This is a genomic window from Pseudarthrobacter sp. efr-133-R2A-89 (assembly GCF_030209315.1).
In the GTDB taxonomy this organism is placed as follows: Bacteria; Actinomycetota; Actinomycetes; order Actinomycetales; family Micrococcaceae; genus Arthrobacter.
The window spans coordinates 1-55,334 of record NZ_JARVSE010000010.1; the positions used below are offsets into that span (position 1 = coordinate 1).

At 66.3% G+C, this 55,334-nt stretch carries 56 protein-coding genes; 28 read left to right on the forward strand and 28 right to left on the reverse strand.

Annotated elements, in window-relative coordinates; genetic code table 11:
• On the forward strand, nucleotides 1-1,313 hold a 1,313-nt coding region (locus QRM95_RS15705; RefSeq protein ID WP_285248468.1), incomplete at its 5' end, for a PKD domain-containing protein.
• A 107-nt stretch (nucleotides 1,314-1,420) separates the two neighbouring features.
• Here the strand turns inward: QRM95_RS15705 and QRM95_RS15710 are convergent.
• Nucleotides 1,421-1,642 carry a hypothetical protein gene (locus QRM95_RS15710; protein ID WP_285248469.1) on the reverse strand — a complete coding sequence of 74 codons (222 nt, stop codon included), beginning with the start codon at nucleotides 1,640-1,642 and terminating at the stop codon, nucleotides 1,421-1,423.
• A 237-nt stretch (nucleotides 1,643-1,879) separates the two neighbouring features.
• On the opposite strand from QRM95_RS15710, the gene QRM95_RS15715 reads away from it, so the two are divergent.
• Nucleotides 1,880-2,068, forward strand: a complete 189-nt coding sequence (locus QRM95_RS15715; protein WP_285248470.1) for a hypothetical protein — start codon at nucleotides 1,880-1,882, stop codon at nucleotides 2,066-2,068.
• A gap of 118 nt (nucleotides 2,069-2,186) precedes the next feature.
• Nucleotides 2,187-3,032, forward strand: coding sequence for a COG4705 family protein (locus QRM95_RS15720; RefSeq protein WP_285248471.1), 846 nt, complete (start codon nucleotides 2,187-2,189; stop codon nucleotides 3,030-3,032).
• A 23-nt stretch (nucleotides 3,033-3,055) separates the two neighbouring features.
• On the opposite strand, the gene QRM95_RS15725 is transcribed toward QRM95_RS15720, so the two are convergent.
• Entirely contained in the window at nucleotides 3,056-4,153 is a 1,098-nt protein-coding gene (locus QRM95_RS15725) for an alkaline phosphatase family protein (protein ID WP_285248472.1), read from the reverse strand.
• 283 nt (nucleotides 4,154-4,436) lie between these two features.
• On the opposite strand from QRM95_RS15725, the gene QRM95_RS15730 reads away from it, so the two are divergent.
• On the forward strand, nucleotides 4,437-4,949 hold the full coding sequence (locus QRM95_RS15730; RefSeq protein ID WP_285248473.1) for a hemerythrin domain-containing protein: 513 nt from the start codon (nucleotides 4,437-4,439) through the stop codon (nucleotides 4,947-4,949).
• 15 nt (nucleotides 4,950-4,964) lie between these two features.
• Here the strand turns inward: QRM95_RS15730 and QRM95_RS15735 are convergent, their stop codons facing one another.
• Together QRM95_RS15735 and QRM95_RS15740 are read right to left on the reverse strand one after the other, a co-directional pair.
• A complete protein-coding gene (locus QRM95_RS15735) occupies nucleotides 4,965-5,882 on the reverse strand; it encodes a DMT family transporter (RefSeq protein ID WP_285248474.1) in 918 nt (305 codons plus the stop codon).
• Nucleotides 5,883-5,946: 64 nt separating this feature from the next.
• Nucleotides 5,947-6,711 carry a VOC family protein gene (locus QRM95_RS15740; protein WP_285248475.1) on the reverse strand — a complete coding sequence of 255 codons (765 nt, stop codon included), beginning with the start codon at nucleotides 6,709-6,711 and terminating at the stop codon, nucleotides 5,947-5,949.
• A 170-nt stretch (nucleotides 6,712-6,881) separates the two neighbouring features.
• On the opposite strand from QRM95_RS15740, the gene QRM95_RS15745 reads away from it, so the two are divergent.
• Nucleotides 6,882-7,517: a LysE family translocator gene (locus tag QRM95_RS15745; RefSeq protein ID WP_285248476.1), complete on the forward strand. Its 636-nt coding sequence runs from the start codon at nucleotides 6,882-6,884 to the stop codon at nucleotides 7,515-7,517.
• 155 nt (nucleotides 7,518-7,672) lie between these two features.
• Complete coding sequence (locus tag QRM95_RS15750; protein ID WP_285248477.1) at nucleotides 7,673-9,883, forward strand: transglycosylase domain-containing protein; 2,211 nt, start codon at nucleotides 7,673-7,675, stop codon at nucleotides 9,881-9,883.
• A gap of 141 nt (nucleotides 9,884-10,024) precedes the next feature.
• Here the strand turns inward: QRM95_RS15750 and QRM95_RS15755 are convergent, their stop codons facing one another.
• Nucleotides 10,025-11,086 (reverse strand): sodium:calcium antiporter, encoded by a 1,062-nt coding sequence (locus QRM95_RS15755; RefSeq protein WP_285248478.1) that lies wholly within the window; start codon nucleotides 11,084-11,086, stop codon nucleotides 10,025-10,027.
• Nucleotides 11,087-11,437: 351 nt separating this feature from the next.
• Between QRM95_RS15755 and QRM95_RS15760 the strand changes: the two genes are divergently transcribed.
• A complete protein-coding gene (locus QRM95_RS15760) occupies nucleotides 11,438-12,112 on the forward strand; it encodes a peptidoglycan-binding protein (protein WP_285248479.1) in 675 nt (224 codons plus the stop codon).
• A 6-nt stretch (nucleotides 12,113-12,118) separates the two neighbouring features.
• The gene (locus QRM95_RS15765; protein WP_285248480.1) at nucleotides 12,119-14,599 is read left to right on the forward strand and encodes a hypothetical protein; all 2,481 of its coding nucleotides are present in this window, start codon (nucleotides 12,119-12,121) and stop codon (nucleotides 14,597-14,599) included.
• 19 nt (nucleotides 14,600-14,618) lie between these two features.
• Here the strand turns inward: QRM95_RS15765 and QRM95_RS15770 are convergent, their stop codons facing one another.
• The 7 genes from QRM95_RS15770 to QRM95_RS15800 all read right to left on the reverse strand — a co-directional run bounded on the left by QRM95_RS15770 (nucleotide 14,619) and on the right by QRM95_RS15800 (nucleotide 21,778).
• Complete coding sequence (locus QRM95_RS15770; protein WP_285248481.1) at nucleotides 14,619-15,695, reverse strand: S1C family serine protease; 1,077 nt, start codon at nucleotides 15,693-15,695, stop codon at nucleotides 14,619-14,621.
• 476 nt (nucleotides 15,696-16,171) lie between these two features.
• Nucleotides 16,172-16,591 (reverse strand): hypothetical protein, encoded by a 420-nt coding sequence (locus QRM95_RS15775; protein WP_285248482.1) that lies wholly within the window; start codon nucleotides 16,589-16,591, stop codon nucleotides 16,172-16,174.
• A gap of 194 nt (nucleotides 16,592-16,785) precedes the next feature.
• Nucleotides 16,786-18,903 carry an OmpL47-type beta-barrel domain-containing protein gene (locus QRM95_RS15780; RefSeq protein WP_285248483.1) on the reverse strand — a complete coding sequence of 706 codons (2,118 nt, stop codon included), beginning with the start codon at nucleotides 18,901-18,903 and terminating at the stop codon, nucleotides 16,786-16,788.
• The gene (locus QRM95_RS15785) at nucleotides 18,900-19,388 is read right to left on the reverse strand and encodes a hypothetical protein (protein WP_285248484.1); all 489 of its coding nucleotides are present in this window, start codon (nucleotides 19,386-19,388) and stop codon (nucleotides 18,900-18,902) included. Before QRM95_RS15785 ends, QRM95_RS15780 begins: the two co-directional genes overlap by 4 nt.
• A gap of 1 nt (nucleotide 19,389) precedes the next feature.
• A complete protein-coding gene (locus QRM95_RS15790; RefSeq protein ID WP_285248485.1) occupies nucleotides 19,390-20,526 on the reverse strand; it encodes a COG1470 family protein in 1,137 nt (378 codons plus the stop codon).
• Nucleotides 20,527-20,601: 75 nt separating this feature from the next.
• Nucleotides 20,602-21,051, reverse strand: a complete 450-nt coding sequence (locus QRM95_RS15795) for a hypothetical protein (RefSeq protein WP_285248486.1) — start codon at nucleotides 21,049-21,051, stop codon at nucleotides 20,602-20,604.
• A 265-nt stretch (nucleotides 21,052-21,316) separates the two neighbouring features.
• On the reverse strand, nucleotides 21,317-21,778 hold the full coding sequence (locus tag QRM95_RS15800; RefSeq protein ID WP_285248866.1) for an Lrp/AsnC family transcriptional regulator: 462 nt from the start codon (nucleotides 21,776-21,778) through the stop codon (nucleotides 21,317-21,319).
• Nucleotides 21,779-21,938: 160 nt separating this feature from the next.
• Here QRM95_RS15800 and QRM95_RS15805 point away from each other — a divergent pair, with 160 nt between their 5' ends.
• From QRM95_RS15805 to QRM95_RS15815, 3 genes are read left to right on the forward strand one after another with little or no spacing between them, the layout of a single operon-like run.
• Entirely contained in the window at nucleotides 21,939-23,165 is a 1,227-nt protein-coding gene (locus QRM95_RS15805) for a thiamine pyrophosphate-dependent dehydrogenase E1 component subunit alpha (RefSeq protein ID WP_285248487.1), read from the forward strand.
• Nucleotides 23,162-24,274 carry an alpha-ketoacid dehydrogenase subunit beta gene (locus QRM95_RS15810; RefSeq protein ID WP_285248488.1) on the forward strand — a complete coding sequence of 371 codons (1,113 nt, stop codon included), beginning with the start codon at nucleotides 23,162-23,164 and terminating at the stop codon, nucleotides 24,272-24,274. Before QRM95_RS15805 ends, QRM95_RS15810 begins: the two co-directional genes overlap by 4 nt.
• 2 nt (nucleotides 24,275-24,276) lie before the next feature.
• On the forward strand, nucleotides 24,277-25,740 hold the full coding sequence (locus QRM95_RS15815) for a dihydrolipoamide acetyltransferase family protein (protein ID WP_285248489.1): 1,464 nt from the start codon (nucleotides 24,277-24,279) through the stop codon (nucleotides 25,738-25,740).
• 40 nt (nucleotides 25,741-25,780) lie between these two features.
• Here QRM95_RS15815 and QRM95_RS15820 read toward each other — a convergent pair whose 3' ends face one another.
• From QRM95_RS15820 to QRM95_RS15835, 4 genes are all read right to left on the reverse strand, one after another.
• Nucleotides 25,781-26,143, reverse strand: coding sequence for a hypothetical protein (locus QRM95_RS15820; RefSeq protein ID WP_285248490.1), 363 nt, complete (start codon nucleotides 26,141-26,143; stop codon nucleotides 25,781-25,783).
• A gap of 178 nt (nucleotides 26,144-26,321) precedes the next feature.
• Complete coding sequence (locus QRM95_RS15825; protein WP_285248491.1) at nucleotides 26,322-26,948, reverse strand: TMEM175 family protein; 627 nt, start codon at nucleotides 26,946-26,948, stop codon at nucleotides 26,322-26,324.
• Nucleotides 26,949-27,289: 341 nt separating this feature from the next.
• Nucleotides 27,290-28,537, reverse strand: a complete 1,248-nt coding sequence (locus QRM95_RS15830) for an RNA polymerase sigma factor (RefSeq protein ID WP_285248492.1) — start codon at nucleotides 28,535-28,537, stop codon at nucleotides 27,290-27,292.
• Entirely contained in the window at nucleotides 28,537-28,872 is a 336-nt protein-coding gene (locus tag QRM95_RS15835; RefSeq protein ID WP_285248493.1) for a YciI family protein, read from the reverse strand. The genes QRM95_RS15830 and QRM95_RS15835 overlap by 1 nt, the downstream gene beginning before the upstream one ends.
• Before the next feature lie 363 nt (nucleotides 28,873-29,235).
• Here QRM95_RS15835 and QRM95_RS15840 point away from each other — a divergent pair, with 363 nt between their 5' ends.
• Nucleotides 29,236-30,684: an FAD-dependent monooxygenase gene (locus QRM95_RS15840; RefSeq protein ID WP_285248494.1), complete on the forward strand. Its 1,449-nt coding sequence runs from the start codon at nucleotides 29,236-29,238 to the stop codon at nucleotides 30,682-30,684.
• Nucleotides 30,685-31,000: 316 nt separating this feature from the next.
• Here QRM95_RS15840 and QRM95_RS15845 read toward each other — a convergent pair whose 3' ends face one another.
• The gene (locus QRM95_RS15845; protein ID WP_285248495.1) at nucleotides 31,001-31,738 is read right to left on the reverse strand and encodes a GAF and ANTAR domain-containing protein; all 738 of its coding nucleotides are present in this window, start codon (nucleotides 31,736-31,738) and stop codon (nucleotides 31,001-31,003) included.
• A 143-nt stretch (nucleotides 31,739-31,881) separates the two neighbouring features.
• Here QRM95_RS15845 and QRM95_RS15850 point away from each other — a divergent pair, with 143 nt between their 5' ends.
• Nucleotides 31,882-33,051 carry an acyltransferase family protein gene (locus QRM95_RS15850; RefSeq protein WP_285248496.1) on the forward strand — a complete coding sequence of 390 codons (1,170 nt, stop codon included), beginning with the start codon at nucleotides 31,882-31,884 and terminating at the stop codon, nucleotides 33,049-33,051.
• 31 nt (nucleotides 33,052-33,082) lie between these two features.
• On the opposite strand, the gene QRM95_RS15855 is transcribed toward QRM95_RS15850, so the two are convergent.
• From QRM95_RS15855 to QRM95_RS15870, 4 genes are all read right to left on the reverse strand, one after another.
• Nucleotides 33,083-34,006 (reverse strand): cation diffusion facilitator family transporter, encoded by a 924-nt coding sequence (locus QRM95_RS15855; RefSeq protein WP_285248497.1) that lies wholly within the window; start codon nucleotides 34,004-34,006, stop codon nucleotides 33,083-33,085.
• A 3-nt stretch (nucleotides 34,007-34,009) separates the two neighbouring features.
• Nucleotides 34,010-34,714: a cation efflux transmembrane domain-containing protein gene (locus QRM95_RS15860; RefSeq protein WP_285248498.1), complete on the reverse strand. Its 705-nt coding sequence runs from the start codon at nucleotides 34,712-34,714 to the stop codon at nucleotides 34,010-34,012.
• Nucleotides 34,714-35,037: an ArsR/SmtB family transcription factor gene (locus QRM95_RS15865; RefSeq protein ID WP_285248499.1), complete on the reverse strand. Its 324-nt coding sequence runs from the start codon at nucleotides 35,035-35,037 to the stop codon at nucleotides 34,714-34,716. The genes QRM95_RS15860 and QRM95_RS15865 overlap by 1 nt, the downstream gene beginning before the upstream one ends.
• Nucleotides 35,038-35,105: 68 nt before the next feature.
• The gene (locus QRM95_RS15870; RefSeq protein ID WP_285248500.1) at nucleotides 35,106-36,641 is read right to left on the reverse strand and encodes an LCP family protein; all 1,536 of its coding nucleotides are present in this window, start codon (nucleotides 36,639-36,641) and stop codon (nucleotides 35,106-35,108) included.
• A 200-nt stretch (nucleotides 36,642-36,841) separates the two neighbouring features.
• On the opposite strand from QRM95_RS15870, the gene ftsW reads away from it, so the two are divergent.
• Nucleotides 36,842-38,086, forward strand: a complete 1,245-nt coding sequence (ftsW, locus tag QRM95_RS15875; RefSeq protein WP_285248501.1) for a putative lipid II flippase FtsW — start codon at nucleotides 36,842-36,844, stop codon at nucleotides 38,084-38,086.
• 28 nt (nucleotides 38,087-38,114) lie between these two features.
• Entirely contained in the window at nucleotides 38,115-39,329 is a 1,215-nt protein-coding gene (locus QRM95_RS15880; protein ID WP_285248502.1) for an MFS transporter, read from the forward strand.
• 28 nt (nucleotides 39,330-39,357) lie between these two features.
• Here QRM95_RS15880 and QRM95_RS15885 read toward each other — a convergent pair whose 3' ends face one another.
• Together QRM95_RS15885 and QRM95_RS15890 are read right to left on the reverse strand one after the other, a co-directional pair.
• A complete protein-coding gene (locus QRM95_RS15885; protein ID WP_165837969.1) occupies nucleotides 39,358-39,504 on the reverse strand; it encodes a hypothetical protein in 147 nt (48 codons plus the stop codon).
• A 332-nt stretch (nucleotides 39,505-39,836) separates the two neighbouring features.
• Complete coding sequence (locus QRM95_RS15890) at nucleotides 39,837-40,595, reverse strand: ANTAR domain-containing protein (protein WP_285248503.1); 759 nt, start codon at nucleotides 40,593-40,595, stop codon at nucleotides 39,837-39,839.
• 217 nt (nucleotides 40,596-40,812) lie between these two features.
• Between QRM95_RS15890 and QRM95_RS15895 the strand changes: the two genes are divergently transcribed.
• Together QRM95_RS15895 and QRM95_RS15900 are read left to right on the forward strand one after the other, a co-directional pair.
• A complete protein-coding gene (locus tag QRM95_RS15895) occupies nucleotides 40,813-41,331 on the forward strand; it encodes a MarR family winged helix-turn-helix transcriptional regulator (protein ID WP_285248504.1) in 519 nt (172 codons plus the stop codon).
• A gap of 62 nt (nucleotides 41,332-41,393) precedes the next feature.
• The gene (locus tag QRM95_RS15900; RefSeq protein WP_285248505.1) at nucleotides 41,394-41,834 is read left to right on the forward strand and encodes a hypothetical protein; all 441 of its coding nucleotides are present in this window, start codon (nucleotides 41,394-41,396) and stop codon (nucleotides 41,832-41,834) included.
• A gap of 175 nt (nucleotides 41,835-42,009) precedes the next feature.
• On the opposite strand, the gene QRM95_RS15905 is transcribed toward QRM95_RS15900, so the two are convergent.
• Nucleotides 42,010-42,333 carry an aminoacyl-tRNA hydrolase gene (locus tag QRM95_RS15905; protein WP_285248506.1) on the reverse strand — a complete coding sequence of 108 codons (324 nt, stop codon included), beginning with the start codon at nucleotides 42,331-42,333 and terminating at the stop codon, nucleotides 42,010-42,012.
• Between the two features lie 203 nt (nucleotides 42,334-42,536).
• On the opposite strand from QRM95_RS15905, the gene trxB reads away from it, so the two are divergent.
• Entirely contained in the window at nucleotides 42,537-43,514 is a 978-nt protein-coding gene (gene trxB, locus QRM95_RS15910) for a thioredoxin-disulfide reductase (RefSeq protein ID WP_109044269.1), read from the forward strand.
• Between the two features lie 28 nt (nucleotides 43,515-43,542).
• On the opposite strand, the gene QRM95_RS15915 is transcribed toward trxB, so the two are convergent.
• Complete coding sequence (locus QRM95_RS15915) at nucleotides 43,543-43,884, reverse strand: thioredoxin domain-containing protein (protein WP_018760608.1); 342 nt, start codon at nucleotides 43,882-43,884, stop codon at nucleotides 43,543-43,545.
• A gap of 165 nt (nucleotides 43,885-44,049) precedes the next feature.
• Between QRM95_RS15915 and QRM95_RS15920 the strand changes: the two genes are divergently transcribed.
• The 3 genes from QRM95_RS15920 (at nucleotide 44,050) to QRM95_RS15930 (ending at nucleotide 46,506) form a co-directional block, all read left to right on the forward strand.
• Entirely contained in the window at nucleotides 44,050-44,487 is a 438-nt protein-coding gene (locus QRM95_RS15920; RefSeq protein WP_285248507.1) for a hypothetical protein, read from the forward strand.
• Nucleotides 44,488-44,563: 76 nt separating this feature from the next.
• Nucleotides 44,564-45,781 (forward strand): MFS transporter, encoded by a 1,218-nt coding sequence (locus QRM95_RS15925; RefSeq protein ID WP_285248508.1) that lies wholly within the window; start codon nucleotides 44,564-44,566, stop codon nucleotides 45,779-45,781.
• A 23-nt stretch (nucleotides 45,782-45,804) separates the two neighbouring features.
• Nucleotides 45,805-46,506: an esterase/lipase family protein gene (locus QRM95_RS15930; RefSeq protein WP_285248509.1), complete on the forward strand. Its 702-nt coding sequence runs from the start codon at nucleotides 45,805-45,807 to the stop codon at nucleotides 46,504-46,506.
• Nucleotides 46,507-46,616: 110 nt separating this feature from the next.
• Here QRM95_RS15930 and QRM95_RS15935 read toward each other — a convergent pair whose 3' ends face one another.
• The 3 genes from QRM95_RS15935 to QRM95_RS15945 form a co-directional block, all read right to left on the reverse strand.
• On the reverse strand, nucleotides 46,617-47,726 hold the full coding sequence (locus QRM95_RS15935; RefSeq protein WP_285248510.1) for an ABC transporter substrate-binding protein: 1,110 nt from the start codon (nucleotides 47,724-47,726) through the stop codon (nucleotides 46,617-46,619).
• 98 nt (nucleotides 47,727-47,824) lie between these two features.
• The gene (locus tag QRM95_RS15940) at nucleotides 47,825-48,709 is read right to left on the reverse strand and encodes an ABC transporter permease (protein ID WP_285248511.1); all 885 of its coding nucleotides are present in this window, start codon (nucleotides 48,707-48,709) and stop codon (nucleotides 47,825-47,827) included.
• Nucleotides 48,706-49,560, reverse strand: a complete 855-nt coding sequence (locus QRM95_RS15945) for an ABC transporter ATP-binding protein (RefSeq protein ID WP_285248512.1) — start codon at nucleotides 49,558-49,560, stop codon at nucleotides 48,706-48,708. The genes QRM95_RS15940 and QRM95_RS15945 overlap by 4 nt, the downstream gene beginning before the upstream one ends.
• Before the next feature lie 186 nt (nucleotides 49,561-49,746).
• Here QRM95_RS15945 and QRM95_RS15950 point away from each other — a divergent pair, with 186 nt between their 5' ends.
• From QRM95_RS15950 to QRM95_RS15980, 7 genes are all read left to right on the forward strand, one after another.
• Nucleotides 49,747-51,387, forward strand: a complete 1,641-nt coding sequence (locus QRM95_RS15950) for an ATP-binding protein (protein ID WP_285248513.1) — start codon at nucleotides 49,747-49,749, stop codon at nucleotides 51,385-51,387.
• Nucleotides 51,371-52,048 carry a response regulator gene (locus QRM95_RS15955; protein ID WP_285248514.1) on the forward strand — a complete coding sequence of 226 codons (678 nt, stop codon included), beginning with the start codon at nucleotides 51,371-51,373 and terminating at the stop codon, nucleotides 52,046-52,048. Before QRM95_RS15950 ends, QRM95_RS15955 begins: the two co-directional genes overlap by 17 nt.
• A 192-nt stretch (nucleotides 52,049-52,240) precedes the next feature.
• On the forward strand, nucleotides 52,241-52,783 hold the full coding sequence (locus tag QRM95_RS15960) for an alternate-type signal peptide domain-containing protein (RefSeq protein WP_285248515.1): 543 nt from the start codon (nucleotides 52,241-52,243) through the stop codon (nucleotides 52,781-52,783).
• A gap of 70 nt (nucleotides 52,784-52,853) precedes the next feature.
• Nucleotides 52,854-53,462 carry a hypothetical protein gene (locus tag QRM95_RS15965; protein ID WP_285248516.1) on the forward strand — a complete coding sequence of 203 codons (609 nt, stop codon included), beginning with the start codon at nucleotides 52,854-52,856 and terminating at the stop codon, nucleotides 53,460-53,462.
• Nucleotides 53,452-54,081, forward strand: a complete 630-nt coding sequence (locus QRM95_RS15970) for a signal peptidase I (RefSeq protein ID WP_285248517.1) — start codon at nucleotides 53,452-53,454, stop codon at nucleotides 54,079-54,081. The genes QRM95_RS15965 and QRM95_RS15970 overlap by 11 nt, the downstream gene beginning before the upstream one ends.
• Complete coding sequence (locus QRM95_RS15975; RefSeq protein ID WP_285248518.1) at nucleotides 54,082-54,579, forward strand: hypothetical protein; 498 nt, start codon at nucleotides 54,082-54,084, stop codon at nucleotides 54,577-54,579. It begins immediately after the preceding gene.
• Between the two features lie 194 nt (nucleotides 54,580-54,773).
• A complete protein-coding gene (locus tag QRM95_RS15980; RefSeq protein ID WP_285248519.1) occupies nucleotides 54,774-55,148 on the forward strand; it encodes a VOC family protein in 375 nt (124 codons plus the stop codon).
• The last annotated feature ends 186 nt before the right edge of the window (nucleotides 55,149-55,334 follow it).

Genomic DNA, 55,334 nt, shown 5'->3' on the forward strand with positions numbered 1-55,334 from the left:
TTACGGCTTCGCCGACGTCGGGGACGGCGCCGTTGAACGTGACGTTCACTGATACGTCGACGGGGTCGCCGACGTCGTGGGCGTGGGATTTTGGTGATGGCGGGACTTCCACGGTGCAGAACCCGACCCACAGTTATGCGGCGGCGGGGACGTACACGGCCAAGCTGACCGCGACGAACGGCACGGGTTCAGGGTCGGCCACCAGCACCATCACGGTGACCACTGCAGGTACCAACACGCCGCTGGAGCTCAATGATGCCACGGTGGGTACCGGGCTCAACCAGTTCAGCTACAGCGGTTCCTGGAGCGTCAGCAACCCTGCCACGGCGTACAAGTCGGACAATCACTTTGCCAACGCCACCAACGCCAGTTATCAGGTGCAGTTCAGCGGTACGCAGGCCAAGATCTTCGCCGAGAAGAGTTCGGGCCTGGGCATCGTGGGTGTCTCCATCGACGGCGGCCCCGAGACGATGGTGGACCCCTACGCCTCGTCCCGGTCCGAACAGAACCTGCTCTACACCAGCCCCGTCCTGGCCAGCGGCACCCACACCCTGAAGGTCCGCATCACCGGAACCAAGAACGCCTCCTCCACCGGCACCTACGCCGCCGCAGACCGCGTGGAAATCACGGCCAGCGGGACCACCCCGCCACCGGCTCCTGCTCCGGTGGCGTCGTTTACGGCTTCGCCGACGTCGGGGACGGCGCCGTTGAACGTGACGTTCACTGATACGTCGACGGGGTCGCCGACGTCGTGGGCGTGGGATTTTGGTGACGGCGGGACCTCCACGGTCCAGAACCCGACCCACAGTTACGCGGCGGCGGGGACGTATACGGCCAAGCTGACCGCGACGAACGGCACGGGTTCAGGGTCGGCCACCAGCACCATCACGGTGACCACCGCAGGTACCAACACGCCGCTGGAGCTCAATGATGCCACGGTGGGTACCGGGCTGAACCAGTTCAGCTACAGCGGTTCCTGGAGCGTCAGCAACCCTGCCACGGCGTACAAGTCGGACAATCACTTTGCCAACGCCACCAACGCCAGTTATCAGGTGCAGTTCAGCGGTACGCAGGCCAAGATCTTCGCCGAGAAGAGTTCGGGCCTGGGCATCGTGGGTGTCTCCATCGACGGCGGCCCCGAGACGATGGTGGACCCCTACGCCTCATCACGCTCCGAACAGAACCTGCTCTACACCAGCCCCGTCCTGGCCAGCGGCGCCCACACCCTGAAGGTCCGCATCACGGGAACCAAGAACGCCTCATCCAGCGGCACCTACGCCGCCGCAGACCGCGTGGAAATACTCTCCAACTGACCGCCGGATTTCTTGAGCGGAAGAGATCCATTGCGGAATGGAAAGGTCCGACCAGGCATGCGCCGGGCCGGACCTTTTCAACGAGACGCGCTAGCGGTCGAGACCCGCTACCCGACCTTGCCGGAAAGTGCGACCAGCACACCTGCCGTAGCGAAGTATTTGTTGCTTCCCAGATCGCGGATGGTCTTGATTCCCATACCGGCCAGCAGTTCGTCGTGCTTTTCGGTCAGGCCGGCAAGAGCCGAGGGCGGAGCCGCCAGGACCTCGTCCAGGGTCGCGTTCTCGTAAGCTTTGTCCAATGCCTTGCCCAATTCAATCGAAACAGCCACTTTCATGTCCCTTCATCGATGACGGAAAACAAGCACAGCCAGCCTGCGGCTGCACGAACGCCGGGATAATTCCTGCGCCGATGAGAGATACGCTATCGCAGCGTCGGTTTGCGGAACATAGGAGTGCCGAAGGGTTAATGACGAGGCGCGGGTTGCGGGGCTCGATGTCAGCGGCATAAGAACCAGACAGCACCATTTCTTAGCCCTTGTCCCCCGTCGGGGCCGTATACTCGCCGCATGGGGACAGAAGGCAGGACCAGGACATTTGCCATTCTCGCGGGCCTGTCAGTGGCAGCGTTTACGCTGTTCTCCAGCCTCTGGGTGAACGGAAACATACCTTTCAACGCCGCGATTGCGATTTCGCTGGTTCTTGGCCTGGCGACTTCCCTGGCCATGAGTAAGAGCACCGCGGGAAAATCCAACTAGACCACTGGTCCGGCGACCTTCCGGACCGGCCCTTGGCAACTGGGCGCCGTGCCGTCCGTCCCAGCTGGCATACAGGAACGTTGGGAACAATCACCGCATGGATAAATTGCCGCCGCCCATGGCCCGATCTGGACGGCCTGAATCGCCCGTCGTGACGGCATCACTGCCATTATCGGGCAGCGCCCAGCACCGCGGGCTGGTGAAGGTCCCGGAGGTCACTGTGTGGTTTTGGGTCGCGAAGGTGATGACCACCGGGATGGGCGAAACAACGTCGGATTTCTTGGTTCATGCATTGGACCCGGTTCTTGCCTTGGCCTGCGGCGGGGTAGGGCTGAGCGTTTTCCTCGTTGCCCAACTTGCGGTCAGGCGCTTTGTTCCGTGGATCTATTGGGGCGCGGTGCTCATGGTGAGCGTGTTCGGGACGATGGCTGCAGATGCGGTGCACGTGGTCCTGGGAATCCCGTATCTGGTATCCGTGGCTTCGTTCCTGGCCGCACTGACCGGGGTGTTTTGGCTCTGGTACAAGACGGACGGGACGTTGTCGATTCACAGTGTGGACACCCGGCGGCGGGAAGGGTTCTATTGGGCAGCAGTGCTGACGACGTTCGCGTTGGGGACCGCCGTTGGGGACTTTACGGCGTACACGCTGGGCATGGGCTACTTGCTGTCCGGGATCCTGTTTGGCGCGGTGATCGGCGTCGCGGCGTTAGCGTACCGGCGGCGCTGGATGGCTGCCGTCCCCGCATTCTGGTTTGTGTACATCCTGACAAGGCCGCTGGGGGCGTCCTTTGCTGACTGGACTGCAGTTCCCGGTGAGCGTGGCGGCTTGGGTTGGGGTACCGGAACAGTCAGTCTCGCCCTGGCCGGTGGCATCGTCGTCGTTGTGGCCTACTTCTTCCGCCGGGACAAACGGCCGGACGCCCTGACTGAAGCTTCGGAGGGAAGTGTCCCGGCCCAGCGCTGAGGTCCCGCTTGGTCGGGCCCTTGTTAGGCATGGGACTTGTAGACGTCGGCTCCGAATGCCATGACGCCCGTCTCGGCTGCTCCGGCGAGGCGGGGAACGGAGAAGAAGTCCTCCATGGTGGCCAGCAGGCTGTAGTGGTTGTAGGGCTGGGACGAGGTTCCGCCTTGGGGGCTGAACGGTGACAGCACCAGGGCTCCCACCTGTCCTCCGGCCGTGCCACCGGGAACTCCGTTCGGCGGCCCCATCCTGCCGTGGTCGGCTTCATCAAGGGTAATGACCAGCATCCCGTCCTGCTTGAAGGCCGGGGAGTCAAGGATGGCGGGCACCGCAGTCTTCAACCAGGCGTCGGCTGCGCCGAGCCCGCCGGGATTCCCGTCGGCGCAGGGGCTGTCATGGGCGTCGTGGCAGAGGTTGGGAGTGATGTAGGACAGGTTCGGGGTGGTGTTCACCGTGAGCAGATCAGTGGCCAGCGCGGTGTAGTTGACCACGTTCGTGGTGCAGTCCGGGGAATCCGTGATGGAACGGAAGTAGACAAAAGGATTGTGGTGGGTGGAATACTGATCCGCCCGTGTCGCAGTCCGGTGATCATCCGGGGCGCCCAGGGCAGGATGCAGGCAGGGTGACTGCATGTCCTCCATGTAGCCTTTCCACGTTTTCCCGGCGCCGGTCAGTTGCCCGGCAACTGTTGGAACGTCCGGCGGATACACACACCCGGCGCCCAGCAGGCGTCCCTGGCTGTCGGTTCCGGACGGCGTAAAGGGGGTGAATGTCGGGCAGTCCTTCACGGTGCTGGCATTCGGCGGCTGGCCCGAGATTTGAGCCAGGTAATCGGGCAGGGAATCATGGGCGACGCCGTAATAGTTGGTCAGCAACACCCCCTGGGACCGCAGCGTGCCCGCCAGATACGGCATGGCGGCCGTGGATCCGAAGACCTTGTCATACCCCTGGTTTTCGAGGTTGATCACGAAGACATGCCCGGGCGTTCCGCTGTTGGCCGGCGGCGTGCCCGGCCCCGCCTGACAGCCCGAGAGGGAAATTCCCGCAAACAAGATTGCCACGAACAGCAGGACGAGTCGACGCCTGCGGTTGCGCCCTTCAACTATCTCGCCTCTGCTGAACATCAGCGTCTCCCTTCCGGGTGGCCCGGTGGCATAACTGTGCCAAACCCCGCCGGCCAGCTCAATGGGAATTCACTGAGAAAACGCCGTGAATACGTTTCAGGCCCAGCATCGGGTTATTGAGACATTCCGGAGGGCGCAAAGGGTAAGCAGGCGAACTATCGGTAGCCTTGATTGACCGAGTGACAGGTGGACCGTTGAGAGCCATTCTTGAGGGGTATCCGTTGCGATCGGCTCACCGCCACCCCGCGGGCAGTTGACCCCGCTGCCCTCTGAAAGGACCACCATGGACATCGTTGAAGTGATTCTGAACGACCACCACGAACAACGGCGCCGGTTCGCCCTGCTGGACGAGATGCACGGCTCCGAACCGTCAGACCTTGACGCCGTCTGGAACCAACTCCGCATCCTGCTGGAAGTCCACGCCAAAGGGGAGGAAGAACTGTTTTACCCCGAGTTGCTGAAATTGGGGGAGGGCGCAGGCGGGAAGGATTCCCCCGAAGACGAAACCACCGATGCGATCCATGACCACAACGAAATCAGGGACGCCATCAGTGACGTCTCCCGGCACCAGGCGGGGACGCAGCAGTGGTGGGCGGCCCTGGCCAAGGTCAATGAAGCCAACGGTGATCACATGGCGGAGGAGGAACGCGAAGGCCTGACCGACTTCCGGCAGCACGCGTCCCTGGAGCTGCGCCACCGCCTGGGCTTGTCCTTCGCCATCTTTGAGTCGAAGCACGCCTCCGGCATCAAGGCCCAGGACGTCAGCCCCGAAGATTACGTCCGCGATAACGAATAGCGCATGGCGTGACCGTCATCGTTTGACGGCCCTTGGCCGGACTGGGTTCTTCACCGTGGCCAGCAGGAAGACACCGGCGACGGCGGTGGCACCGGACAGCAGGAACAGGACGATGGCCAGTGGGGGAGCCGCGGCCGCCTCGCCCAGGATGGTGACGCCGATGGCGACGGCGACGAGCGGGTCGATGACGGTCAGGCCGGCCACCACCAGTTCCGGGGTACCTCTGGTGTGGGCATTCTGGACCAGGAAACTGCCTGCCAGCGCCGCAATGAGCAACCCCGCCAGGCACGTCAGGGACAGCCATTCGAAATCACCCTGGAACAGCCTGGCGATGACGGTCTTGGCTAAGGCTGCGACGAAACCGAACAGGATTCCGGCGCCGGCGGTAAACACCACGGCACCCGAGCGGTGGCGCCACAGCGCGTACGCCACCGCCACGCACGCGAGGACGACGGCGAGCACGATCAGGATGGTGACCAGGTGCCGGTCGCTGATTTCCACATCCGCCGCCGAGAACGCCGCCACGGTGACGAACACACCTACCCCGCCGATGCAGAGGGCGACGGCGGTCAGGGCCCGGCGCCCGGGCGGCCTGCGGGTCATCCGGGCAGTCGCAAGAGTTGTGACCACCAAAGCGACGGCGCCAATGGGCTGCACCACGATCAGGGGAGAGAACCGGAGGCTGGTCAGCTGGAGGAGGACCGCCGCACCCAGCATCCCCGTCCCGGCCAGCCACACCGGCCGGCGTATCAGGGCCTGAAGGCGCCCTCCGCCCATGCTGCCCGCCGAACGCCCTGAGGCGGCCGGCTGGTCTTCTACGGCCCGGTGCTGGAACAGGGTTCCCAGCGCGAGCAGGACTGCGCCCGCAGCGGCGATGGGGATGCCCAGCCAGTGATAGGACGTCAGTGCGGACACAGCCGTTGCCTGGATCATGGTCTGACAGTACCCAAGGTCGGCATCTCCGGCCGGATGCCGGGCCCACCCACAGCCCGGGAACTTAGCGTTGGGCGATCCTGAACAGCGCTCCCGTGGGATCGGCCAGGACAGCAATGCGGCCAAACGGCGTATCCTCGGGCGGATGGATCACCGTGCCACCCATGGACGTGGCCATGTCCACTCCCGTATCGGCGTTCCCAATCGCAAAATACACCTGCCAGTTCGACGGAACACCCTCGGGAAGATAGGTGGCATCCATGATGCCGGCCCGTGATGAGTCACCGGAGCCGAGCGTGGTGTAACGGAAGTCCTCGGTGTCGCTCATGACGTCCGTTTCCCAGCCGAAGACGTCCTGGTAGAACTTCACCGACGGCGCGTATTCGCGGGTGTGGAGTTCGTGCCAGTAGGGGGTGCCGGGTTCGCCCTTCGCTTGGTACCCGGTGTGGCCGCCGAACTGCCATGCACCCACGGCCGCGCCGCCGGCGTCGCCGAACATGGCCATGTGCCCCTGCTCCGGGACCTCCATGGGCGGCATGAAAACCTGGCCGCCGGCCGCGTGGGCAGCCTCCGCCGTGGCGTTGATGTCTTCCACACGCAGGTACGTGGTCCACACGTCGGGATAGCCGGATTCGCCGTCGTTCTTCATCATCCCGGCCACCGGCAGGCCATTGGCGAGGGCCGTGATGTAACCGCCGTATTTCTCCTGGTCACCCTCCTGATACGTCCAGCCGAACAGCCGCGTGTAGAACTCGCGGGACCTCTCAGGGTCCGAGGTCATGAGGTCTATCCAGCAGGGATCACCGGGGGCAAACGTTGGCTGGGGCATAGGGACTCCTGGGCTCTGTTGGGAAAATGCTGGCTGGTCTGCTTCCGACTCTAGCGCCCGCCTGGCCGCCTGCAACAGCCCTTGCCAGGAGGCCGCCGTCGTGCCCTGACATCGCAGAGCCGGAGCGCCTGCGTTGCCGTCCGACGGCGGGCTCCGCCACAATGGTGCCCATGACTCCCGTGTCCCTCCTCGCCTTCGCCGGGCTGTGCCTGCTGCTGTCTGTCACCCCGGGGCCCGACACCTTCCTGGTGCTGAGGATCTCGCTGCAGAACGCCGGCGCCGGACTTGCCGCGGCGTTCGGCTCGGCCGCGGCGGCCCTGGTGTGGGCCGCCCTGGTGGGTGTGGGCCTGGCCGCAGTGCTCGAGGAGTCGGCCGAGGTGTTCCGCTGGCTTAAGATCGCCGGCGGCCTGTACCTGCTGTACCTGGGAGTCTCTTCACTGATCCGGGCGCGGCGCACCTCCGGGACTGCCGGCCCGGAAGTCCCCGCCCGCCGGGCGTACAGCCGCGGGGCCGGGTTCGGCGCCGGTGCCCTCTCCACACTTCTCAACCCCAAAGTTGGCCTGTTCTACCTTGCGGTGGTGCCCCAGTTCATCCCGCACGGCGGCAACACACTGAACACCGCCCTGGTCCTGGGCGGCATCGAAAGCGTCATTGGATTCCTGTACCTGGCGGCCGTCGCCGTCGTAGCCGCCAAGGCAATGGCGTGGCTGCAGCGCCCCAGGGTGAGCCGGTCCCTGGAACGTGCAAGCAGTGGCATCCTCGCCGCCTTGGGCCTGGGGATGGTGGCCTCAAGCGCCGGCTCGTAGTTCCTGTGAATTGCCTGCAAGTGTCCCGCGGTCCGGGGTGCCGGTCCATCACTGCTCTCTTGGCGGAGTAAGGTGAAAAGACGGTTGCCGGCGTGATGTGACGCGGGGACCTGGCAACCGGTGCTGTACCACCACGCGCGGAACCGGAGACCCACATGCCCAAGGAATCCCCTGCCGCGCCGCCGCCAGCCAAGCGCCGTCGCCCGAACCTTTTCCTCGCCACGGGAACCACCCTGGGCTGGATCATGGTGTTTTTCGGCGTCAGCGCGCTCTGCGGCGCCTTGGTGGCGGGCCTGATGATGCCCGCGGCGGCGGTGACAGAAACGGCGGTGGCTGACGGCGCCGCTGCGCTCAAGACCGATCTGCCCAACGACGTGTTCTCGGCGCCACCGGCCCAGATGACGCGTGTGCTGGCCACTGACGGGTCACTGATTGCCACCCTGTTCAGTGAGAACCGGACCCGGATTTCCCTGGACCAGATGTCACCCAACATCAAGAACGCCATCGTGGCCATTGAGGACTACCGGTTCTACCAGCACGGCGGCATTGACCCGCAAGGCATCTTCCGCGCCTTGGTCATCGACGCCGCCGGCGGCCACCAGGGGGCCTCAACCCTGACCCAGCAGTACGTCACCAACATGCTCAACGAAAACCTGATCGCCCAGGGCAAGGACGCGCAGGTGGTGCTTAACGGGCAGAAGGGCTTGGACCAGAAGGTCCAGGAGATGAAGCTCGCCATCGGCCTCGAAGAAAAGTACTCAAAGGACCAGATCCTCGCCGGGTACCTGAACGTGGTGGGTTTCAACGCGAACGCCTACGGCATCGAGGCGGCCAGCCAGTACTTCTTCTCTGTCGACGCCAAGGACCTCACACTGCCGCAGGGGGCACTGCTGGCCGGACTGGTCAATGGCCCCTCGCTTTATGACCCCACCGTCCATCCCGAGGCTGCGAAAGCCCGCCGCGACCTGGTGCTGGACGCCATGCTGCAGCACGGCTACATCGACCAGCAGCAGCACGACGACGCCGTGAACACGCCCCTCCAGCTCAAGGTCAATCCACCCAAGCAAGGGTGCGCCTACGCCTCCCAGGCCCAGTACTTCTGCGACTATGTGCTCCATCAGATCGAAAATGACCCTGCCTACGGCGCCACGCAGGATGAACGGGACCAGAAGATCATGGCGGGCGGCCTGACCATCAAGACCACCCTGGACCCGAGGCTGCAAGGACCGGCCCAGTCCCAGGTGGACGCCACCGCCGGCGCCAATCCGGACAAATGGGGTGCATCCCTGGTCACCATCGAACCTGGTACCGGGAAGGTGCTGTCCATGGCGCAGAACTCCAGGAAGCTGCCGGATGAAGGCAGCGGGTTCGTCTCCGACTACAACTTCAACGTGGACAGCAACGACGCCGCCGGGAACAGCCTCGGCGGTGTGGGCGGGATGCAGCCCGGTTCCACAATGAAGCCCGTCACCCTCGCCGCGTGGCTGGGGGAGGGCAAGTCCACCAACCAGGTGGTCGACGCCTCCAAGCGCCGCTACGGCATTAACTACCCGTGGAAGACAACCTGCCACCCCGTCCAGGGCTGGTTCGACAGCACCGTGCCGCAATCCTCCGACCTGCAAAACGATGAGCCCAACTGGTACCGGCCCATGACGGTCCGGGAAGGCATCTACCAGTCGATCAACACGGCAACGTTCGCGTCGCTGGCCGGGCTGAACGATTTCTGCGACGTCCAGCGTGCGGCGGACGCCATAGGGCTGCACCTGGGCAGCGGGCACGACCAAAAGATTGACCTCTCCACCTTGGGCAACATCCTGGGAAGCCAAAACGTTGCTCCCTTGACTATGGCGAACGCGTTCGCAACCTTCGCCGCCAACGGCACCTACTGCGTCCCCATCTCCATCACCGAAGTGGACGACGCCCAAGGCAGGAAGATCGGCGGAGAGGCTCCCTCCTGCCAGCCAGGCTCCCTGAAACCGGACGTGGCCAAAGCCGTTACCAACGTCCTCCAGGACGTCCTCACCAAGGGCTCGGGCCTGCTGATTCCGCAGAAGCTGGGGGTTCCGGACGCCGCGAAGACGGGCACCAACGAGTACAACAACCAGACCTGGGTGGTGGGATACACGAAGGGGCTGGCCACGGCGTCGTTCTTCGGTGACCCATTCAACGGCGGACCCAGCCGGCTGGGGCGCAACATCACCGTCAACGGAAAGTTCTATCCGGCAGTGGACGGGGCCTATATTGCCGGGCCGCAATGGGCCCAGTACATGCAAGGCGTTGTTGGCCTCTTCGACCACGGGAACTTCGACGCCCCGCCGCAGAGCCTGATCAGCGCCCCGGGCCCGCAGCCCACCAAGAGCAGGTGACGGCGGCCCCTTCCGCCGGGTGCTGAAGGTTCCCGCATGCACTGTGGTGCGCGCCGCCGTCGTACCTCCCTGCCCTGCGGCCGGGTGCCAGGCACGTTGGGCTTGTTCAGGGACGGCGGGAACGTCAATGGGCGGCCCGCTCTAGGAGGCCGCGACGGCGAACAGCCCGGCAACGCCGAGCAGGTACAACACCAGGACCAGCAGGGAGTCCACGCCCATGCCCAGCAGCTTCTTTTGCGGCCGGAAGAGGATCCCCAGCAGGTAGACGAGGGTGAGCAGGATGGCCAACGCAGTGAGGTAGATGTCCGTTGCCTGGGCTTGGGGGAGTACCGGCTTGCCCGTGATCAGCACCGCCACCAGGAACAGCACCGGAAGAAAGGCATTGCCGCCGAAGATGTCGCTGAACGCGAGTTTGTAGTCCCCCTGCTTCACGGACGTAAGCCCGGTGGAGATCTCCGGCAGCGAGGTTGCCAGCGCCAGGAACGTGGCACCGAACAGCACCCCGGAGAGTCCGATGTTTCCGGCGATCGCATCACCGCTGCGTTCCAGCACCACACCGGCGCCCAGGGTGGCAAGCGCGGCGACGCTGAAGATCAGCACCGAGGTGCCGGTGCGCAGGTGCTTGTTCTTCTCGGCGCCCTGCTTCTTGGAGTGCCCCCTGGGTTTGTCCTGCGCCCCGGGAGCGTCCCCCTGCTGGTGCCAGGGCAGGTCCTTCTGGGAGCGCTGCACCAGGATCAGGCCAATAATCCAGAACACCGCAATGAGGACCGCGGCGGGCGTGAGCCGGAACGCCACCAGGTTGCCGGGCATCTGGCTGCCGGCGATCACCACGCCCAGGACGGCGACGACGGTGACCGCCTCGATCACCAGCGTCAGGGATGCCGCGCGGTAGCTCAGCGGGTGGCCGCCTTTGGTGCCCAGGGCATCCAGGACCACCAGCACCACCGTCTGGATGGCGATGCCGCCCAGGATGTTGCCCACCGCCACGCCAATGTTGTTGGCCAGGGCTGCGGAGACGGTGATGGCGATTTCGGGCAGGTTGGTGGCGATGGCCAGCAGGATGAGGCCGCCCAGCGCGGAGCCCAGGTGCAGGCGGTCATCGAGGATGTCCGTCTGTTTGGACAGCTGGATCCCGGCCAACCAGATCACGGCCGCAGCGGCGGCAAAGATGAGCAGGAGGACTGCAAGGGGCAGTGATTCCAATCCGGGGTCCCTTCCTGATGGGGTCGCTGAACCGCGTGATGTATTCCCCCATGCCTGGGCCGTACCCACATTTGTGCTGGTCACCCATCTTCACGCTGCTCAAACCCGCATTCACGCTCCATTGGTTAGAGTCGTCTTTCGGGCAAGGCGAGGACAGCTTCGAGGACCTACGGGAGCGGAAGCACCTGCCTGGATCCCCGAGCAGAAGTAGGCCACGAAGCCGCTGAGGTCGGCCCCCGCCGCCGGGACGCTGGCGGTGCTTCGCAAAACTGCTAATCATGCTTACTATTGTGGGGCGCGGGCTGCCCGCTGGGGGCAGAGCACCCGCGCCGCACCGGAGGTCTCTCAAGCATGGACAACGAACTGCGTCCCCTCACCGATGAAGAACTGATGTCTGAGCAGGCCACCGCCCTGCCGGACAAGGAAGTGGCATCCGTCCTGGACCTGAACGCGGACCTGGACCTGGGCATTAACGCTGCGGCTCCCATCGACCTGGCCGTAGCCGCCAACGCGAACGTGGCGGCCCCCATCGACGCGGCCGCCTCGGCCAACATCCTCTCCTTTGGCTCTGACGCGCAGGCACTCTCGCACCAGGACGCTGCCATCGACCAGGGCATCGTGGCCGATGCCAATGCCAACTCCGCCCAGGACAGCGTGATCGGCCAGGGCGACGGCACAACCGGCGCCACCGACACGGGCACAGGCACCACCGACACGGGCACCACCGGAACAGCACCTGCGCCCACAAGCACCGGTGGCGTCACCGACGCAGCGGGCGCGCTGAACGGCAACCTGTTGAACGTGGACGTGAACCTGGACGCCGACGCCGCCATCGCCGCCCCCATCAACGGCGCCGTGGCCGCGAACGCCAACGTCGCAGCCCCCATCGATGCAGCCGTTGCCGCGAACATCGGTTCCATCGACAGCCAGTCGTACGCCATCTCGGACCAGAGCGCCACCATTTCGCAGCACATCGACGGCGCGGCCAATGCCACAGCCGGCCAGACGTCCAACCTGCAGCAGTAAGCCAAGATGACCCAAACCCACGGCGGGCCGCCTCCCGAGGCGGGCCCGCCGTCGTCACGCGTTTCCGTCGCCCAGGACCCGCCGGGCCAAGGAAGTACGACGGCGGGAGCCCACCTTCCGGCCCTGGCCGACGGCGTGCAGCTTCTTGGCACGGCTGAGGGCTCCGGCTACCGTGAGCCGCCCGCCCTGGTGCGCCGCGGCGACGGCCAGACCCTCCAGCTCACCCGGCTGCTCTACCTGGTGCTGGAAGCGGCGGACGGGAGCCGGGACCTTGACGGAATCGCCCGGCACGCCAGCGAGGGGTCCGGGCGGCTGGTCAGCGCGGAGAACGTCCGCACCCTGATGGATTCGCAGTTGCTCCCGATGGGCCTGCTCCGGCTTGCCGACGGCACCCAGCCCGAGGTCAAGAAGTCCAACCCGTTGCTGGGCTTGCGGTTCCGCTACATCGTGACGGATCCCGAACGGACCCGCAGGATCACCGCGCCGTTCGCTGTCCTGTTCAACCCGCTGATCGTGGTGGCCGTGATCGCGGCGTTCCTGGCGGCCTGCTGGTGGGTGCTCATGGTCAAGGGCCTGGGCTCGGCCACCCACGAGGCGTTTGCCCAGCCTGCCCTCCTGTTGCTGATCCTCGCCGTCACCATCCTCTCCGCCGGCTTCCACGAATTCGGCCACGCCGCGGCCAGCCGCAAGGGCGGAGCGACCCCCGGAGCCATGGGCGCCGGGCTGTACCTCTTGTGGCCGGCCTTCTTCACCGATGTCACCGACTCCTATCGGCTGGGCCGCGCCGGCAGGATCCGCACCGACCTCGGCGGCCTGTACTTCAACGCGATCGTGGCGGTGGCCATCATGGCGTTGTGGTGGGCCACCGGTTTCGACGCGCTGCTGCTGGTGGTGGTTACCCAGATCCTGCAGATGGTCCGCCAGCTGATACCGCTGGTGAAGTACGACGGGTACCACATCCTGGCCGACGCCACCGGTGTGCCGGACCTCTTCCAACGGATCAAACCCACCCTTCTGGGGATCCTGCCGTGGCGGTGGGGGAACCCGGAAAGCAAGGTGCTCAAGCCCTGGGCGCGCGCCGTCGTCACCGCGTGGGTCCTGGTTACCGTGCCGGTGCTGCTCTTCAGCATGGTGATGATGGTGCTGTCCCTGCCGAGGCTGCTGGCTACGGGCTGGGCCAGCACGGCGAAGCAGCAGGAACAGCTCGCTGCCAGCCTGTCCGCCGGGGACTTCGCGGGCGTGGCGGTGCGGGCGCTGGCCATGGTGGTGGTGGCGGTCCCGGTGTTGGGCGTGCTGTATATCGTGGTGCGGCTGCTGCGGCAGCTGGTGACGGGGCTGTGGCAGAAGACCCGCGGCAAGCTTGTCCAGCGGACCATCGCCATGGGTGCCGTAGCCGTCCTGCTTGCCGGGCTGGCCTGGGCGTGGTGGCCCGACGGCGGGACGTACCGTCCGGTCCAGGCGTACGAACGCGGGACGCTGGGCGATGCCACCAGGGCCATCCTTCCCGTCCGCGACAGTGGGGCGCTGCGGCAGGGCGGTGCCGGACGGACCGTTGCCTTGTGGCCGGCCGGAGCCGCCAAGCCCACCCGGGACAACCCGCAACTGAGCATGGTCCTGGTGCCCGTTGGCGGATCCCCGGCGGGTGCATCTCCCGGCACGGCTTCCGGCCCTTCCTCGCCGGCGTCCGCTCCGTCCTGGGTGTTTCCGTTCGACCGGCCCGCCGCGCCGGCCGCCGACGGAAACCAGGCGCTCGCCGTCAACACCACCGACGGCTCCGTGGCCTACAGCGTGGCGTTCGCGCTCGTGTGGGCCGAGGACGGCGAGCCTGTGACCAGCACCAACGAGGCCTACGCTTTCGCCAACTGCACCGGATGCGCGGCCGTGGCCGTGGGTTTCCAGGTGGTGCTGGTGGTGGGCCAGGCCGATGTCATCGTGCCGCAGAACCTCTCCGCGGCTGCCAACTACAACTGCCTGGACTGCCTGACCTATGCACTGGCCAGCCAGCTTGTCCTCACGCTCGACGGTCCGCTGGATGCGGCCGCCAAGCAGCAGCTCGAGGCCTTGTGGGCGCAGATCGCCGACTACGGGAGGCACCTCCAGGACGTGCCGCTCTCCGAGATTCAGGCGACGTTGTCCGGCTACAAGGAGCAGATCACGTCCATCGTCAAGGGCAATTCCGTGGCCGGAGGGACGTCGGTGGCAACGTCCCCGGCGTCCGCGGGTACCAGCGGCGTTCCCTCCACCGTGCCCGCCGCCCCGGCGGTGGACGGCCCGGCTGCGGTTCCCGCGACGGCGGTTCCCGGGACGGCCCCCGCCGAAACCGCCGCACCTGCCCCGGCGGGGACCGGGGCGGCCACGGCGCCGGCGGGCCAGTACGTGGAAGGCGGCCAGCCGACGTCGGCCGTAAACGGTGCGACGCCGGCACCCACCAATGACGCCGGGTACGGCGCCACGCCTGTTCCGGCACCCACCTCCAGCGCCGGCTGACGGGTTCGTTCCCCACCCGTCAGCAGGCCTTGGGGGCCCCACCGGGGGTGGTTGCCGCCGCTATCCGCCAGATGGTTCCGTCCCAGGACATCCTGTAGCGGAGTCCCCAATCCGAACACGTTTGGCCCCCTGGGCCGTCGGCCGCGGATTGCTCAGTACGGAGGACTGTCTCGACGTTCAACTCGGTGCCGGAACCGCTGATGCTGTTGACGGTGAGGGCGCGCCAGAAGGAGGTTCCCAGCCCGGAGCTCCATTTGGCCAGCCCGCCCTCGCTGGCCTGCAGTTCGGGAGTCAAAATGGCAAACGCTGTACCGTAAGCGGCCCGGTTGATGGCTTGGCCGTGGGTGAGCAGGCTTTGGATCACCTTGGGCGCCTGCTCATGGTCCGAATGGTTGGTGGTGAGGATGTCGCTGCTGGACGTCTGTGCCTGGTCGTCGCAGCTGGCCTGGGGCAGCGGGGTGGTGCGCCGGGCCCAGTCAGAAAGTGCCGCTGCCGCAGACGAAGCGGGGGCGGCGTAGCCCACGCCCTCGGCGCCATAATCGTTCTGGTCATGTGTGCCCAGCACCCACGCCCGTTTGGAACTGACCACGCCCACAACGCTGCCATTCATGAGGAGCAGCGGTCCGCCGCTATTGCCGGGGTTGATGGCCGTGTCCGTTTGGATCAGGCCACGGACAGTGCCGGCGGGGAGGTTGACCTCCTGGTTGAGGGCGCTGACCCGGCCGGAGGTGAAGGCGAGGCCCCGGTCCAAGGGGAAGCCAAGTGCCGCAACCTCAACACCCTGTGCGGGAAGGTCCTGGGCGAAGCCGAACTTGTATCCCGTGAGTGCGGTAGGCGTCCGCAGCAGGGCCAGGTCCAGGTTGTCGTTGATTCCAAGAACCGTTGCCGACGTGTACTGTCCGCCCACCGACACATTGATGGCGGCCTCGTTCTTGGCTACGTGGGCCGCCGTGATGATGAGGTCGTTTCCGACCAGGAAGCCCGTGCCCACGCCGCCGCCGTCGCAGAGAGTTACAGCAAGGCGCGCCACCCCGGAGCGGACCAGTTGAACGGTTTCCGCCCAGTCTTTCGGGGCGGACGTTGCCGTGGCGGACATTGTGGTGGGCGCACTTGTTGAGGGCGGCGGCGCGGCGGACGTCGATGCGGCAGGTGAAGCCGACGGCGCTGCAACAGGTGGGGGAGTAGATGGCGGGGATGAACTGCCCGGGGACGCCTGGGGCGGTAGGCACGCCGTGGCAAGAAGCAGGATGCCGAGCGACGGAGCAAAGCGGATAATCCGGCGGGCGGGTGTGATCATCGGGTTTCCTTCCCCCAAAGTGGTTCCGGCCCGAGCCCCCCCCAGTTGCCCGTCAAGTAGGCCCACGCTAGTCAAGGCGCCACCCGATCACAAGCACCTCAGCTACCTAACCTGTCCCACAGCTACCCCCTGTCACACACGTAGTCCCCGAATAGAGCAACAGTGAGCGTGTCGTGGGACCTGCCTGGGACGGCAGGCTGCAGCCGGAGTCATGGCAAACAGAAGCAGCGCGCCCGGTAGTAGCCGGACGCGCTGCTTCGCCTCTTCCGTTGGGATCAGCCCTGCGGGCCGCCGCCGGGGCCGCCGGTTTCCGTGGAGGTCACGGTGAAGGAAGCGTCCAAATAGACGGTGGCGCGCGTTCCGTCCGACTTGATGATGTGGGCCTCGTAGGTGGCGCCTTCGGCGTCGTTCTCCACACGCTGGATGGTTGCACCGGGGTTCGCCGCCAGGGCTGCGTCCGTCACTTTGGTTGCAGTGTCGCCAGTCAGGAGCGTCTCCGTGATGCCGTTGGCCTGGTGGCCACCCTTGGATTCGTCCCGCGGCGCCTGGGTCGTGGACGTGCTGGAGCTGGACTGGCTGGTGCTCGAGTCCGTGGTGGCGGCATTGGCCGGCAACGCCGCACTGGCCAAGGCACCGCCGCCGATTGCTGCTGCGAGGGCAAGACTGGCGATCGCTGACTTCATGGTGGTCTTCATGTGGGGCTCCTTCTGGGTTGGCCCTCCGCTGGAGGGGGATGACTCAAGCATCCGGGCCCCGGCTGTTCCCGATGTAGGGCTCCGCTGTGCAGCCGCTGTGCAATTTTCTTTGCCCGGACGGAGAAGCGTCGATGTCGAAGACGTGCAACGGCTCCCCGGCGACGAATCGACGGGGAGCCGTTGCGCTGATGAATTTAGAAACGAGATGTTGCCGTGAGTAGGAATGAACCGAGCGGGTTGCCCGCGGGATCAGCAAAGCCGGTCCCGGGGGTGTAGGTGGGAGCATCCGGAGCGGTGGTGGTCCCGGAGCTTCCGCTGATTTTTCCAAGTCTGATGGTCAGTGTGGTGGAACCGTCCCAGGTGACAGTGCTCCAGTTGCTTGAATTTCCGTTGCCACCGAAGCTTAGTGCGCCGGCCGACGTGTACATGGCGTTGGAGCCCAGATAAACGGAGCCCAGGTTCAACCCGGGACAGGTGCTGCTCGTCACCGTCAACTGATTAGTGACACTGATTTTCACCATGACATTGTTGTTGCCGCTCAAAGTCTGAACGCCGCTGTTGGTCCAGCTAGAGCAGATCTTGGTCGCATCTATCTGTTCCGAGAATTGGATCGTCAGCGAGTCTCCCTCTTCGGCTTTCCCCAGGCCTTGCGAACCGCCGCCGTTGACCAGCGTGACCGCGGTAACCGTCGGAGGCGCGGTGTCCTTGATGACCTTGGTCGTGACCGTAGTTGTGTTGCCTGCCGCGTCAGCGGTGGTGACCACGATTGTGATGCTCGGGACGTTCAAAGGGCTGCTGTCTTGGAGAGTTGACAGGTTTAGGCTGCCCGTATTCCAGCTGGATCCGGACGTCGTTGCAGGGATGCTCGTGGAGGCGTCGCTGACAGTGAGATTTACAGGTTGACCGGAATCGTTGGTCCCGCTGACCGAGTAACTGGTGACATTTCCCTTGAGGACGTTGGGCAGCGTGTCGAGCTTGAGGACGGGTGCCACGGTGTCCTTCGTGTCGGTCGTGGTGGCAGGGGCGCTGGTGTTGCCGGCGGGGTCTGTCACGGTGACCGTGTACGTCACCGTTCCGTCTCGCAGGGACGTGAGGTTAAGACTCACGGCCCAGCCTGAAGCGGTGGCAGTCGCCCTGGCGGTAACCGCCGCGGCTGAACCCGGGCTCATCGCCGAAACCGTCACCCCGGCACCGGTTTCAGCGGTGCCGGAAACGGGAACCGAACCGACCCCGGCACTGTTCACGTACTGCGGCACGCTTGAGAACTGCGCTGCGGCTGGAGCCACCGTGTCCTTCGTGGCCGTAGCCGTCCTGGCAGGGCCGGTGTTGCCCGCGGCGTCCGTGGCCGTGGCCGAGTAGGTGACGTTGCCTTGGTTCAGGCTGGTCAAGTCCAAGGATGCAGACCACGTACCCGTCCCCGATGCCGTCACCGTGGCCGGAACAGAATGCACGGAGCCCGCGTCGCTGGCAACAAGCGTCACCCTGGACCCAGCCTCAGCGGTGCCTGTCAACGGCACCGCTCCAACGTTGCCCGAATAGACGGATCCGGGGGTGGGCGTGAACACCGGCGCGGCCGGTGCCTGGGTGTCGATCCGCACCGTCTGGCTCTTCGCGGACCCGGCGTTGCCCACCTTGTCCGTGGCGAAGTACGTGAGCGTGTGGGTCCCGTCGCCGCTGACGGGGACAACGGCCACAGCGCCGCTGACTGTCTGCTGCGCGCCGCCGTCGAGCGCGTAGGAAATGGAGGCGACGCCGGACCCGGCCGGACCGTCATCCGCAGTGACCGTCACGCTGACGGGGCTTGTGTTGTTCCACCCGGCCGCGTTGGGCGTGGGGGAGATCCCGGAAACGGTGGCCACCGGTGCGGTGGAGTCACTGCTGGTGCCGTTACTTCGCGGGCTCTCGGCGCCGGTCCACAGGGCGATCGCAGGCGTCACCGTGTAGTACCAGATGCCGCCGGGCACAGACTGTTCCGTGCAGGTAAGCGTGGTGACGGTCCCGGCGCAGCCGCCCGTGGCCGGAGTAGCCGTGCCGCCGGTGGCCGCCGAATAGCGTGCCACGGTATAGCCGGTGGCGGCCCGCCCCTTCACAGTGGTGCCGCCGGCCCAGGTGACGGTCAACGCGGAGCCGGCGGCGGTGACCGCGGGCTTCGACCCGGGTGAGAGCATGTCTGCCGTGGCGGCCGCGTTGCTGCTGCTGGTGCTGGAGGCCCAAAACGCGTAGGCGGCGGTGCCCGTTCCCAGCAGGAGCAGCAGGGCGGTTACGATCCAGGGCAGCCGCCGGGACGGGCGGCTGAGCAGGAGGAAGCTCATTTCCGCACCTCCGCCGTCACGGGGACGTTGAAGGTTGCGCCCTGGCAGGCGGCGAGGGAAGTGGTGTCCATGGTGGCCGCTCCGGGGAGGGTGATGAGTGCTGACGAGTTCGCGGCAACGTACGTTGCGGGAGTGAGCGGCGCGGCACCGGCGAAGCGGACACCGGTGGTGGTGCAGCCCGGATGCGCGGCATCAGCGGCGGCGGGGCCGTTCGCAGTGACGCCGTAAACCTGCACCGAATAGGGGTTGGGATTGGTCAGGCGGAGCACGACGTCGGCGCTGCCGCCCGGGATGAGGGCCGTCTTGGGGTTATCGCCGGCTACCAGGGCGTCGACGGTGACTGCCTGCATTGTGCCGGCCGCGGCGGATCCTGATCCTCCGCCTGCCGCGGACCAGTAGGCGTAGGCGGTACCGGCGCCGGCAGTGGCCAGGAGCCCGGCGAGGGCCGCGGCCTTGATGCCGCGATGCCTGTGGATGCTGGTCATCTCAGTTCCCCTGTCCTGATCCCGAGTACGTGAGCTGGAGGGTTGCGCCTTTGCAACCGTCCTGGTTCCTGGAACTGTCCAGCATCCCCACCCGCGGCCACGCAGACTGTGCCAGGCGGAGACCGGACAGCGAACTGCTGCCAGTTGGCGCCACCAGGGGGTATGGCCCGCTGTACTGGGTGAGGGCGAAATCGGCCGCCGTGCACGCCAGGTTCTTCGCGGTGGCATCCGCGCTCCTGGTAACCCCCGCGATAGCTACGGACAGGTTGCTCAGGGAAACAGATTTGTTGTTCGGGTTGTTGATCTGCAGGTCCAGTGCGGCCGAGGTACCGGGCGACAGAGTCCCGGGCACGTTCCCGGAAAGGGTGAACTGCTTGACGGTTGAATCCAGGACCAGCTGGACGTTCGCATAGGCGTACTGCGACTTCCCGGCAGAGTCTTTTCCGGTCCCCACCAGGTACAGGTTGTAGCTGCCGGTTGGTGAGGCGGCCGTGGTTGCCACCTGGAGCGTGCTCGAGTTGCCGGTTGTCGGTGTGGGAGAGAACGTTGCCGTGGCGCCGGCGGGCAGTCCGCCCTGGACGCTGAAGGATACCGCGGCGGGAAAATTGTTGCGGGCCAACTGCAGCGTGTAGACGGCGGTTGCCCCGGGCGGGACGGTGACGGAATCCGGTGTGGCGGCCACCGAGAACGCGGAGGACATCTTGTAGTTGACGGTGAGGCTGGCGTCCACGCTGCCGGACACCTTGCCGCTGGTCCCGGTAATGGTCAGGGCATTGGTCCCGGCCGGAGTGGTGGCGCTGCTGGTGGCGTTGAACGTTGCGGTCGCGGCGCTGCCGGAGTTTAGGGTGACGGACGACGGCGTGAAGGCGCCTGCCGCGCCGGCCGGCAGTCCCGCGGTGGCCAGGTTGACCGCTCCGCTGAACCCTCCGGTGGACGTCACTGTCACCGTGTAGGTTGCCGACTGGCCCTGCTGGACGGACTGGCTGGCAGGGGAGACCTGCACAGTGATGCCCGGCTTTGGATTGTTCGATGCCGCGATCAGCGCCCCCGCACTGCCCAGCAGCAACAGCAGCGCTATCAGCGCTGCCTTGATGCCGTTCCGTGTGCCGTGCCGCGATGGCCCGTCCTGCTTGTGCACCCTGTGCCCCCTTGTTTCTTGGTGCAGACGACGGCGAGCCGGGGGCGGATTGCGCCGCCCCCGGCCGTCCGGCGGTTAGTTGGTCGTGGCAGTTACGGTGATGGTTGCGCCCTTGCAGGCGTCCTGGTTGGCCGTGCTGTCACTGAAGGTGAGGACGCCAGTGCCCATATCAACGCTGGTCGCATTGCCGGCCAGAGTCTTGGTTCCAGCCGGAACGGTGGCCGAGAACCAGCTCGCGTCACAGGTGCCGCTGGCGGTGACCACAGCACCGGTGAAAGTAACCGGAGTACTGGCGGTGTTGGGGTTGTCTGCGGTGTAGCTAATCGTCTTCGTCGAGCCGGGGGTGATGTCCTTGTCGAAGGCAACATGGACCACGACGGCATTCGTGCTCTGCGCTGCCGCCGCGGAGCCGTTGCCGCCGCCCGTGGTGCTCCAGTAGGCGTACGCGGCACCGCCACCAACAGCCACCAGGGCTGCGGACATGGCGACGGCGGCGATCTTGTTCTTCTTGGTCATTGGGCGCATGGAAAGACTCCTTGTGTGTGTGATTGAGAACCCGTTCCCCCATAGGTGGCTCCATCGAGGTGCCTTCCGGTGGATCGATGACCCAATATTTGCGAACGCAAAAGGGCGCAACAACACGTAGTGGTACCCGAATTTCCAGCGACTGGAGATTCCCGCTACTTGGATCGGCGGGTGAGTACTCGCACGGGTGGGCAGCGCTCTGACCTGCGCGTCGCCATCACATGCCGGCGTCGGCGGCAAGGGTGGGCGGCGAATTAGCCCGTCCCTACCGCGTATCCACGTCCTCGAACACCAGGAAGGTCTGCGTATCCAGGACGCCCGGCATGGTCTGCAGCTGGTCGAAAATGACCCGCCGCAGGTCGATGTTGTCCACGGCCCGGACCAGGAGGATCACGTCGAAATCACCGCCAACCAGGGCAATGTGGTGCACCTCCGGGATGGCGCCCAGCTGGTCCCGAAGTTCACGCCAGGCATCCTGCCGAAGCTTCAGCGTGACATAGGCCGAGGACTTCAGTCCCGCCTTGATGGGGTCTACCAGCGCCGTGAACCGGGTCAGCACCCCGTCGCCGGTCAGCCTGGCGATCCGCGAGTAGGCATGTGCCCGGGAGATGTGCACGTTTTCCGCCACCTGGGTCACCGACATGCGTCCATCCCGGGTGAGCTCACTGATGATGCGCCGGTCGATGTCGTCCAGTGGGACCTCGGCGGCTGCGTCCTTGCCCGGCATTTTGTCCACGGCTCCCGTCGGTAATCCACGTCACAGTTACAAATCGTCTCCCATAATAGGCACTTCGGAGCAGCTTCTCCACGATTTGCCCACCCGGTAGATACGAAACCTGCTGCAGGACCATACTGGGAGCGAATAGTGGCAATCGAAGGACGGACCAATGACGATCTCCGCAGACCACACCGCGCCGGACACCACCAGCACCGAGCCAGCAGGAAACGCGCTGACCGACGCTGTGAAGAAGTTCGGCATCACGGTGGAGGACTACATGCTCCCCGCCCGGCACCAGATCCAGATGGTGGACCCGGACGGCCGGCTCATCCCCGAAGGTGAGCAGGGCACCCAGCCCGGCCACGAATACCCCGTGCCCGGCGACAAGGAACTGCTGGCCGCCTACGAGCAACTCGTCGTCGGCCGCCGCGTCAACGACCAGAACTCCGCCTTGGTCCGGCAGGGCCGCATGGCCGTCTACCCCTCCAGCCACGGGCAGGAAGCCTGCCAGGTTGCCGCTGCCCTGTGCCTCTCAGACGCCGACTGGATGTTCCCCACCTACCGTGATGCCGTGGCCGTCATGACCCGCGGCGTGGACCCGGTGCAGGTGATGACCATCTTCCGCGGCGACTGGCACGGCGGTTACGACCCCCTCGAAAACAAGGTGGGCATCCAGTGCACCCCGCTGACCACCCAGCTGCTGCACGCCGTGGGGGTGGCCCACGCCGCCAAGCTCCGCGGGGAGGACACCGTGGTCCTGGCCATGTGCGGCGACGGCGCCACCAGCGAAGGCGACTTCCACGAAGCCCTCAATTTCGCCGCCGTCTTCCACCTGCCGGTGATCTTCTTCGTCCAAAACAACAAATACGCCATCTCGGTGCCGCTGGCACACCAGTCCGTGGCGCCATCGCTCGCGCATAAGGCCGTGGGCTACGGAATGGCCGGCGAACGCGTGGACGGAAACGACGTCGTGGCGCTGCTCGCCGTCCTGGACCGCGCCGTCAAGCTCGCCCGCGAAGGCTCCGGCCCGCTGCTGGTCGAGGCGAACACGTACCGGATGCAAGCCCACACGAACGCCGACGACGACACCCGCTACCGCGAAAACAGCGAGGTTGCAGAGTGGCGGGCCAAGGACCCGGTCAACAGGATGCGCACGTACCTCACGGACCGCGGGTTGTTGGATGACGACGGCGAGGCCCGCATCCGTGAACACGCTGAGGCCGTTGCCGCTCAGCTCCGCGACGGCCTCAGCGAGGATGTTCCCGTCGACCCGCAGGAGCTGTTCCGCCACGTTTTCGACCGGCAGACGCCGCAGCTGACGGAAGAATCCGCCCTGCTCGCCGACGAACTCGCCCGCGACGCAGCAGCTACTGATTCAGAGGAGGCCGGCAAGTGAGCCCCACCATCACCACCTCGTCCGAGGCCAACGGCAACGTTTCCGCCGCCACCGCCCGGGCCGCAGCGTCCGCCGCCGCGTCCGCCGAAGCCGCCGGGCCGCAGCCGCTCACCATGGCCAAGGCCCTGAACACCGCGCTCGCCGACGCCATGCACGCCGACTCCTCCGTCCTGGTCTTCGGTGAGGACGTGGGCATGCTGGGTGGTGTCTTCCGCATCACCGACGGCCTCACCGCCACGTTCGGCGAACAGCGCTGCTTCGATACCCCGCTGGCCGAATCCGGCATCGTGGGCATGGCCGTCGGCATGGCGATCAACGGGATGCGCCCCGTGATCGAGATGCAGTTCGACGCGTTCGCCTACCCGGCGTTCGAGCAGATCGTCAGCCACGTGGCCAAGATGCACAACCGCACCAAGGGGGCCGTGAAGCTGCCCATGGTCATCCGCATCCCGTACGGCGGAGGCATCGGCGGAGTGGAACACCACTGCGATTCCTCCGAGTCCTACTACGCCCACACGGCAGGCCTGAAGGTCTACACGCCCGCCACCGTGGCGGACGGATACCGGATGCTCCGCGAAGCGATCGACTCCGAGGACCCCGTTATCTTCATGGAGCCCAAGAAGATGTACTGGACCAAGGACCAGGTGGACTTGGGTGAGCTGCGCCGCGAACACGCGGAAAGCACGACGACGGGACGCACCTCCGAAGGCCGGGCCGCCGTCGCCCGTCCCGGCACGGAGGCCACGCTGATTGCCTACGGTCCGTCCGTCCCCACCGCGCTCGCCGCCGCCGAGGCCGCCGCCCTGGAAGGGCGCTCGCTGGAAGTGATCGATGTGCGGACGATCGTGCCGTTCGATGATGAGACCGTATGTGAGTCCGTCCGCAAGACCGGCCGGGCCGTGGTGATCGCCGAGGCACACGGCTTCGCGTCCGTCTCTTCCGAGATCGTGGCCCGGGTCCAGGAACGCTGCTTCCACTACTTGGCCGCGCCCATCCGCCGGGTCACCGGGTTCGACGTCCCGTACCCGGCGCCCAAACTCGAGAAGTACTACCTGCCCGGCGTGGACCGCATCCTCGACGCCGTCGACGACCTTCAGTGGGAGAACTGACCATGAGCCAAGCACGTGTGTTTTTGTTGCCGGACCTGGGCGAGGGCCTGACCGAAGCCGAACTCGTTGCCTGGCACGTTTCGGTGGGGGACACGATTGTTGTTGACCAGCCGATCGCCGAGGTGGAAACCGCCAAGTCCGCCGTCGAGGTTCCGTCCCCGTACGCGGGGATCGTCACCGAGCTGCACGGGAAGCCGGGGGAGACCCTGGACGTGGGGAAGCCGCTGATCTCGGTGACGCCGGTCGATTCCGGAGTCGCCGCGGATGATGCCGCCCCCGCCCCTTCGCCGGACCAGCCGGTAGTTCAGCCCACCGAGACCGAGCTTGCCGAGCCGAAACCGGCCAGCGCGGCGGCCGAGGCCTATCGTGAAGAGGAGAAGGCCGGCTCAGGGAATGTCCTGATTGGTTACGGCACTCCCGGCGGTCACGGCGTTGCCCGGCGCACCCGTGCGCCCAAAGCCGCGCTCTCGGTGGTTGAGCCTGTCGAAACCAAGCCTGTCAACACCACCGAGGACGACCTCAGCCTCCTGCGCACCCGCGTCCCCGGCAAGCTCGGCGCGGTGATTTCACCGCTGGTCCGGCGCATGGCCCGGGAGCACGGGGTCGATCTCGGCGGCCTCCAAGGCTCCGGCGACAGTGGCCTCATCATGCGCCGCGACGTGGAAGCGGCCATCTCCACCCCGGCGGTCGAGCCGGCGGAAATCAGGCGCACCCCGGTGGTTGAGCCTGTCGAAACCAAAACCGCAGATCCCCGTACGGGTCTCGCCGTCTCCGCCCGCACTCCTGTCCGCGGTGTAAGGAAGGCAGTGGCCGCGAACATGGCGCGCAGCCGCTCGGAAATCCCGGAAGCGACCGTGTGGGTGGATGTGGATGCCACGGCGTTGATGGAGCTGCGGGAAGGACTCAAAGCCAAAGGTGGGGAAGCTCCGGGCCTGCTCGCCTTCATCGCCCGGTTCGTCACCGCCGGGCTGAAGAAGTACCCGGAACTGAACACGCGGATCGAAACGGCGGAGGACGGCTCGCAGGAGATCGTCTCGTTCGACGGGATCAACCTCGGCTTCGCGGCCCAGACCGAGCGTGGCCTGGTGGTGCCTTCCGTCCGCGGCGCCGAGAAACTCAGCGCCCGGGAACTGGACGCGGAAATCCGCCGCCTCACGCAGGTGGCCCGGGACGGCAAGGCGACACCCGCCGAACTCGGCAGCGGCACCTTCACCCTGAACAACTACGGCGTATTCGGCGTGGACGGATCCGCTGCGATCATCAACCACCCGGAGGTGGGAATCCTCGGGGTGGGCCGCATCATCGACAAGCCCTGGGTGGTCAATGGCGAGCTCGCTGTCCGCAAGGTTACCGAGCTCACCCTCACCTTCGACCACCGGGTGTGCGACGGCGGCACCGCCGGCGGCTTCCTCCGCTTCGTGGCGGACGCCATCGAAAACCCCACGTCCTTGCTGGCGGACATCTGAGCTCCTCCACGTTCGACGAGCGCCGCCGGTAGGTTGGCCCTTAGCCGGCCAGCCCTCGGCGGATGTTCCTTATGTGGAGGTAGGCCATCAGCACCAGCAGGGGAGTGTGGATGGCCGGAAGGTTGTGGGCGAACCATTTTGGCAGGTAGATGTCCGTGACCGAGCCGGTTTCGGCGCCGTAGCGTTTCGCGAGGCCGGTGAGGGGGCAATGGAAACCGTTGGCGGCAAATACCAGGGTTTCGGCGGTGACCACTGCCGCCGCCATGCCGACGCGCTTGTCGGTCCGCCCGGCCAAGCCGGTGACGAGCACGTAGACGACGCACAGTTCAATCGACAGCCACGCGAGAGTGTGGACTGCCTTGATTGCTGCCACGGCGGACGGATTGTGTTTCGTGGCTGTCACGTTGCCACGGCTTCCCATCGTGACCCCGGGGCTGCTTCGGGAGTCCCCTCGGCGGTCAGCGCGGTGTCCTTGGCCATTCTGCGTTTCCTTTCGGGCGGGATGCACTGGCACCTGCTGGTACCAGTGCATCTCCGCGGATGGTCCCGGACCAGAGGAATAGGTCCCGCCGCAAGGACACCTAGGGCGTGGGGCCGGGAACGTCCTGGCCGTTGGCGTCGCCGGGCTGGTGGGCGCGGTACACGAAGTGCTCCACCCGCCGGTCGGGGACCAGCCAGATTAGGGCCACCACCGTGTAGACGGCGATACCCAGGAGCGGCTGGGCGAGCGCCAGTGCTATGCCCACGAGGTAGATCAGAGGCGATGCCTTGCCTTTCCAGTCCCGCCCCAGGGCCTGGGCGACGGCCCCGGTTTTGCCCTGTTCGCGGATGAGCGCCTGCTCCAGGATGTAGAAAGCAATGGCTGCGCAGAGAAGGTTGATGCCGTAGACCAGCACCGGTACCTCCACGAATCCTGACTCATCCATCCACCGGGTGGTGAACGGGAAAAGGGAAAGCCAGAACAGCAGGTGCAGGTTGGCCCACAGGATGGCGCCGTTGACCCGGTCCGCAATCTGGATCAGGTGGTGGTGGTTGTTCCAGTAAATGCCCACGTAGACGAAGCTGAGCAGGTAGCTGAGCAAGGTGGGCAGCACCCCGGCGACGCCATGCCAGGTGGGCTCCTCCGGTACGCGCAGTTCCAGCACCATGATGGTGATGATGATTGCCAGCACGCCATCGCTGAACGCCTCAAGCCGGTTTTTGTTCACAGTTCTGCCCTCCGTCAGAAGCATAATGCCCGGTCCCCGTCGCCCGGCACCGGCGCCCGGCACCGGGCATCGGGGCTCGACGCCGGCCGCGCCCCGCCGTCGAACGCCGTGCCTTTTTTTGAATAGGGTCTTTACGCCCTAGCCGGAGGTCACTAAAGTGATTTAGGTCATAGTCCGGATGGGCGCCCGGGGGCGTCCGGGAAGGGGGAGTGCATCAACACCGACCACTATCGGAAGCCAAATGACAACCACTACGTTGAAAGCCCCTCCTAGGAGGGGCTTTCCCTTTGCTGCGGGCCAAGGCCGAGGCCAACGCCAAGGCGAACCGGCAAGCCGCGGCGTCAGCCGGCCAGGCCGGACAGGCGGCCCCGGAGGAAACGCTGCTCGGCTTCGTTGTCCGTCAGGATCAGTGCCTCTTCGAACGCCACCCGCGCCTCATCCGGCCGGCCCAGCCGGAGCAGGAAGTCACCGCGCGCCGCAGCCAGGTACGGGTACCTGGCAAGCTGCGGCTCGGCACCAAGCGCATCGAGTTCGGCCAGCCCCTCGGACGGCCCCACAGCGAAGCCCAGGGCGATGGCCCGGTTGAGCCGGACCACGGGGGAGGGCCACCGCTCCATCAGCAGGTCGTAAAGGCCAAGGATCTCCTGCCAGTCGGTGCCGGACCAGGACTCGCTCTCGTCGTGGACGGCGGCGATCGCCGCCATGAGGGCAAAGCGGCCCGGTGGCCGGGACACCAGGGCCTCGCGCAGGAGCGCCACTCCTTCCGTGACGGCGTGCCGGTCCCATTTGGACCGGTCCTGGTCGTCCAACAGGACAAGGTCCCGGTTCCCGTCCACCCGGGCATCCCGGCGCGCTTCGGTCAGCAGGACCAGGGCCAGGAGCCCGGCCACATCGGGATCGGAAGGAAGCAGTTCACGCAGCAGCCGGGCAAGCTCCACACCGCGCTCGGCAAGATCCCGGCGCATCAGGTCAGCTCCTGACGGCGCCGTGTGCCCGGTGGTGTACACGAGATACACCACCGACAGCACCCCGTCCACGCGCTCGTGCAGCTCGTCCGCCGACGGTACCCGGTAAGGGATGTTCGCGGCCGTGATCTTCTTCTTCGCCCTGGTGATCCGTGCCGCCATGGTGGCCTCCGGGACCAGGAACGCCCGCGCCACCTCTGCAGTGGACAGTCCGCAGAGCAGCCGCAGCGTCAGGGCCACCCGTGCCTCAAAGGGCAGGGCCGGGTGGCAACAGGTAAAGATCAACCTCAGCCGGTCATCCGGAATATCGTCCCCCTCCGGGAACCCGCCGTCGTCGTCCTCACGGCCAAGGAGCTTCGGCAAAGCCCGTTGCGCGGTTGCCGCACGGCGCCGCATATCCAGGGCCCGTCGTCGTGCCGTCACCGTCAGCCAAGCCCCGGGATTGCTCGGGATACCGGTCCCGCCCCAGGTGGACAAGGCGCTGGCGTAGGCGTCCTGGACGGCTTCCTCGGCGGCGTCGATGCCCCCGGCAACCCGCACCGTGGCCGCCAGCACGAACGCCCACTCCCGGCGGTGCGCATCGGCAACCGCGGCAGCAACCTCCGAGCCAGCGGCCCGCGCCATCAGCTGACCACCCGGACCGGCCACACCTCAACCCCGACGCCGGCGGGAACCTCCTTGCCGATCTGCAGCGCCTCGTCGAGGTCGGCCGCCTCCACCAGGTAGTAACCGCCCAGGGTCTCCTTCGACTCGGCGAAGGGGCCGTCCGTCACCGCGAACCCGCCCGCCCCGTCGCGCCGGATGGACGTCGCCGTCGAGGACGGATGGAGGGCGGCGCCGCTGATCAGCGAAGCCCCGCGGCGTTCCATGAACTCCTGGTAGTTGGCGCTGATCGACTCACCCTCGGCCTGCCTGGTCACCGCTTCGTCCTGGTAGATCAGGATCAGATACTTGGACATTTTGAACTCCCTTCGCTTGTCAATAAGAGCCCACTGTTGGAGCTCCTACCCATACGACGCGCAGGGGAAGCCCGGATCGACAACGCTGTTTAAATAGTTCGCCCGGCGTAAAGGAATCGTTAAAATTTCGGCCGAAAAAGCGGCTGCCGGGCTGTTCCACAGCGGCCGGCCAGTACTTTGGATGCAGTGCCGCCTTCTCAGGGACCCCCAACCTGGAGAAGGCGGCACGCCTGCTTAAAGGCTGCAGTCTTCCCCGTATTTCCAAGGTACCGCGCTCCGGGGGGCTTGCCGCAAGGCCCCCGGGCTGGCGCATACTGGGTGCCGCATCCCGGCTGGCGGGTGCGGGCACAGGGCGGGGACAGCATGCATGATGTAGTGATTGTGGGGAGCGGGCCCACAGGGTTGATGCTCGCGGCGGAATTGCGCCTGGCTGGGGTGGAGGCCCTGGTGCTGGAGCGGCGGCCGTCCCAGGAACTGGCTGGCTCCCGCGGCGGTGGAATCCACGCCCGAACCATTGAACTGCTGGACCAGCGCGGCATCGCGGAGCGGTTCCTCGCCGAGGGCAAGACCGTGCAGGCGGCAACGTTTGGCGCCACCCAGCTGGACCTGGCCGGCCTGCCCACGCGCCACCCGTACACACTGGCCCTGTTCCAGAACCACATCGAGCGGCTGCTGCTGGGCTGGGCAGAGGAGTTGGGCGTGCACGTCCGGCGGGGCGTGGAGGTCACCGGCGTCGCAGCGGACGACGACGGCGCCGACGTCAAGCTCGCCGGCGGCGGACCCGTGCGGGCCAGGTTTGTGGTGGGCACCGACGGCGGACGCAGCGTGGTGCGGCGCTCGGCAGGGATCAACTTCCCGGGCCCGGACGCCACCCGCAGCAGCCTGATCGCGGAGGTGAAGGTGGCCGGCGAACCCGTGCAGCAGGGCAAAGTGGATGCCCGCGGCATCCATGGGCTGCACCCGATGGGGGAAGGCATGGTCCGGGTGGTGGTGACCGAAGCGGAACTTGGCCCTGCCACCGAGCCCACGCTGGAGGACCTGCGCCGCGCCTTAACTGATGTGTTCGGCACGGACTTCGGCGTCCACAGCCCTGCTTGGCTCTCGCGTTTCACGGACGCCACCCGGCAGGCGGAGTCCTATCGGAAGGGCCGCATCCTGTTGGCCGGCGACGCCGCCCACGTCCATTCCCCGACCGGCGGGCAGGGCATCGGCCTGGGCCTCCAGGACGCCGTGAACCTTGGATGGAAGCTGGCGCAGGTGGTCCGCGGAATATCGGGGGACCACCTGCTGGAAACCTACCATGCCGAGCGCCACCCGGCAGGCGCCCGGGCGCTCAAATACACCATGGCGCAGTCCCTGTTCCAGAAGGCCGATCCCCGGCAGGAGGCGCTGCGGGACCTGCTGGACGAGGTCCTCCGCCGCGAGGGCGCCGGGGCCCCGATGGCCGGATTGGTCACCGGCCTCGACGTCGCCTACGGTCCTGGGGCGGGCCACCCCCTGGTGGGACGCCGGATGCCCGACCTGGATATCGCCACCGTTGAGGGATCCGTGCGGGTATATGGGCTGTTGCGCCAGGCACGGCCCGTGCTGCTGGACCTCGGCGGTCCCGGCCTGGACGCGGGTGCGTGGGCTGGACGGGTGCGGCACGTTTCCGGGACGTACGACGGCGCGTGGGAGCTTCCGGTGCTGGGCGTGGTGCCTGCACCCATGGCAGTGCTGGTGCGTCCGGACGGCTACGTGGCCTGGGCCGGTGAGCACTCGGCGTCGGGCCTGCCGGAAGCGATGGCGGAATGGTTTGGTGCTGCGCACTGAAATCCGCCCTGAATCCTTGCATGATCTTGACCGAAAATTGTGCGCGTGCACGCTGTCGCCGGGAGGCAGGTGCTTGTAGGCTGGCCCAAGGTCAGGCAGACGGCCGGCAATGCACCGTCTGAGGATATCCGTGACCGCACTCCCCACAACACCCGAGCCGCTTCCGGGCGTGCATCCGCCTCCCCCCTAGCTGGCGCGGATGTGGCCCAAGGGAAATCCATGATTCGGGGGTGGGCCACATCCACGCCGTACACTCCGGGAGTCAGCAGCGTGGCTGGCTCCCGGGCCGGCGGCGAACGCCGCCGGTGTGCAAACCTCAATCCTCGAAGTAGGCGGCAGTGGGCTGTGGGCCCGTGAAGCGGTCCACCAGCGATTGGGCAAGATCGTTGAGCTTTTGGTTCCGCGTATTGGAGGCCCGGCGGAGCACTTCAAACGCCTGGTCCTTGCTGCACTGGTTTTGCGCCATGATGATCCCGCAGGCCACGTCAATCGCTGTCCTTGTGTCCATCGCGGCCTTCAGGTGCTCGGCACGCTGGTCCGCGGACGCTATCCGGATGGCCAGGCGCAGGGCCATGCCCGCCATGTCCGCAAACCGTACCGCCTCGGATACCGCCCGCTCACTGAAGAGCCCGCTGGCGGGAGCGAAAAAATCCAGGACGGCCCCGGCGTCGTCCTGCAGTTTCATGGGCACCCCCAGCGCACTGGCGATGCCCGCCGCCGCGAGGGCTTTGCGGTACTCCGGCCACCGGGGGTCGGAATCCACGTCACCAAGCAGGACGGGGACTCCGGTCTCCAGCGCATCGACGCACGGCCCGTCTCCCAGTGTCTGCTCGATCCTGTCCAGCACCACCGCAGTATCGCTGCTGCCGCCAATAGTGGCCGTGTGCTTGCGCCGGCGCAGGGTCACGGCGCATTCAATCGACGTGCCGGTGGTGTCCGTCATGGTGGCCGCCGCAAACGTGGTGATGGCGTTCAAGACGGATTTGATATCTTCCGTGCCGCCGATCAATTCGACGAGCCGCTCGAAATCCTCTGCCATGTCCTGGTCCACCATGTGTTCAATGTAGAAGGCGAGCCCTCCGGCCACAAGCCATGATCCTGGGCGCCGCTTTCAGGGTCCGCCCAGCTTCCACACAGGGCAGTTATGGAAACGTTATATATGCTTGCTTAGTGGTTTTTAGGTCAAGCAGTGGAATTTTGTCAGCCGCGGAGCGCCCGGCCGTGCCCGGAACGGGGCTCATCGCCGGGCGCAAGCACGCCCTGGACGGGCTCCGCACCATCGCCGTGGCGGGAGTGTTCTTCTTTCACACCGCCACCGATCTGGTCCCCGGGGGATCCATCGGTGTCGACGTCTTCTTCACGCTCAGCGGCTTCGTGATCACGCTGCTGATCATGAAGGAGTGGAGCACCACCGGCCGCCTCCACCTGGGCATCTTCTACGCCAAGCGACTAGCCCGGCTCTGGCCGGCGTTGCTGGCGCTCTGCGCGGTGATCCTCGTAACAGGCTTCCTGTTCCCCGCCTCCGGCTGGGGCGGCCAGGCGGGGTTCGTCCTGCCGGCCGCAGCCTACGTAATGAACCTGGCGCACTTTGGCCTGTTCGGCAACTCCATCGCCGGGGAAACGCTGGGCCCCACCTGGACCCTGGCCGTCGAGGAGCAGTTCTACCTGGTATGGCCGCTCCTGCTGCTGGTAATGCTCCGGTTCTGGAAGGTCCGCACCGTCGCCTTCGCCACGCTGGCACTGGCCGGCGCGTTCCTGCTGAACCGGTTCCTGCTGGTCACGGCGGGCCAGCCGCTGGCCCGGATCTACAACGGCCCGGATACCCGTGCGGACGAGCTGCTGATTGGCTGCGCCCTTGCCCTGCTGTTCACCTCCGTGCGGACCGGCTCCCGGCTGCACGGCGGGTTGGTGTCCGCGGCCCGCTGGGGAGCCCCGCTGGCCGCCATCTCACTGGCTGCCGCCCTGTTCCTGTTCAAGGAACCTGACACACCCGGCTTGTGGTTCACTGCTTTCTGGGCTGCCGGTCCCGCGGTGCTCGCCCTGCTGTCAGCGGTGCTGATCGGGGCCTTGGTGCTCCAGCCGGCAGGCTTCCTGGCACGGATCCTGAGCCACCCGTGGCTCGCCAAGCCCGGCCGCGACCTGTCGTATGCCATGTACCTCTGGCACCTGCCGGTCTACCTGTTGCTGATGCGGCTGATCCCGGCGTTGCCCCTCCGGATCGCGCTGACCGCGGTCCTCACCGTGCTGGTGGCTTACGTGTCGTTCCGCTTCGTGGAGCGGCCGCTCCGGCAGTGGGCCAACGCAAAGCTGGAACCCGCCGCCGAGCCAGCACCCCGGGAACGCGCCAAGGAGCCGGTGGCCGCCTGATCCGGACACCCCGGGCGGGCGGCCCGTGCCGTCAGTGCTGGATGCTTTCCTGGTCGCGGTGTGCAGCGGGTTCGATCTGGAAGGTGGAGTGTTCGATGCTGACGTCGAAGTCCTTGGCCACGCAGCGCTGCAGGTCGGCCAGGATGCTCGCCGAGTGCCCGTCGCGCATGCACTGATCCTGCACGGTGACATGGGCGGACAACACCGGAACGCCTGAAGCCACCAGGGAAGCGTGCAGGTCGTGGACGTCGATGACGTGCGGCAGGGCCAGGATGTGTTCCCGCACTTTGGCCAGGTCCAGGCCCGGGGGAGTGCTTTCCATCAGGACGTTCACGGTGTCCCGGAGCAGGCTGAGGGTGCGGGGGATGATCAGCGCGCCGATCAGCAGTGACACGACGGCGTCCGCCCGGGTCCAGCCGGTCAGGGCAATGACCAGCGCCGCCACGATCACCGCGACCGAACCCAGGGCGTCGTTAAGCACCTCGAGGAACGCGGCCTTCATGTTGAAGTTGTGGTGCCGCCCCGAGGCGAGCACCAGCAGCCCCACCGCGTTGCCGGCCAGGCCGATGACGCCGAACCACAGCATGAGGGAGCCGCCCACCTCGGGAGGGGCAAACAGCCGGCGGATGCCCTCCACAATGACGAATCCGCCCACGCCCAGCAGCAGTGCGGCCTGCCCTGCCGCGGCGATGATTTCGGCGCGCTTGTAACCCCAGGTGCGGGTGTGGGTGGCAGGCTTCAGGGCGAGGGACGCCGCAATCACGGCAATGAGGAGTCCGGCCGAATCGGTGAACATGTGCCCGGCGTCCGCCAGCAGGGCCAGGCTTCCGGTCAGGACCGTTCCGAGGATCTCGGCCAGCATCACGGTAAACGTGATGCCGAAAACCAACAGCAGCTTTCCGCGCTGGCCGTGGTGGTCAGCTCCGCCGTGGGAGTGGCTGTGTCCGCTGCCCACTGGTCAGCCCTTCCTTATGGTGGGCATGCCCAAGGATTGCGGAGCCGGCCCGCAGCAGTCGTCGCCTGTCTGGTGCTGTTCGTGCGGAACCGCGCAGCAGGCGTCCCCGCGCCACGCGTTGATGCCTTCGCGGACGGCGATTGCCGCAATGACCAGGGCGGCCCCGGCATCCGCCCACCACCAGCCCAAGGTGCTGTTCAGGACCAGGCCAACCAGCAAGACTGCGGAGAGGTAGGTGCACAGCAGGGTCTGCTTCGAATCGGCCACCGCCGTCCGGGAACCGAGTTCGCGGCCGGCACGGCGCTGGGCCCAGGACAGGACGGGCATGATGGCCAAACTCAGGGCCGCGATGACGATGCCGGGAACCGAGTGCTGCGCTTCTCCCGCGCCTGCCAGTGAGCGGACGGCGTCCACGGCCACGAACGCGGCAAGGGCAAAGAAGGAAACGGCGATGATCCGCAGCGTCAGGTGCTCGCGCCGCTCCGGGTCCTTGGCGGAGAACTGCCAGGACAACGCCAGTGCGGACGCCACCTCGATCACCGAGTCCAGCCCGAAGCCGATCAGGGCCGAGGAGTCGGCCACCCCGCCCGCCCACAACGCCACGGCGGCCTCGATCACGTTGTAGGTGATGGTTGCGGCCGCAAAGAGCCTGATCCGGCGGCTGAGGACCCGCCGGCGATCTGTGCCGGGCGTGGGGAGTGCCGTCATCACGCCACGTCCCCGTCGGGGCCGCAACAGGCGGGGTCCACGGCCAGTACAACGTTGATCAGGTCCGTGATGGCGTGGCCGATCCGGGCATCCGCGAGCTCGTAGCGCGTGCGCCGGCCGTCCGGAACGGCAACCACCAGGCCGCAGCCGCGCAGGCACGCCAGATGGTTGGACATGCTCTGCCGTGACACGCCCAGGCTGTCCGCCAGGTCCGAGGGGTACGACGCCGCCTCGGAAAGCGCCAGGAGGACACGGGCACGGGTGGGGTCTGACACCGCGTAGCCGAACCGGGCCAGCACGGGAGCCTGCGTGAGCGTTTGCATGATCCCAAAGTACATAGCTGGCTGTATTCAGGCAACTATGTACTTTGGGACTGCGGCAGCCCCCGGTGCTAGTAGCCGGAGGTGTTGGTGGCCTGGCAGGTCTGGTCGCTTCCGGTCTGCGCCACCACGCTGCCGGAATCAGCTGACGACGGCGGCGCGGCGGGTTTGGTGCCCGTCACGAAGTCGGTGCCGGCAGAGAGCTGCACGCCCTGGATGTTGGCCACCTGCTGGACGCTGCCGGCCGGCAGGCCGAACAGGGCGGCGACGTCCGCTGCCACATCCTCATACCCGGCGCTGTAGTAGACCATGGTCTGGGTGCGGACGGTGGCCTGGAGCTTGGTCACCTTGGTGAAGCCGGCGTCGGACAACAGACCGGCGATGGCGTTACTGCGGCCCGCTACGCCTGTTCCGTTGGCAATGGATACCGGCTGCAGCGCCTTGTCATAGGCCGGCGCCGCGGGTGTCGCCGGTGCCTGGGTGGGGGCGGCGGTGGCCGGCTGGCTCAGGTCCGGGTTGCTGCGCAGTGCGGCGAAGAAGTTGGACGCCGCAGGCTCGTCCAGGACCAGCCTGTTGGGGTCCTGCGGTGCCGGGACGGTGGGAGTGGTGATGAAGTTGACGCTCGCCGGATCGATGTTCTTCAGCCGGTTGGCGATGGTCAGCAGCGACGGCACGGAGGACAGCCCCGAATCCACGGTCAGGTTCTTGGTGACTGTGTCGGCGATGGTCAGTACCTTCTGCGGGTTGCTGAGTGTTCCCTCCGACTTGAGTTTGCGGGTCAGCGAGGCCAGGAAACCCTGCTGGGCCTTGATCCGGCCCAGGTCCCCGCCGTTGGCGAAACCATGCCGGGTGCGCAGGAACGCCAGCGCCTGTTCGCCCTGCACCTGGGAGGTGCCGGCGGGCAGGTGCAGTCCGGAGTCGGGATCGTCCACGGCGTCGCTGACGCACACGTCCACGCCGCCTACCGCGTTGGACAGTTCCTTGACGGCGTTGAAATCGGCCATCATGAAGTGGTCGATCTCCAAACCGGTGAGCTTGTTCACGGTGTCCACGGCGCAGCCGATTCCAGCCTGCTTCATGGCGCTGTTGATCATGGCGCCCTGCTGCGCGGGATACTTCTGGCCGGTCTTCGCGTCCGTGCAGGCCGGAATGTTCACCAGGAGGTCGCGGGGAAAGCTCACCACGTTGACGTGCTTGTTGTCCGCCGAGATATCCAGCAGCATCATGACGTCCGACTGGCCGTAGCCGGAGGAATCATCCGCGCTGCCGTACTCGCTGTTGTTCCCGCTCCTGGTGTCCGAGCCCAGCACCAGGATCTGCATCCGGTCCGTACTGTCATTGACCGCACCTTCGGTGCGTTCGCCACCGGCGGTCAGCGCCGCGGTGCTGATGTTGGACTGCAGGCGCCACGCCCAGTAGCCGCCGAACGCCAGGACGCCGAGGAGGAGCACAGAGACGACGGCGACCACAGCCTTGACCCAGCGCGGGGCACGGCGGCGCGGCCTGCTGTGGCGGGAGCTGGCGGCGTAAAGCTCGCCTTGGCCCGGGTAGGCTGCCGGAGTGGAGCCTTCCTGTTCCGGGCCGGGGGATTTTCTGGAACCGAACACGACGAAATGACCTTCGGGAGGGGACAGGTTTCCGCTACCCTACAGGGCCAAGCTGGCAATTCGCCCAGAATCCCGGTTTCCCGGCCGCGCCGGTGCGGTCCCCGGGCGGCGGGGGCGTACTCTTTTTTCTCGGCGGTACCCGCCCCGGAGATGGGCCCGGCCGTCGAGGAAGCCCGGGCTGCAGGCTGAGGAACGGACAGATGGACACAGGTCATAAACAACGCGGCGCGGCCCGCCCTGGCCGGCGCGGATGGGGACGATTTACTCTCTGGCTGGAGGATGACTCGCCGGGCCGCCTCCGGCCGCTGATCCTGGCCGTGGTCCTCACGCTCTCGGCGATCGGGCTCGTGGAAGTGGCATCGGCGTCGTCCGTGGAATCCGTGGCGGCAGGAAACAATCCGTACGATCTTCCCCTCAAGCAGGCCATGTGGACCGTTGCGGGCGTGGTGATCATGCTGCTGCTGGCCCGGATGCCGGTCCGGCGGATCCGGCGCCTGGGCTGGCCCATGCTGATCGGGTCACTGGTGGCCCTGGTCCTGGTGTTCACGCCGCTGGGCATGTCCGTGAACGGCAACCGGAACTGGCTGAGTGTAGGCGGATTCACCGCCCAGCCCTCCGAGTTCGCCAAGCTGGCGCTGATTGTCTGGGCCGCGGCCATCCTGGACCGGAAACAGGCCCTGCTGGCGAACTGGAAACATGCGGTGGTCCCGCTGGGCCCCGCTGGCGGGCTGATCATGATCATCGTGGCGTTGGGGCACGACCTCGGCACCACCATGATCATCATGTTGATCCTCGCCGCCACCATGTTCTACGGCGGGGTACGGATGAAGGTGTTCTCCGTGGCCGGCCTTATCTGCGTTGTGGCCGCCCTGGTCCTCGCGGCAACCAGCGGCAACAGGATGGGCCGGATCTCGTCCTGGCTGGGCATGGGTTCTGACGAGGACGCCCAGGGCATGGGCTACCAGGCGCAGCACGGCGCGTACGCGCTTGCCTCCGGCGGCTGGTTCGGCGTGGGCCTGGGGCAGAGCCGGCAGAAATGGAACTGGATCCCGGAAGCCCACAACGACTTCATCTTCTCCATCCTGGGCGAAGAACTCGGGTTGGCCGGCACCCTCCTGGTCCTCGGACTGTTCGCGATCCTTGCCATCACCGTCTTCAAGACGATTGCCCGCACCACGGACACTTTCTCGCGGATCGTTGCCTGCAGCGTGATTACCTGGATCCTGGGGCAGGCGGTGATCAACATCGCCATGGTGAGCGGGCTGCTGCCGGTCATCGGTGTCCCACTGCCGTTCATCTCCTACGGAGGCTCGGCCATGGTCTCCTCCCTGGCCGGCATCGGGGTGATCCTGGCCGTGACCCGGCCGGAAAATCCGGGCACCAAGTCCGCGGCCAAGGCTGCCGCGCCGGTGAAGCGGGTGAGGGAACACGAGTACCAGCGGTAGGGCCGGGAGGGCTGTTCCGGGAACGCCCATGACGGCAGTCCGCTTCATTGTGGCCTTCGGGATCGTCAGTGCCCTGATGGACATGGTCTACGAGGGCGCGCGGAGCGTCACCGGGCCCTACCTGGGCGCCCTGGGTGCCTCGGCCCTCCTGGTCAGCGTGGTCACGGGGGCGGGTGAAGCCGTTGCCCTGGTCCTCCGCCTGCTGTTCGGGCGCCTCGCGGACCGGCCGGCACTGCGTTGGTCCCTCGCTATCTCCGGCTACGCCCTCACGGCGTTGTCCGTTCCGCTCCTGGGCATCAGCAATGCCTTGTGGATCGCCTGCCTCCTGATCCTGGCCGAACGGCTGGGCAAGGCCGTGCGCAGCCCTGCCAAGGACACCATGCTGGCTGAGGCCGGTTCCGCCCTGGGCCAGGGCAAGGCCTTTGCGCTGCACGAGGCGCTGGACCAGGTGGGAGCACTGCTGGGGCCGCTTCTGGTGGGCGCGGCGCTCGCCCTGACCGGAAGCTACGGGCCTGGATTCCTGCTGCTGGCCATCCCCGGGCTGGCGGCCATGCTGCTGCTGTTCTGGCTGAAGAACAAGGTGCCCGACCCGGCCGCCTACGAGACCGTCCCTGCCGGGCTGTCCGCGGAGCCCGCCACCCCGCAGGCCGGTACCGCTCCTGAAAATGATGTGGCACCGTCCGGCAGGGCTGCCCCGTTGCCCCGGCAGTACTGGCTCTATGCCGCGTTCAGCAGCCTCACCATGTTTGGCTATGCCACGTTCGGGCTGCTCTCATTCCATCTGGTGGAGGCCGGACTGCTGCCGCCCGCCCTGGTCCCGGTCCTGTATGCAGTGGCCATGGGCGTTGACGCTGTGGCGGCCCTGGCCTCCGGGTGGCTCTATGACCGGGTGGGCCTGAAAGTCCTCGTGGTCCTGCCGGTGCTTGCCGCAGCGGTCCCGTGGCTGGGCTTCAGCAACAACACAGTGCTCGCGGTGGCGGGGGTGCTGGTGTGGGGAGCGGCCATGGGGATCCAGGAAAGCACCATGCGGGCCGGCGTCGCCGGGCTGGCACCGGCAGCCCGGCGGGGGAGCGCGTACGGGATGTTCACTGCCTGCTACGGCCTTGCCTGGCTGGCGGGGAGCTTCCTCATCGGCCTGCTCTACGAACAATCAATTCCGGCGTTGGCGGTGACCATCACGGTGGTGCAGGCAGCGGCCCTGGTGATCTTCGTCGTCGTCCGTCCGCACGCCGTTAGGCCTTAGGTCCGGCCGGAAGAGGCGCGGAAGGGACTCAGGCGACGGCACTCTCGATCTCGGGGCACTCACTGCAACGGACCTCCGCAACCAGCGAGCCGGCGTCGTCCTTGCGGAAATGCGTGACGTGCTTAGTGGCCCTGCCGCAGGTGGGGCAGTAGCTCTGGCTTTGTTTTGTCCACATGCATGAATAATACGGAACGCCCCGCGAAAGGGAAGATCGGGGAGCCGAACTATGTGGATGCCCGCAGCTGATTTTCATCAGATCTTGACCAAACCTGCTGGCGATCCTTCGGTAAACGCTGAGATTCGGCGCGTAGCTTGGGCTCATCCGGCAGTTTCAGTGGCACGAACGGAGCGCAGGGCAATGACCATTACCGATTACTTCGTGGCTCTCGGCGGCATGTTGGCCTCGCTCGGAGCTGCAGGACTTGTCGCGGCCGGACTCATCCGGGCGCGGGCACGCCACTAAAATCCCTCCGGGCAGGGGAGTGCCGCTATACCTCCGCGTAGTCCTCAGGCAAACGCCGGGGGGTCAAACCGGGTACCGGCGGCGCCGCTGGGCATGGTGCTGAGGATGCTGTCCGCAACGCTGCGGACCTTGAGGTTGCGGTGCCGCGACGCCCCGGCGAGCTTGCTGAAGGCCTCGGGGTAGGAACAGCGGTTTTGTGCCATCAGCACGCCGCAGGCCACGTCAATGGAGGTCCGGCTCTCCAGCACCTGCTTCAGGTTGTCCCCGGAGCGGATGACGCCGTGGACGTCCAGGGCAAGCTTCAGGCTCTGTGAGGCCACTCCGGCAAACCAGGCGGCCTCGTTGGTGATCCGGGTGATGAAGGCGTAATTGCCGTGGGCCAGGAACACCAGGGCTCCCGAGGAACCGGGCCGCAGTTCGAGGGGGAGGGCCAGCGCCGCCCCGTATCCGCCATCCAGCAACCGGTGACGGTACGCCTGCCAGCGCGCGGGGGAGCCCGTGGGGTTGACCACCACGGGTGCTGACAACGCCACGCCCAGGGCTGTGGGCCCGTCTGCGTGTTCCTCCTCAGCTGCCGCGAAGCGGGCTGCGCCCGGCGTGCTTCCGGCACCGGCGGCATAGGTTCGCTGCCTGTGCAGCACGGCGCCGCACTCGATCGTTGAGCCCGCCGTCGTACTGAGCCACCTGGCCCCTGCGTCGGCGAGTGTCTGCAGGGAGCCGGCGTCGTCCTCGGTACCTGTTATCAGGTCCAGCAGGAACCCTTGCCGTTCGGGTCCCCTGTTATGCGCCGGGCCAACCGCCACCCCGCACCCCCATTCAAGTCGTACCCCGTGGCATCGGCCGCCGCAGGTTTCCTTGCAATTTATTGGGCGGTCAGGGCGTGTGCACGAGTAGCCGGTACTCTACTTTCTCCGGCGGCCGGCGCAGGTACTTGCCCGGGCTCTTCGGGGGCCGGATCGGCGGATGGGCTACGATAGATTCGTTAGACAGCCAAGCAAGTAGGATATCGAAGGAATTCGCATGAACCCGCATGGTGCAAGCGAAGGCTACTCGTACCCCACCCTGGAAGACACAGAGCCCAGGGCCGTTGATGTGATCAACGCCCTCCGGGAGTTCCGCACCTCCGAAACCGCCATGCGCCGGCGCACCCGCTCGTCGCCCGCCATGGGGGAAACCGATCTCCTGGCACTGCGGTACCTCATTGACGCAGAAGCCGCCGGCGTGGGAGTGCGCCCCACGGAACTGGCGGGCAGGCTGGGTATCACCTCCGCCTCCATGACCACGCTCGTGGACCGGCTGGTTGCCAGCGGCCACGTAACACGTGAACGCCATCCGTCGGACCGCCGGGCCATCATCCTCCGGCCCGCACCCGGCGCCGACGAGGAAGTCAGGCATAACCTCAACCAGATGCATAAGCGGATGCTAGAGGCTGCTGAGTCCCTGTCGCCCGATGAAATCAAAGCGGTGATGCACTTCCTGATGCGCATGCGCGAGGCGGTGGACGCCGTCAATATGGCGCCGCACGTTGGATCCCGGTAGACAACGAACTAATCCTAGTTAGACTAGCTACATTGTTAGTGAACTATCGGATGGTGGATCGAATGACTGCAGTACTTGAACCTCAGGCGGCCGGGCATTCGATCCCGGTGACGATAGACACCGAGCCCCCCGTCCAGCCCGCGGAAAGCCCGACGCCGGAACCCGCGGCACCCATGCATTGCGGCGTGGAAATGACGGCCACCCCCGTCCCCATTGCTTCCCTCGGCTGGGCGCCACTTGAGCTCGGCTCCTCCGAATGGTCCTGTGCCTGCGGGTACCGGATGGATAGCGAACCCGCCGGAGATCCGCTGGAAGCGGTCCGGCTGGCCTCCGCAAGGGTGGAAAGTATTCAGTGGGAACTGGATGCCGCGCAGGAGGGCTTCGCCAATGCAGTACGCAGCGCTTCGCGGCTGGGCGCCTCGCCGGACGCCCTGAGTGACGCGGCGGGCCTGACCGAGCTGGAACTCCGGGAGTTCCTCGCCGGCAGCGACCGGTTGCTGTAGCTCCAGGAGCTGTTCGGCCCCGGCCTCGTCCCGAAATAAAAAAGTCACGACGTCACGAAGTGCAGCCACCCGTCTGTTCGGGTGCAGCTGCACTTCGTGGGTTAAAGCGGTAAACAAGAATATAGCCGGCCGGCTCTGGCCCGATCAGGGGGGCGCGGCGAGCGGCCGGAACGCGCTATGCGGCTTGGCGGGCGGTCGTCGCGGAACGATGCCGCCGGTCAGCCAGCACGCTGATGGTGCAGGGTGCCTGGCCGGGATCGATCTTGGCCGGCAGGTGCCTGGACCGGGCGGCGGACCGGAGCATTTCCAGCGCATCCTCATCCACCCAGGCACTGGAGATATCAAGCTCCAGGTCCAGGCCCCCTTTGAGGGAGTTGGCACGCTTGGCCACGACATAGAGTGCGTTGATGCTGTGGATGGTGATATGCCCCTTTGCAATCACCTGGGCCCTGCTGTGGTCCAGGTCAATCCGGACCACGATATTAAGCTTCGAATTCACGTTGTAAAGCCTTCCCCGGCATTGGCTGCGACGCTGCAGCTTCTTGCATGGCCTGTTTGCTTAAGCCTCAACCAGATTAGGGACAGAATGTGATGTGCGCAACACTGCCGCATTTGTGACATCAAAACGAACGTTGGCCCTCCCGCTCTGATCCGTGATGTGATCAAGGCACGCCCAGTAGCACCGCCTCCGAAGGACACCCCATGAGCAAAGAACAGCTGATCATTATCGGTTCCGGCCCGTCCGGCTACACCGCCGCCATTTACGCCGCCCGCGCCGGACTGAACCCGCTGGTCCTGGCCGGCTCCGTCACGGCCGGCGGTGCCCTGATGAACACCACCGAAGTGGAGAACTTCCCCGGTTTCCCGGGCGGCATCCAGGGCCCGGAGCTTATGGACGGCCTGCAGCAGCAGGCGGAAAAGTTCGGCGCCCGCATCGAGTACGACGACGCCACGTCCGTTGAGCTCAAAGGCCCCGTCAAGCGCGTGGTCACCGGTGGCGGGGAGACGTACGAGGCGCAGGCAGTCATCCTGGCCACCGGCTCGGCCTACAAGGAGCTCGGCCTGCCGGAGGAGAAGAAGTTCAGCGGACACGGCGTCTCCTGGTGCGCCACCTGCGACGGGTTCTTCTTCCGCGACCAGGACATCATCGTCGTGGGCGGCGGCGACTCCGCCATGGAGGAAGCAACTTTCCTGACCCGCTTCGGCAAGACCGTCACCGTGGTGGTCCGCAAGGGCGAACTGCGGGCCTCCCGCATCATGGCGCAACGGGCCAAGGACAACCCCAAGATCCGGTTCGCCTGGAACTCCGCGGTCAGCGCCATCCACGGCGACGGCAAGGTCACCGGTGTGACCCTCACGGATACCCGCACCGGCGAAACCCGGCACCAGGATGCCACCGGAATCTTCGTGGCCATCGGGCACCTGCCGCGGACCGAACTCGTGGCCGGCCAAGTGGATCTGGATGAGGAGGGCTACATCAAGGTGGACGCCCCCACCACCTGCACCAACCTCTCCGGAGTCTTCGCCTGCGGCGATGCGGTGGACCACCGGTACCGGCAGGCCATTACCGCGGCCGGCACCGGCTGCGCGGCGGCCCTGGACGCGGAACGCTTCCTGGCAGCGCTGGAGGACGCAGCCAGCATCGCCACTGCGCTGGTGGAGGAACCGACGCACAACTGACGGGCAGTCCAGCGGCAGGCCCCCGGGGTCAGACCACTTCGGGGAGCCTGCCCGTTAATACAGAGACCGGAGCGGCGGACCAGCGCTCGCGTTCGGGCTCGTAGGAGATCACCATCGACGCGTCGTTCTCGCGGGCCTCGTCGATGGCCAGCAGCAGGGCATCCTCCATGTGCCGGGCATACTCCAGCCGCTCCGGCAGGGAACCCTGCAGGCCGGCGTCGTCAATCAGCACGTGGCCCTTGCCGTCCACAATGACCTTCAGTGAATACCCGCGGTCCTCGTGCAAGGACCCCCGGGTGGACGCAATCTCGGTGACCCGGTCTGCCCGGACCAGCCCGTTGCCCAGAGTGCGAACCCACACTTCACCCATGAAATGACCTCCCCTTGGCGGTGGGCGCGAATCAGCGCCCCATAAGGCGAACGCTACTCCTCGCCGGCCCTTTTGTGACCCCCGTATTTTTACCGCCGGGACGCACGCCGGCGGGGGGACCTTCGGCACTTTTGGCATGCGGTGGGGCCAGGGGAAGGTGGTGCCATGGCGGACAGGATTTCCACCGGCGGCAGCGGCAACATTGGCTCCGCAGTGGTCAACGCCTTGCTCCTGTACGGGCTCAACATCTGGCCCGGGTGGCAGGTGCTGCCCTTCCTCACCTCCGGCATGGTCCGCGTCCTTGACCTCATCAACGCGTCCCTGATCGCCGGCATCGTGGTGGGCGTGGTCTGCGTCCTGATCCGTGCCCGGGCCCTTTTGGCCGTGGGAAACCTGGTGGCGCTGGGCTTCGGCGTGGCCGCCATCATCCGCGTCTGGGAAGTCTTCCCCTTCGACTTCACGGGCGGCTGGACCGGCTGGCCGGTGCTGGTCCGGGTGCTCCTGGTGATCGCCATGGTGGGTTCGGTGTTTGGGGCCGTGGCGGAGCTGGTCAACCTGGTCCGTGCGTTGGCGGGCGTCGAGCCCCGGCCCAGGAAACGCTAGGGGCCCGGGGCTCTGCCACACCTCATCCCTCGCGTCACGCCCCTGATGCATTGGCGGCGGCCATAGGATAAATCTGATGACTTCCCCGGATGACGCCCAGCCCTTCAACCTGCGCAGTATTGCCGTCGCCGCGTTCGGTCCCACGTTGCTCTTCGGAATCGGGCAGGGTGCCATCCTCCCGGTGGTGGCATTGTCGGCCCGCGAGCTGGGCGCATCCGTGGCCGTGGCAGCCCTCATCGTGACCCTCATCGGCCTGGGCTCCTGGTTCTTCAACCTGCCCGCGTCCTTGGTGACCCTGCGCTTCGGAGAGCGCTGGTCCATCGTGGGCGCCGCCGTCGCCGCCGGCCTGGCCCTCGCGGCCGCCGCCACCTCCGCCCTGGCCCCGAACGGACTCTGGCTGCTGGCCGTGGCGATGACCGTCGTCGGGATGTCCGGTGCGGTGTTCGGCCTGGCCCGGCAGAAATACCTCACCGAGGCCGTGCCCGTGGCGTTCCGTGCCAGGGCGCTGTCCACCTTGGGTGGGGTGAACCGCATCGGCGTGTTCATTGGCCCCTTCGCGGGCGCGGCCGTGATGCAGTTCTTCGGCATCGCCGGCGCGTACTGGGTGGGCGTGGTGGCCATGGCCGCGGCAGCCCTGCTGTCCCTCACCATCCCGGACCTGGCGGTGCCGGACGCGCCGCCGGGCGGGGACGGTGCCGCCCAGCCCACGCTCCGGAGCGTGGCGGTCTCGCACGCGGGCGTGTTCCTCTCGCTGGGCGTGGGCATCCTGCTGCTCAGCGCGCTGCGGTCCTCCCGGCAGGTGGTGATCCCGCTCTGGTCCGACCATCTGGGCATGGACGCCACCTCCGCGTCCCTGATCTACGGCCTCTCCGGTGCGATCGACATGCTGGTGTTCTATCCCGCCGGCAAACTGATGGACCGCAAAGGCCGGCAATGGGTGGCCATCCCGTCCACGGTTCTCATGGGAACCGCACTGCTGTTGATCCCGCTCACCGGATCCTTCACGGGACTGCTGCTGGCTGCGCTGCTGATCGGCTTCGGCAACGGCATCAGCTCCGGGCTGGTGATGACCCTGGGAGCGGACTTCTCGCCGGACCGCGGCCGCGGCCAGTTCCTGGGCCTCTGGCGGTTCATGGCGGACGCCGGCTCCACCGGCGGCCCGGTGCTCCTCTCCGGGGTGACCGCCCTGGCCTCCCTGGGGCCGGGGATCTCAGCCACGGGCATCCTGGGGTTCGCCGCGGCGGCCGTGTTCGCCGTCGTGCTTCCCCGCCTCAAGCACCGCCGGAACTACTGACCCCGGCAGGCTATTCTCGACACATGACCGTCCCCGGCGTGAGCGCCCGCATTAGCCCCCTGCACAAAGCCGTGTGGTGGGCCCAGGACTATGCCTACGCCACCGGCTGGCAGGTCCGGGGGTTCCTCTCCCGGGTGCAGCCGGCCTCCTTCCGCACCGGCACCCTCCAGCCCGTGGTGATCATCCCCGGCGTCTACGAAAACTGGCAGTTCATGATGCCGCTCATCCGGGCCATCCATGATGCCGGGCACCCCGTGCACGTGGTCACGGTGCTGCAGCGCAACAAACTCAAGGTCCCGGACGCCGCCAGGCTGGTGGCCCAGCACCTGGAGGAGGCGGGCCTCCACAACGCCATCCTGGTGGCCCACAGCAAGGGCGGGCTGATCGGCAAATACACCATGCTGTCCCTGGATCCCGAGCACCGGATCGACCGGATGATCGCAGTGTGCGCACCATTCTCCGGTTCCCGCTACGCCCGGTACATGCTGCTGCCCAGCCTGCGGATCTTCTCGCCGCGCAACGCGCTGACCTTGCAGATGGCGCGCGAGCAGACCATCAACAGCCGCATCACGTCCCTGTACGGCCCGTTCGATCCGCACATCCCGGAGGGCAGCGTGCTCCCCGGCGCCACCAATATCGAGTTGCCTGTGGCCGGGCACTTCCGGATCCTCGGCGACCCGGGAACCGCGAGGATCATTGTGGAGCAGCTGAGCCTGCCGGCCTGACCGCACCCGGTGCTGCCCCTGCAGATGCTGCCGCCCCTTAACTGAAACGCTCCTCCGGAAAGCCTCGGCGGCCTTCCGGAGGAGCGCAATCAAAGCGTCCCGGACGGGTATTACCCGTCGGAGCCCGCCGGGGTGGTGGTGGCCGTGTAGCCCTCAAGCTTCAGCGCCGCCTGGGCATACTTCTGGTCGAACGTATCCGCCATGTTGACCTTGGAGGTATCAACACCAATGGTCTTCTCCTCGTCAAAGACTGTCTTGGGCCCGCCGGCGGGCATGATGCCGTCAGGGAGGAACTGGCCCTTGTCCTGGTCCAATGCCTTGACGTAATCGTCCTTGCTGATGGTGCTGTTCTGGACGAAGGCCGGCGGCAGCTTGTCCGCGATCTCCTGGGCCGAGTGGGTGCTGATCCAGTGCATGGTGTCCACGAGCGCATCCACCACCTTCTGGGCTTCATCCTGGTGGCTGTTGACCCAGTCCGCCTGGGCGAGCAGGCCTGCGGACGGCAGCGAACTGCCGAGGGCCGCCTTGGCGCCATCCGCCGTAGCCAGGTCAATGGCGGGAACCGCAAGGTTCTTGGCCTCGAGGGCGCCCACTGTTGGCTGGGTGGTCATGACGCAGTCGGCGGACCCGCGCTGGATGGCGGCGATGGCGGTGGCGCCGGCACCGACGGCGATGGTCTGGTAGTCGCTCTTGGACAGGCCGGCCTTGGACGCAATGAACTGGGTGAGTTCGTCGGTACCGGAGCCGAGATCCGTGACGCCGACAGTCTTGCCCTTGAGGTCGGCTCCGGAGTGGACGTTGGCCTTCGGGCTGCACATGATGCGCTCGCCGGGGGCGCCGGAGAGCTGGATGAGGTTGGTGACCTTCTTGCCTTTGGCCTGGAAGTCCACGGTATGGATGTACCACGCGCCGGCCATGTCCACCTGCCCGGACGCCATGGCCTCCTCCGCACCGACGCCGCCCTGCTGCTCGGTGGAGAGTTCCATCTTGACCCCGTACTTCTCGTAGTAGCCCAGCTGCTGGGCCAGTTGGTACGGGAGGTAGATCTGCTTGTCGATGCCGCCCACCATCATCTTCACGGTGGGCATGGAACTGGTGTCGGCGGAGGCGCTGCCGCCGGCGGACCCGCCGCTGGAGGCAGGGGTGGAACTGCTGCCGCAGGCTGCCAGGCTGAGGGCAACCGCTCCGGCGGCTGCAGCGGCAAGAATAGGGCGCTTCATCATCATTGTTTTACGCATCCTTTTGTTTGTCCCGATCGGGACATGGGTGGTGGGTTTAGGGGTAGTGCGGGTTGGAAAGCTGGGTCCGGGGTCCGGGGTCAGATGGCCTGGGCCTCGGAACGGTTCGGCGGTCGCCATTTGAGGAGCCTGTGCTCAAGGAGGTTGATCAGGGATTCGGCAAAGAGCGTGACGACGGCGATGATCACCATGCAGGCGAAGACCGTATTCGGATCGAAGGTCCCCTGCGCCTGGCTGATGATCAGGCCGATGCCTTTCTGCGCGCCGAGCACCTCGGCCACAAGGGCTCCGATGATGGCGAAGCCGAAAGCGGTGTGCAGGCTGGCGATAATCCACGTCATCGCGGAGGGAATGGTCACGTGCATCGCCACCTGGTACGGCGAAGCGCCGAGCACCCGCACATTCGCCACCAGGTTCTGGTCCACCTCACGGACGCCCTGGAAAGCGTTGAAGAACACCACGAAGAAGACCAGCACGGCCGCTAGCAGGATTTTCGGGAAGACCCCGAGGCCGAACGCCACGATGAAGATCGAGCCGAGCACGATGCGCGGAATCGAATTCACGATCCGGATGTAGGGCCCGACGACGGCCGACAGGTACTTGTTGGACCCCAGGAGGATGCCGAGGATCACGCCGACGAAGGTTCCCAGCAGGAAACCAAAGAAAGCCTCCTGAGCGGTGACCCCGAGGTTCTCCCAGATGGTGCCGAACGCCGTCCCTTCGGTGAAGAGCTTGACCAGGCTGTCCCAGATTTCGGAGGGCTGGCCGAAGAAGAATTTGTCCACCCAGCCTTCCGTGGTGAACCACTGCCAGCCGCCCACCACCGCGACGGCCAGGACCACCCGGCCGATCCAGATGGACGTGGTCCGGCGCCGGGCTTTGATCCGGCCGGCGCTCTTCGCTGCTGTTTCTGGTTCCACTGGCGTCTCGCTCTTGCGGGTTTCGGGGTGGGCAACGGTTGTCATGCCGCACCTGCCGTCAGGGCATAGGCGCGGGTGACTTCGTCCTTCAGGGATTCCCAAATACGGCCCTGGAGTTCCAGGAAGCGCTCCTCGTGCCGGATTTCCTGGACATTGCCGCGGGGCCGGGGAAGGTCGATGTCGAAGACGTCCTTGACGGACCCGGGGCTGCTGGTCATGATGACCACCCGGTCCGAGAGCGCCACCGCCTCGTCCAGGTCATGGGTGATGAACAGGACCGAGGGCCGCAGTTCCTCCCAAAGCTTGAGCAGTTCGTTCTGCATGATGGCCTTCGTCTGCACATCCAGCGCTCCGAACGGCTCGTCCATGAGGAGGATCCGCGGATTATTGATCAATGCCGCCGCCATGGCCACGCGCTTGCGCATACCGCCCGAAAGCTGGTGCGGGTACCGGTCCTCGAAACCGGCCAGGCCCACCCGGCGCAGCCAATCCCGGGCAAGGTCCGTGGCCTGGCGCTTTGGCATGCCGAGCAGGATGGGCCCCATCATGACGTTGCTGAGGACGCTCTTCCAGGGGAACAGGGCGTCCGCCTGGAACATGTAGCTCACGCCGTTGGTGATGCCTTCCACCAGGTTGCCGCCCACCCTTACCGAACCGGCACTCGGCTGCTCCAGGCCGGAGACCTGGGCCAGGGTGGTGGACTTGCCGCAGCCCGTGGGTCCGACGATCGAGCAGAACTGTCCGGCCTCGACGGTTACCGTCACATCACGGATGGCCGTGAAGGTTTCGCCTTTCGGCGTCAGGTAACGCTTCGTCAGGCCGGACACTTCGATCCGTGCCCCTTCGGCGGCCTTCTGCGGAGGCCCGGGCGGCCTGGGTGTGGGGGTGCTGTCCATTGCAAGACCTCGCTGTCTCTTGTCCATGTAGTTCTGGTTCGTGATGTTGGTCACTGGAACTGTGTGAAGCTTAGGAAGTGATCATTCCGGCCAGAAAGACTTCCGTAAGATGTGTGCTTTAGCCGCAAAAGTGCACGTTTTGTGCATTTTCTGCCCCCGTGCAAAAACCGTGCCTCCGAGGCTTCGATGAGCACCGAATCCGCGCCGCGCAGGCCACGGGCCGGCAGGCTTTTCACAACGCTGACGGCCCAAATCCTGCTGGCCTCGCTGTCGCTGCTGATCTTCACCGTGGCCTTGGGCGGTTTCCTCTTCTCGATGATCAGCAACCAGACGCTGGACCAGCAGTACCAGCTGCGCGCCCTCGGGATTGCGACCACCACGGCGCAGATGTCGGAGATCCGCTCCGCAGTGGCCTCCGCGGACCCCGGCCACCTCATCAACGGGATTGCCCGCCAGGTCATGGCAGCCGCCGGGACCGATTACGTCGTCGTCACCGACCGGGAGGGGATACGGTTCTCGCACCCGGATCCAGCGTTGATCGGCCACCGGCTGGAAGAACCGGTGGCGGTCCTGGACGGCCAAACCCATGTCGGTTTCGACCCCGGAAGCCTGGGCCGCTCCGCGAACGCCAAGGCCCCCATTTTCGGCGCAGACGGCTCGGTGGTGGGCCAGGTCTCGGTGGGGATAGAGGACACCCAGGTCCTGAGCAACCAGATGCAGAACATCTGGCTGATCACGGGCTTCTCCGCCCTGGTCCTGGCCTTGGGCGTCGTGGGCTCCCTGCTCCTCTCGCGGCGCATCAAGCGGGTCACGTTCGACCTGGAGCCAGCCGAGATCGCCTCCCTCCTGCAGGAACGTGAGGCCCTGCTCCACGGAATCCGGGAGGCCGTCGTCGGCCTGGACGACGACGGCAAGGTGACGGTGATCAACGAGGAGGCCCGGCGGCTGCTCCACCTGGAAGGGGAGGCCCTGGGGAAACCCATTGCCGAGCTGCTGCCGCATGGCCGCCTGCGGGACCTGCTGGCCGGCCGGCTCCCCGGTGCCGACCAGGTGGCGCTCACCGAGGATGCCCTGCTGGTTGTCAACAGGATGCCGGTGGCCACCGCCGGCCGCAGTATTGGGTCCGTGGTAACCCTTCGGGACCGCACCGAAATCGAAGGCCTGGTGCGTGACCTTCACTCGATCCAAGGTTTGATGGAGGCCATGCGGGCCTTGGAACATGAGTACGCGAACCGGCTCCACATTGTTGACGGCCTGCTGGAAATGGGGGACCTGGACCAGGCCAAGAAGTACGTCTCGCAGGTATCAACCATGTCCAGGTCCCTGGGGGAAAGGCTGCGCGCCAGCATTTCCCCGCCGGAGCTGGCTGCCTTGCTGCTGGCCAAGGTGGCCGTCGCCGCCGAACAGGACGTGCAGATGGAGGTGACCGCCGACTCCAGGCTGGAACATCCGGAGGCCGATCCCACCGAGCTGGTAACCATCGTTGGCAACCTCCTCGACAACGCCGTGGACGCGCTGGCGAATACGCCGCGGCCCCGCCGCGTGACGGTACAGTTCGACGACGCGGACGGCGTCTTCATTGCCGTCCGGGACAACGGGCCCGGCATCCCTGCCGACAAGCTTGACCAGGTCATGGTGGACGGATACTCAACCAAGGATCCGCGGCCTGGCATGCGTCGAGGCATCGGGCTGGCCCTGGTGAGCAGGATCGTGCGCAGGGCAGGGGGAACACTGGATGTGTTTCCAGGTCCCGGCGGTAACTTTGAGGTGTGGCTGCCGGCAAAGACGCAGGCAGCGGTTGAAGACAGGAGTGCAGGCGTTGATTAAGACGCTCGTCGTGGATGACGATTTCCGGGTTGCGGGCATCCATGCGGCCAGGGTGGAGCGGGTAGACGGATTCGAGTGCGTCGGCCAGGTCTACAGTGCCGCAGCCGCACGGGATGCCATAGTCCGTCTGAACCCGGACCTCCTCCTGCTGGACATCCACCTGCCGGACGAGGACGGACTCTCCCTCCTCCGGTCCCTGCAAGCAGCCGGAAACCAGATCGACAGCATCGTGATCACCGCCGCGCAGGACCTGGCCACCGTCAAATCCGCGATGACCAGCGGCGCCATCTACTACCTGGTCAAGCCCTTCGGATTCGACCGCCTCCGCACGCAGCTGGAGGCCTACAGGAAGTGGCGCGAGGAGCTGGAAGCCGTTTCGACGGCAAACCAGGCAACCATCGACAACCTCTACAAGGCACGGTTGGCAGGGATCAAGGCGTCGGCTCCGGCCCCGCGCCTCCAGCCCACCATGCAGAAAGTGTTCGACGCCGTCCGGGCCGCCCGCGGGCCCGTCAACGCCGCGGAAATTGCCGAGCAGCTTGGCGTCAGCAGGCCAACCGCCCAGCGCTACCTGAGCACCCTGGAACGGAAGGGCCTCCTGGTCCTGGACCTGGCGTACGGCAGTACAGGCCGGCCGATGAATTCCTACACGGTCTCCTGACTGCCGCACTGACCGGCCGGCCGCCGGTGCATGCTCGCTGATGTTGATATAACCGCAGGTCAAGCAGCAGTTGAAATTTCAAATACCTTGAGCATTTGTTGACTCTTTACCCCCTCGCTTCCTGAGCTTGGCCCTGCAAGGTAGGTACCAGCTAGTCAAACGAACGAACACCACAAAGTCTGAGGGGACATCATGAAGAACAGCACTCTGGTCAAGGGAACTGCCGCTATCGCCGTTGGCGCCGCACTGCTGCTGGGCGGCGGGGGCACCCTGGCCAACTGGAACGCCGAAGCAACTGCCGCTCCCGGCACCATCGTTTCCGGCGACCTGAACGTGGTCAAGGCCGTCAACGGCGTCTGGAAGGACCGCGCCGGCACCGTCATTCCCGATATCTCCGCTTACAAGGTTGTCCCGGGCGACAAGCTAACGTTCACCCAGGACCTGACCGTGACCCTGGTGGGCAACAAGATGGCCGCCAACGTCACCACCACCGGCATCAGCGCCACCAACGGCTTCACGCCGGCCAACGTCTCGGTCAGTGCTCCCGCGCTCACCGTGGGCAGCACCGCCGTCGCAAACCCCTTGGTTCCAACGGGGTCGGACCAGACGGTCACCGCAACCATCACCTTCGAATTCCTGTCCAGCACCACCGGCCGCGCGGACACCACCAAGAGCTACAACTTCAACAATGTGGCCTTCCAGCTGACCCAGGTCACCCAGCCCGGCCTCTCCTAGCCTGACGTGGCCGGGTGGCCCCAGGGCCACCCGGCCGGCAGTACCAGGAAACCGGACCAGGAGGAACCACATGCGCATCACGCGCTCACTGAAGGCAGCGGCATTGATCGCCGCTGCCGTGGTCCTGGGCCTGTTCACCGTGCAGGGAACCTTTGCCCTCTGGAACGCGTCCGCGGTGGCCGCTCCCGGAACCGTGTCCGCGGCCTCGTTCGACGTGGCGCTGACCGCGGTCAACTCCGGCACCACCACGAACATGACCCTGGCCAACGGGGCCGCGGCGAACCTGGTGTTGTCTCCAGCAGGCACGCTTGGGCCCGGGAGCCCGGTCTCCGGGGGAGTGGTGGTCACCAACAACACCAACGCCGGCGGCCAGTTCAACACCGCCACCACCGTGGGCCAGCCAACAGTGGCCAACACCGGTGGCGGCACGCTGGCCTCCTACATCATCGTGAGCGCGAAGACCGCCGCTTCCTCCACGGAATGCAGCTCCAGCACCGGCTACGCACAGATCGGCACCGGCGGCCTCGTCTCGCCCACGGTGGGCAAAGGCGGGTCCACCATCTTCTGCTTCCAGGTCAGCCTCGCCTCCACCGCCCCGTCAACAGTGAAAGGACAAGCAGTGACCATCTCCCTTCCACTCACCGCACGTCAACTCTGCGGGGTGCCCAGTGGCTGCTGACCTGACCGAACGCCTGCTCGGCGGAGCCACCGACCCCGAAACTCCGGCAGCCGGGCCAATGCCCGCACGCGGGCGCAAAGGCGCCTGGGCCGCCGTCGGACGCATTTTGACCATGGCGGCGATGCTGGTGGCCCTGTTCGCCGCCCTTGTCCTCATCGTGGTGCCGGTGGCGACCGGATCGCAGACCTACACCGTGCTGACCAAGTCCATGGCGCAGCACTACCCGCCCGGCACCTTTATGGTGATGAAACCGGTGCCGTTCGACGAACTCAAGTACGGAGACGTCATCACCTTCCAGCTGTACTCGGGCCGCCCCGACGTGGAAACGCACCGGATTGTCGGATTTGGTTCCACCCAGTCCGGCGAGAAGACGCTCATCACCAAGGGCGACAACAACGGGGCCAACGATCCGGAGCCCATCCGGGCCATCCAGGTCAAAGGCAAGCTGTTCTACGCCGTCCCGTACGTTGGTTTCGTGGCCAACTTCCTGGGCAATTCGGACCGGGAGATGTGGACGGTCATCGCGGCCGTGGCACTGATCGGCTATGGCTCCATCACGGTCTACAAGTCCGTGCGCAAGGCCCGCAAGCAGGATGACTCCGCTGCCGAGGCCGCCTAAATGCGGCGGCTGAGGAGCATTCCTGGCGCCACGCTCGCGGTGGGGGCATTCGTATTCACTGTGCTGCTGGGCGTCGGCGGCGGCACGGCCTCGGCCCTCTGGCAGCAAAGCGCGACGGCGAGCATGGCCGTCACGGCGTCCGGCACCTGGCCTGCCAACAAGTTTTCCGGATTCACGTGCACCAATGACAACCCCCGGCAGACCGCCGTCCTGTCAGCGGTGGGCTCGACGACGCCAACGGCACTCAGCTACGCCGCTCTCCAGTCGAACGGCACCTACGGGCCGGCCTACACCGAATCGGTGAGCCTGGGAACGACCAGCACGGTCACCCTGACCATCGCGTCGCAGATCGTCGTGGCCAACAGGACCACCACTCCGTTGACCATCCGTGTGACGGCCACGTACGCGGACCAGTCACAGACCACGGCCTCGGCCACAGTCTCGCTTGAGCAAGGAAACAACAGCAACAAAGTCACCTGCCTGTCCACCACGTTCTAGGCACCTGGCTTATCCGCCAGCTCGGCGGAAGAAGGTGCCGCTGCAACCCCCCACGCAGTGGCACCTCCTCCCGCCGAGCTGGCTTGGCGACACCCTCCGTCGTTGGCGACCCGGAGCCGCCCGCCCACGATATACGGGGCGCGCAGGGGAAAATGCGCCGCGAAAATGGATTTGCGCGTCGGTAGACTGCGCTCATGTCATCCCGAATCAGTGAACTCGTCCTGAATTGTGCCGACCCCGAACTGCTTGCGCGGTTTTGGTGTGGAGTCCTTGACTATGTCGAGCTGGACCGTGAGGAGGGCTCGATCGAAATCGGTCCGGCGGCCGGGTTCGGCGGGCTTCAGCCCACCATCATCTTCAGCCCCAGCAGCAACCCGCGTGTGGGGCGGCTCCCGCTGCACATCGACATCAACCCGGTGGACCGGGACCAGGATGCCGAACTGGAACGGTTGCTGGCACTGGGAGCGCGGCCGGCCGACGTCGGGCAGACCGGTCGCGAGCACTGGCACGTCCTGCAGGACCCGGAGGGCAACGAGTTCTGCCTCCTCCGCAGGCGGCTCGAACCCTAAGGGTGTGAAAGGCCGCGGATACTGAAGCGCCTGGGGGCGCCCACTTCAAGACGCCACCAGGCACTAGCAACTATCGACGGCGGCGCTCAAGTTACCCGGAGCAAATCCCGCAAGGTTCGGTCAAGAGTTTCCGGGTGCGGGCCGGGCGTCCAACCGCCGGAATACGATGGACGGCCCGCGGGGCCG

Bases quoted from the DNA above. Each gene is read 5' to 3' on its own strand.
- QRM95_RS15835 (WP_285248493.1), bottom strand. From the start codon at position 28,872: ATGTCCAAGTATCTGATCCTGATCTACCAGGACGAAGCGGTGACCAGG.
- QRM95_RS15735 (WP_285248474.1), bottom strand. From the start codon at position 5,882: ATGATCCAGGCAACGGCTGTGTCCGCACTGACGTCCTATCACTGGCTG.
- QRM95_RS15800 (WP_285248866.1), bottom strand. From the start codon at position 21,778: ATGCCGGGCAAGGACGCAGCCGCCGAGGTCCCACTGGACGACATCGAC.
- QRM95_RS15795 (WP_285248486.1), bottom strand. From the start codon at position 21,051: ATGCGCCCAATGACCAAGAAGAACAAGATCGCCGCCGTCGCCATGTCC.
- QRM95_RS15760 (WP_285248479.1), top strand. From the start codon at position 11,438: ATGGACAACGAACTGCGTCCCCTCACCGATGAAGAACTGATGTCTGAG.
- QRM95_RS15765 (WP_285248480.1), top strand. From the start codon at position 12,119: ATGACCCAAACCCACGGCGGGCCGCCTCCCGAGGCGGGCCCGCCGTCG.
- QRM95_RS15720 (WP_285248471.1), top strand. From the start codon at position 2,187: ATGGCCCGATCTGGACGGCCTGAATCGCCCGTCGTGACGGCATCACTG.
- QRM95_RS15975 (WP_285248518.1), top strand. From the start codon at position 54,082: ATGCGGCGGCTGAGGAGCATTCCTGGCGCCACGCTCGCGGTGGGGGCA.
- QRM95_RS15725 (WP_285248472.1), bottom strand. From the start codon at position 4,153: ATGTTCAGCAGAGGCGAGATAGTTGAAGGGCGCAACCGCAGGCGTCGA.
- QRM95_RS15740 (WP_285248475.1), bottom strand. From the start codon at position 6,711: ATGCCCCAGCCAACGTTTGCCCCCGGTGATCCCTGCTGGATAGACCTC.
- QRM95_RS15805 (WP_285248487.1), top strand. From the start codon at position 21,939: ATGACGATCTCCGCAGACCACACCGCGCCGGACACCACCAGCACCGAG.
- QRM95_RS15750 (WP_285248477.1), top strand. From the start codon at position 7,673: ATGCCCAAGGAATCCCCTGCCGCGCCGCCGCCAGCCAAGCGCCGTCGC.
- QRM95_RS15780 (WP_285248483.1), bottom strand. From the start codon at position 18,903: ATGAGCTTCCTCCTGCTCAGCCGCCCGTCCCGGCGGCTGCCCTGGATC.
- QRM95_RS15930 (WP_285248509.1), top strand. From the start codon at position 45,805: ATGACCGTCCCCGGCGTGAGCGCCCGCATTAGCCCCCTGCACAAAGCC.
- QRM95_RS15860 (WP_285248498.1), bottom strand. From the start codon at position 34,714: ATGACGGCACTCCCCACGCCCGGCACAGATCGCCGGCGGGTCCTCAGC.
- QRM95_RS15770 (WP_285248481.1), bottom strand. From the start codon at position 15,695: ATGTCCGCCACGGCAACGTCCGCCCCGAAAGACTGGGCGGAAACCGTT.
- QRM95_RS15830 (WP_285248492.1), bottom strand. From the start codon at position 28,537: ATGGCGCGGGCCGCTGGCTCGGAGGTTGCTGCCGCGGTTGCCGATGCG.
- QRM95_RS15865 (WP_285248499.1), bottom strand. From the start codon at position 35,037: ATGCAAACGCTCACGCAGGCTCCCGTGCTGGCCCGGTTCGGCTACGCG.
- QRM95_RS15965 (WP_285248516.1), top strand. From the start codon at position 52,854: ATGCGCATCACGCGCTCACTGAAGGCAGCGGCATTGATCGCCGCTGCC.
- trxB (WP_109044269.1), top strand. From the start codon at position 42,537: ATGAGCAAAGAACAGCTGATCATTATCGGTTCCGGCCCGTCCGGCTAC.
- QRM95_RS15840 (WP_285248494.1), top strand. From the start codon at position 29,236: ATGCATGATGTAGTGATTGTGGGGAGCGGGCCCACAGGGTTGATGCTC.
- QRM95_RS15940 (WP_285248511.1), bottom strand. From the start codon at position 48,709: ATGACAACCGTTGCCCACCCCGAAACCCGCAAGAGCGAGACGCCAGTG.
- QRM95_RS15980 (WP_285248519.1), top strand. From the start codon at position 54,774: ATGTCATCCCGAATCAGTGAACTCGTCCTGAATTGTGCCGACCCCGAA.
- QRM95_RS15845 (WP_285248495.1), bottom strand. From the start codon at position 31,738: ATGGTGGACCAGGACATGGCAGAGGATTTCGAGCGGCTCGTCGAATTG.
- QRM95_RS15960 (WP_285248515.1), top strand. From the start codon at position 52,241: ATGAAGAACAGCACTCTGGTCAAGGGAACTGCCGCTATCGCCGTTGGC.
- QRM95_RS15950 (WP_285248513.1), top strand. From the start codon at position 49,747: ATGAGCACCGAATCCGCGCCGCGCAGGCCACGGGCCGGCAGGCTTTTC.
- QRM95_RS15920 (WP_285248507.1), top strand. From the start codon at position 44,050: ATGGCGGACAGGATTTCCACCGGCGGCAGCGGCAACATTGGCTCCGCA.
- QRM95_RS15925 (WP_285248508.1), top strand. From the start codon at position 44,564: ATGACTTCCCCGGATGACGCCCAGCCCTTCAACCTGCGCAGTATTGCC.
- QRM95_RS15745 (WP_285248476.1), top strand. From the start codon at position 6,882: ATGACTCCCGTGTCCCTCCTCGCCTTCGCCGGGCTGTGCCTGCTGCTG.
- QRM95_RS15715 (WP_285248470.1), top strand. From the start codon at position 1,880: ATGGGGACAGAAGGCAGGACCAGGACATTTGCCATTCTCGCGGGCCTG.
- QRM95_RS15815 (WP_285248489.1), top strand. From the start codon at position 24,277: ATGAGCCAAGCACGTGTGTTTTTGTTGCCGGACCTGGGCGAGGGCCTG.
- QRM95_RS15900 (WP_285248505.1), top strand. From the start codon at position 41,394: ATGACTGCAGTACTTGAACCTCAGGCGGCCGGGCATTCGATCCCGGTG.
- ftsW (WP_285248501.1), top strand. From the start codon at position 36,842: ATGGACACAGGTCATAAACAACGCGGCGCGGCCCGCCCTGGCCGGCGC.
- QRM95_RS15730 (WP_285248473.1), top strand. From the start codon at position 4,437: ATGGACATCGTTGAAGTGATTCTGAACGACCACCACGAACAACGGCGC.
- QRM95_RS15885 (WP_165837969.1), bottom strand. From the start codon at position 39,504: ATGTGGACAAAACAAAGCCAGAGCTACTGCCCCACCTGCGGCAGGGCC.
- QRM95_RS15785 (WP_285248484.1), bottom strand. From the start codon at position 19,388: ATGACCAGCATCCACAGGCATCGCGGCATCAAGGCCGCGGCCCTCGCC.
- QRM95_RS15915 (WP_018760608.1), bottom strand. From the start codon at position 43,884: ATGGGTGAAGTGTGGGTTCGCACTCTGGGCAACGGGCTGGTCCGGGCA.
- QRM95_RS15935 (WP_285248510.1), bottom strand. From the start codon at position 47,726: ATGAAGCGCCCTATTCTTGCCGCTGCAGCCGCCGGAGCGGTTGCCCTC.
- QRM95_RS15895 (WP_285248504.1), top strand. From the start codon at position 40,813: ATGAACCCGCATGGTGCAAGCGAAGGCTACTCGTACCCCACCCTGGAA.
- QRM95_RS15880 (WP_285248502.1), top strand. From the start codon at position 38,115: ATGACGGCAGTCCGCTTCATTGTGGCCTTCGGGATCGTCAGTGCCCTG.
- QRM95_RS15775 (WP_285248482.1), bottom strand. From the start codon at position 16,591: ATGAAGACCACCATGAAGTCAGCGATCGCCAGTCTTGCCCTCGCAGCA.
- QRM95_RS15945 (WP_285248512.1), bottom strand. From the start codon at position 49,560: ATGGACAGCACCCCCACACCCAGGCCGCCCGGGCCTCCGCAGAAGGCC.